The sequence below is a fragment of the Jeotgalibaca porci genome (assembly GCF_011299095.1).
In the GTDB taxonomy this organism is placed as follows: Bacteria; Bacillota; Bacilli; order Lactobacillales; family Aerococcaceae; genus Jeotgalibaca; species Jeotgalibaca porci.
This window is the reverse complement of the sequence record NZ_CP049889.1, coordinates 222,501-280,171: the sequence shown is the minus strand read 5'-3', so window position 1 is coordinate 280,171 and position 57,671 is coordinate 222,501. Positions and strand designations below refer to the sequence as shown.

Sequence of the window (57,671 nt, the reverse complement as noted above, 5' to 3'; positions counted from 1 at the left end):
GAGACTTTGCCGCAACCCGATATTGAAAAGGTTAACTTTCATCGTTGGAATTTGACAGACGATGTGATTAATGCCGAGTACGGTGAAGAATTAATCAACAGCCAACAGTATCAATACGGGAGCGGTGACGTTGCGAAGATTGTTCAATATGGGAAAGAAACCATCATGGAACAACTCCCGCAAGAACTCATTGAAGCTGGCGTTATCTTTACCGATATTTTTACCGCCTTACAGGATTATCCGGAACTCGTAGAGAAATACTACATGACGAAAGCTATTAAGCCTGATGAAAATAAATTGACGGGCTATCACGCGGCGTATATGAACAGTGGTGTTTTCTTATACATCCCTAAAAATGTTGTGATTGAAGAGCCATTAGAAGCCTTATTCGTTCAAAATAGTTTCGTGAAAGAAGCCATGAACAAGCATATTTTAATTGTGGCTGAACCAAATAGCTCGGTTACGTATGTAGAGAAATACATTACAGAGGGAACAGAAAAAAACAGCGCAAATATCGTTGTTGAAGTCGTGACGCGTCCAGGCGCACAAGTGAAGTTCTCGGCTGTCGATAACCTAGGAGTAAATACAACTGCCTTCATTAGTCGCCGCGGTCATCTTGAACGCGATTCTGTGATTGAATGGGCGATTGGTATTATGAACGACGGAAACATTATTGCCGACTTTGATTCTGATTTAATTGGCGATGGATCGAACAGTGTCATTAAAGCTGTTGCTATTTCCACAGAACGCCAAATCCAAGGTATTAATACGCGGGTAACGAACTACGGCAATCATTCGGTTGGACACATTTTACAGCACGGCGTTATTTTGGACCGCGCAACACTGACGTTTAACGGAATTGGTCATATCATCAAAGGAGCAAAAGGAGCCGATGCGCAACAAGAAAGTCGCGTATTAATGCTATCAGAATCCGCTCGTGGTGATGCAAATCCTATTTTGTTAATTGACGAGAATGAAGTAACGGCCGGACATGCAGCGAGTGTCGGGAGAGTAGACCCGGAGCAAATGTTCTATTTGTTAAGTCGTGGGATTGAAAAAGAAGAAGCAGAACGTCTTGTGATTCGCGGTTTCTTGGGAGCAGTGATTACTGCGATTCCTTTGAAAGAAATCCGAGACGAATTAGTTGAGATGATTGATAAAAAATTGACAAGGGCTGAGAACTGATGGAGATAGCTAAAGTGAGACAAGATTTTCCAATCTTGTTTCAAACAGTAAATGACGAACCGCTCATTTATTTGGATAATGCAGCTACGACACAAAAGCCAAAACAGGTTATTTCTGCCATTGAAAATTATTATGCACATGACAATGCCAATGTTCACCGCGGCGTTCATACGCTGAGTGAACGGGCAACGAAACAGTACGAAGAGGCTCGAGAAACAGTACGTGCATTTATCAACGCCGCCTCCACAAAAGAAGTACTTTTTACCCGTGGGACAACGACTTCATTGAACTGGGTCGCACAAGGATTTGGTGATCAGGTTGTTGAAGAGGGGGACGAAATTTACATCACAGCTTTGGAGCACCATTCAAACTTGGTTCCGTGGCAACAACTGGCGAAACGAAAACAAGCACGTCTCGTTTATCTACCACTAACCGAAGAAGGCAGCGTGGATGTGACTGCGGCACAGACGGTCATTTCTTCAAAAGGGAAAATACTGGCAGTGACGCAAGCATCAAATGTGATGGGAACAATTAATCCGATTAAGGAACTCGCAGCATTGATACATGCGGTGGGCGGATACATCGTCGTCGACGGCGCACAAAGTACGCCGCATATGACAGTTAATGTGCAACAATTGGATGCTGATTTCTTTGCCTTTAGCGGACACAAAATGAGTGGCCCAACAGGTATCGGTGTTTTATACGGAAAAGAAGCCTTACTAGAACAAATGACTCCCGTCGAATTTGGCGGTGAGATGATTGATTTTGTTTATGACGAAACAGCCACGTGGGCTCCGCTTCCTTATAAGTTTGAAGCGGGAACACCAAATATCGCTGGCGCAATTGGTTTGAAGGCTGCCATTGATTATCTGAATGAAATCGGAATGACAGAAATTCAAGAACATGAGCACCAGATTATGCGCTACCTTTTGCCGAAGATTCAAGAAATTGCAGGGATTACACTTTTTGGACCGACTGATCCCGAGAAGCGTACGGGTATCCTAACTTTTAACATTGATGGTGTCCATCCGCATGATGTGGCGACTGGATTTGACATGGAAGGGATTGCGATTCGGGCCGGCCACCATTGTGCGCAGCCATTGATGCGTCACTTAGACGTTCATGCAACCGCACGCGCCAGCTTTTATTTCTATAATACACAGGAAGAAGCAGAGCAGTTTCTGGTGTCATTAGTTAAAGTAAAGGAGTTTTTCACACATGGCCTTATCTAGACTCGAAAATCTATACCGGGCAGTCATCTTGGATCATTCATCCAGCCCACGTAATTTCGGTGAATTATCCGATGCGAACGGGCGCCTTGAATTGCATAATCCGACATGTGGGGATGTCATTCTTTTACATGTACGAATAACGGATGATGTCATAGAAGAAGCAAAATTCTCCGGACACGGCTGTTCCATTAGTACCGCCAGTGCCAGTATGATGACGGAGCTTATCAAAGGGAAAACAATGGCGGAAGCCAAGCAAATCATAGAAGAATTCTTATTGTTGGTTCAAGGTCAAAAATCTGAGCCATCACACTTGGGTGATGCGGAAGTACTGGGTGGCGTTGCTAAATTTCCAGCTCGGATTAAATGTGCAACGTTGTCTTGGAAGGCATTAGAACGCATCCTACTGAACCCAGACCACGAATTGAAGGAGGAATCCATATGAGCGACGTACCTGTACTAGACGATTACAAATTTGGTTTTCGGGATGAAGCCGAGATTGTGTATTCAACTGGAAAAGGGTTGAATGCAAACATCGTCCGGGAAATATCCGCTAAGAAAAATGAACCGGAGTGGATGTTGGATTACCGGTTAAAATCATTAGAAGTCTTTCAAAAGTCTAAATTGCCAGATTGGGGTCCCGATTTATCCGAACTGGATTTCGATGACATTACTTATTACCAAACCGCTACCGATAAAGTAGCACGGACCTGGGATGATGTTCCGGATAAAATCAAAGAAACTTTCGAAAGAATCGGGATTCCAGAAGCAGAGCGCGCGTATTTAGCCGGTGCTTCGGTGCAATACGAATCCGAAGCTGTTTACCACAGTATGAAGGAAGAATTTGAAAAAATGGGTATCGTCTTTACCGACACGGATACAGCCTTGAAAGAATACCCGGAAATATTCAAAGAGCACTTCGGCACAGTCGTTCCACCAACGGACAACTTCGAAGCAGCCTTGAACTCAGCAGTCTGGTCCGGTGGTACATTTATTTACGTACCAAAAGGTGTGCGCTGTGATGTGCCAATGCAGACATACTTCCGGATGAATAACGAAGGTTCCGGACAATTCGAACGGACGTTAATCGTTGTGGACGAAGGCGCCAGTATCCATTACGTAGAAGGGTGTACTGCACCAACATTCTCATCCAGCTCTCTCCATGCCGCAATCGTTGAGATTGTCGTTAAAAAAGACGCATACTGCCGTTACACGACCATTCAAAACTGGTCGAACAACGTGTATAACTTGGTGACGAAACGCGCACACGCACTTGAAAATGCGACGATGGAATGGATTGACGGGAACTTAGGATCCAAAACAACCATGAAATACCCAAGTGTGTACCTAAACGGACGCGGTGCACGTGGGACGATGCTGACAGTTGCCTTCGCAGGAGAAGGTCAAATTCAAGATACCGGTGCGAAAATGATGCATAACGCACCAAACACATCCAGTTCCATTGTTTCCAAATCCATCGCCAAAGACGGCGGGGCCGTAAACTACCGTGGAACCGTGCGCTTCGGTAAGAAATCAGAAGGATCGATTTCACATATCGAGTGCGACACGATTATTATGGACGACCTATCGACATCCGATACAATTCCCTATAATGAAATTCATAACGGAAACGTTGCATTAGAACACGAAGCCAAAGTCTCACGCGTATCTGAAGAACAATTGTACTACCTCATGAGTCGCGGACTCAGCGAACAAGAAGCCACTGAAATGATCATCATGGGATTCGTCGAACCATTCACCAAAGAACTGCCGATGGAATATGCGGTAGAGTTGAATCGTTTGATTGCCTATGAGATGGAAGGGTCTGTGGGGTAATAAATTTAAAGAGTACCAAAACATTGAATTAACAATGTTTTGGGCTCTTTTTTTGTTACGTGGTTTAAGAGTAAATGCCATTTGATAAAAATTAACATATTTTCGAAAGTTTATTTAACTTCTATCTTTGGTTCCGTATAGCAACAAAAAAATAATATATGTGATATGGTTTATATACAACGATTAGTTTCTTATATAGGGAGGAATTATTTTGAAACGCTTTACAGAAGAAGAGAAATTACAGATACTTGCAGATTTAATAGCAATTAAATCAGTCAACGAGAATGAAATAGAGGTAGCAAATTACTTAAAGGATTTGTTTGCTGAGTATGGCATTGAATCCAAAATCGTTCCAGTTACTAAAACACGTGTAAACCTAGTCGCAGAAATTGGTAGCGGCAGTCCGGTGATCGGTATTTCCGGTCATATGGATGTGGTTTCGGCGGGGGATGAGAGTGAGTGGAAGTCTGATCCATTTGTCATGACTGAACGCAACGGCAATCTATACGGTCGTGGCACGAATGACATGAAATCTGGGCTAGTCAACTTGGCACTAACGATGATTGAATTGAAAGCTAACAATGAGTTGAAGAACGGTACCGTTCGCTTCATGGCAACGACTGGTGAAGAGGTTGGAGGAGCAGGTTCCAAGAAACTTTACGAAGAAGGCTACATGGACGACGTGGATTACTTATGGGTGGCTGAACCATCCCCGGAAACGATCATTTATTCGCACAAAGGTTCTTTGAACTTCCGCATTACGTCTCTGGGTGAAGCGGCGCACAGCTCCATGCCAAACCACGGCTACAATGCGATTAATCCAATTATGAAATACTTGTTGGAATTGGACGAGAAACTGAATAACGATCCACGCAGTAACGAGGTTCTAGGCAAATTAGTGATGAGCACAACCATTTTAAATGCCGGAAACCAAGTGAACTCTGTCCCAGAAAAAGCAGTGGCGGAAATTAACGTACGCACAATCGCAGAATTTGATAACGACGAAGTCATCGCATTATTCAAAGAGACAGCTGAGAAATATAACCAAGAAGGCTCGAAAATTGAAGTGAAAGTTACGATGTCTCTGCCAAGTGTTTTCACGACTGGGAAATCGGACATGGTTGAGTTGACAAAAGAGCTAGGCAAAAAACATCTGAATCTGGATATTAAAGTAGAAGGTTCACCTGGGGTAACAGATGCGTCCAATCTGTTGCGTGGCAAGGATAAAAACTTCCCGTTCATGATGTACGGACCTGGTGAAACAAAGATGGCCCATAAAACGGATGAATATGTGCGCAAAGATTATTATCTTGCGTTCTTTGATATTTATCGTGAATTGATATTGGGATTAACCAAATAAATAATTGAGGGGCTTACTCATTCTCGTGAGTAGGCTTTTTTGATTTAAATGGCTCACTCAAGCTGTTTTATATGTTTGAGTGAGCTTTATTAAAGAAAAAAGCTCACTCAAAATAAATTTCCTCTCTGAGTGAGCCATATTATGCAAATGAGCTCACTCGCAAGTGTGAGTAGGCCAGCCACACCCAATCACCCCACTTGCACAAAAAAAGCACCCCCCAGGATAGGGGAGTGCGCATTCTCACTATTATTCGCCGATTACTTGGACGCGTACGTCGTCAGCGATGTATTCTTTTGGATTTGCGTCGCCTTCGATTGAACCGAATGGCATTTGTGCCACTAATTCGTAGTTTGCTGGTAAGTTGAACATTTCAAGAATGCCTTTATCGAAGCCGTATTTATGGCCGACGTTCATATGTTGTAAGTTTGCGCCTAGACCTAATTCAGTCAACGCCAACCATGATGCATATTGGACGTTTGCATTATTATGTTGTTTGTATGTTTCAGCACGTTCGCCTTGAGCTGGCATTGCTTCAACAGCATCCAGGTCTTCGAAGAACAAGATTGTTCCAACAGCACCTTTTGCTCCAAGCATAACGCCTGACATCATTTCCCACATTCCTTCAGGCATGACATCTTTTTGTACTTCCATGATGTGATCCCAAAGTTTCTCGTTATCTTCACCATAAACAAGAACTAAACGGCTTGTTTGGCTATTGCTTGCAGTAGGAATTTCACGTGCTACTTCGCGTAGGCGAGCAGTGATTTCTTCTTTTGTAAGTTCTGTGTTGTTTCCAATCGCATAACGCGTACGACGGCTTCTAACTAAATCAGTAAATTGTGACATGAATGAACTCTCCTTCGAATATGAAATATATGTGTTCGAAACACTATGAATATAATAACACTTACTAAAAGTAAATGCAAGTCATAAATCTCGAAACCGTAATAAAAAATATCAAACATTTTGTCGAATTATTATTGCTAGAAATTAAAAATAGTGCTATTCTTAATTTGTAATGCAAACGCTTGCTCAAAAACATTTTATTCTTGTTTAACAGCAAGTAAATTTTTAATTCAAAATGAAACCGTTTCCAAAGTTCGGTTTCCAAATTTGGTGAGAGGAGCCAAAGCTGATTTTAACAAGGTAGTATATCCAAGGGAGGTGCAAGCGTCGAGCATTTTAGGCTGTAAAGATTAATTATTTTATCATCGTACATTTAAATAAAACAGGACAAGGAGAATCATGATGAAAAAATCAGTTTTATCTTTATTATCAACCGTTAGTTTACTTACTTTATTGACAGCTTGTGGTGGGGGCGAAACAGAAGAACAAGAATCCGTAACAAGGACAGATGGCACGACTGAAACTTCAGAAACAGCCGATTCTACTGAGACTGCAAGTGGCGGATCCGTTTATTACTTGAACTTCAAGCCTGAAATTGCAGATGCAATTGAGGATTTGGCAGAAGCTTATACCGAAGAAACAGGTGTAGAAGTAAAAATGGTTACAGCTGCGGGCGGAACCTATGAACAAACTTTGAAATCAGAAATTACAAAATCAGCACCTCCGACTATTTTCTTTATTAACGGTCCTATCGGTTATCAAAACTGGCAAGACTATACCTTAGATTTGGCGGATACTGACGTTTATGACTGGCTAGTCGACAAAGATTTGGCTATCACCGGTGCAGATGACAGTGTCGCTGCTATTCCGATTACCGTTGAAGGCTACGGAATCATTTACAATGCAGCAATTATGGAAGATTATTTTGCTTTAGATAATAAAGCAACTGACTTCGATTCAGTAGATGACATCAATAACTTTGATGCATTGAAAGAAGTTGTAGAAGATATGACAGCTTTGAAAGACGATTTAGGTATTCAAGGCGTATTCTCCTCAACTTCCTTAGCTTCTACAGACCAATGGAGATGGCAAACGCATTTGGCGAATTTGCCAGTCTACTATGAATACCGTGATGCGGACGTGGATACAATGTCCGAACTGACATTCAAGTATGGTAAACAATACCAAAACATTTTTGATTTATACATCAACAACTCCACAAACGCACCGGGACTTCTGGGCGCAAAAACAACGACAGACTCTATGACTGAGTTTGCACTTGGCCAATCTGCAATGGTTCAAAATGGTAACTGGGGTTGGGGTCAAATCAGCGGTACAGAAGGGAACGTTGTAAATGAAGAAGATGTTCACTTCATGCCAATCTACACGGGTGTAGAGGGCGAAGAAAATCAAGGTTTGGCAATCGGAACTGAAAACTTCATGGCGGTAAACAGCCAAGCATCTGAAGAAGATATTCAAGCTTCTCTTGATTTTATCGAGTGGATGTATAGCTCTGAAACAGGTAAAGACTATGTTGTCAACCAATTCGGCTTTATTCCAACCTTCAATACGTTTGGTGAAGACGAGTTCCCAACTGATCCATTGGCACAAGACGTTTTAGGTTCTATGAACGATGAATCTAAATACAGTGTTCCTTGGACATTTACGACATTCCCAAGTGAAGCATTCAAGAATGACTTTGGTAACGGTCTACTGATGTATGCACAAGATCAAGCAACATGGGATGAGGTAGAAACAACAGTTGTGGATGCATGGGCACGTGAAGCAGCTTTAACGCAACAATAAAATCATTCCTCAATTAGTCTTCTTGGATTACTCTGGGAAGACTAATTGTCTTTTATCTTATATAGGAGGGATTAACGATGCATAAGTCGTTAAAAAAATATTTTCCCATATTTGTACTGCCAACACTGCTCGCTTTTATCATTGCGTTTTTAATTCCGTTTATCCTAGGTGTGTATTTATCGTTCACGGAGTTTAATACGGTTCGTGATGCGGTATGGATTGGCTTTGAGAATTATAAAAAAGCTTTCGCAGATCCAACGTTTGTAAGTGCACTTTGGTTTACGGTTAAATTCACGGTTGTTTCGGTAGTATCTATTAATATCTTGGCGTTTTTGTTGGCGTTACTTTTAACAGGAACAATTAAAGGAACAAAGCTATATCGAACGGTTTTCTTTATGCCAAACTTAATTGGCGGAATCGTTTTAGGATATGTTTGGTTGGCAATTATTAACTCTATTTTATATAACTTTGGTGTCACGATTACCTTCAATCCAAGCTACGGATTCTGGGGCTTGGTTATCATGATGAACTGGCAATTGATTGGGTATATGATGGTTATTTACATTTCTGGGATTCAAAACATTTCCGAAGATTTGTTTGAAGCTGCCAAAATAGATGGAGCCAGCAAACTACAAATTCTGAAAAATGTGACAATTCCATTGGTGACGCCCTCAGCTACCATCTGCTTATTCTTGACACTGACGAATTCATTTAAACTTTTCGATCAGAACTTGGCATTAACGAATGGAGCTCCGGCTGAGAACACAACGATGTTGGCTTTGAATATTTACAAAACCTTCTATGGTCGGATGGGGTGGGAAGGTGTCGGACAGGCGAAGGCAGTCATTTTCTTCATCCTGGTCGGTATCATTGCCATTACGCAGGTTTACTTAACGCGCAGTAAGGAGGTCGAACACTGATGAATGAAAAAATAAACAAAGCCCGACGCGATAAAATTTGGTTTGTGGTATTACTCGGATTGGCAGTAATTTTTTTAGCGCCAATTCTGTTGATTTTTATTAACTCTTTCAAAGGGAAATTGTATATCAGTGAAGATCTGTTCTCCTTACCAAATAGTACGACGTTTGTCGGTTTGGATAACTACATACGAGGAATCGAGACAGTTAATTTTTGGTATGCATTTGGCTATTCCGTCTTGATTACTGTTTTATCAGTTGGGACCATCGTTCTATTAACATCCATGACAGCGTGGTTTATTGTCCGCGTAAAGAACAAATTTACCTCGGCACTCTATTATTTATTTGTCTTCTCAATGATTGTGCCATTCCAAATGGTCATGTTTACATTGACGTGGTTTGCGAACCAAATGCATTTGGATAATCCGTTGGGCATTGTGTTTGTTTACCTCGGATTCGGCTCAGGTTTATCGGTATTTGTATTTACCGGCTTTATCAAATCAGTACCGAAAGAAATTGAAGAGGCAGCGATTATTGACGGGTGCGGTCCGATTCGGACGTTCTTCTTAGTGGTTTTACCTATCTTGAAGCCAACGGTCATTACGGTTTCGATTTTGAATGCGATGTGGATTTGGAATGACTACTTGTTACCTTATCTTTTACTGGGTACCGAGTATAAGACCATTCCAATTGCGATTCAATATTTACAAGGTTCTTATGGTAATACCGACTATGGTGCTTTAATGGCCTTACTCGTACTAGCCATTATTCCTGTTATTGTTTTTTACCTATCCAGTCAAAAACATATCATCAAGAGTATTACTGCTGGCGCCGTGAAAGGGTGATTTGATGGCTGTTACGCTCCGCGACGTTGCTGAGGCAACGGGCGTCTCGATGTCAACTGTTTCAAGGGTGATTTCTGACAGTCCCCGAATCAGTAAAGAAACAAAAATGAAAGTGCGCGAAGCTATGGATGAATTGGGGTATCATCCCAATTTCATTGCCCGCAGTTTGGTTAATCAAAGTACGAATGTTGTGGGGATTGTCTTTCCTAGTTCTGGCAATAGTGCTTTTCAGAATCCTTTTTTTACGGAGGTATTGCGTGCAATCAGTGAAGGTGCGCATGAACATAAATATGGTATTCAATTAACAACAGGGAAAAATGAGACGGAAATTTTAAACGATGTTATTAATATGGTACAAGGGAGGCGCGTAGATGGTATTTTAATGTTGTATTCGCGGATAGATGACCCAATCATGGCGTATTTACTAGCTCAAAAATTTCCGTTTGTTGTGATTGGTCAGCCTTCAATAGCTTCCAGTAAGATTACGTGGATCGATAACGATAACGTCGCTGCGGCGAAAGAAGCGACTCAGACATTTTTGAATCACGGTCATAAACAAGTTGCATTTATTGGTGCGAAGGACAGTTTCACGATGACAATTGCACGGATATCGGGGTATAAGGAAGCTTTACAAGAAGCCGGGATACCCATTCGTCAGGAATATATCATTCAAAATGAAATCCAATCAAAGGATGAGAACCACGTGATAAAAAAGCTGATGGCTAGCATACTTCCACCAACAGCTATCTTAGTAGAAGATGACTTTTTGGCTGTGAAAGTGTTACAAGCATTGCATGAACAAGGTTTAACAGTGCCGCAAAACGTCGCGTTGATGGGGTTTAATAATACCATTCTCTCTGAACTTTCGAGTCCATCTTTATCATCTGTTGATATTCATATTTTTGATTTAGGACTAGAGGCAGTTAAGCAGTTGGTCGCGCAAATTGTAAATAATGATGAACCGATTAAAAGGATTGTGATTCCGCATAAAATTGTGATTCATGGTTCTTGCTAAAGCTGTAAATTGAATAGTGAGTCTATCTCTGCAATCAGGTTGTTTACAGAGATGGATTCATTATTATTTTTTGAAAATAAATATACATGTTGTTTATTTTGTAGTATGCTTAAGTTGTTTAAAGAATGTAAGCAATTTCACGTAATTTGAGAGGCGGTGGGCGAATTGCAAGCAATTATTGAGTCTCTAACAACTGCGAATATTATAATGATCATCGGAATAGTAGGTGCAGTTGTATCCATCCCCATTAAAGATTTCTTGACGTTGGAGTACTACGATATTTGTGACGTTTTTATCAGTTTATTCATTGTGGGAATGTTTATGACCAAAATGAGTGAGGATGCACAAAATAATATGTTTCTCTTAACAGGAATTTTTTTAGGTGTCTCTGTTGCAATTATTTTCATAAAAGTTTTTGTCTTTGTTCCATTTCAGGAGAAAGCAGAGACAAATGCGCTTTTGTCCCGAAAAAATTATATTGGGGAGCCTGGGAAGGTAACTGTTGCTCTTACGAAAGAGCGCTTGGGTGAAGTCGTTTTATACACTGTATTCGGGAATGTAGCGGCGACAGCAAAAATTTATCACCAGCAAGGCGAAGAAGAGTTATTACGGATTGAAACAGGTCAAGCGATTCGTGTTCGAGATGTCAAGGATGCAATTGTCTTTGTTTCACCGGAAGAAATAAAAGAATTTTTACCCCCGTTGGAGAGTCGTTGGGGAAAATAAAGAAACTATAGAAAAGAAGTGGATAATGAATGGAAAATTATATCATTTGGATTGGTATAGCAGTAATCGTCATTGTATTTCTAGTTGCAATCATTGGTCGTTACGTCACGGTATCGCCTGATACAGCTTTGATCGTTAGTGGGAGTTTTCTAGGAAAAGGAACGAGTGTATTTACAGATAGAGAAAACAATAAAATGAAAATTGTCCGCGGTGGAGGGACATTCCTATGGCCTATTTTCCAACAAGGAAAACGTATTTCACTAATGTCCAGCAAGTTGGAAGTTGCGGCAAGTGAAGTTTATACCAGACAAGGTGTACCGATTTCCGCAACGGGAACAGTTATCATCAAGGTTGGTTCTTCAGTGGAAGAAATCGCGACTGCGGCTGAACAATATTTAGGAAAAGAAACGCATGAATTGGAAGAAGAAGCGCAAGAAGTATTAGAAGGTCACTTGCGTGCTATTTTAGGGAGTTTAACTGTTGAAGAAATCTACCGTGAACGTGATGAATTTGGTGCGCAAGTTCAGCAAGTTGCTTCGCAAGATTTGGAGAAAATGGGATTAAAGATTGTATCATTTACAATCAAAGATGTAACCGACTCAAACGGTTATTTAGAGAGCTTGGGTCGTCCACAAATTGCTGAAGTGAAGAAGAATGCTGAAATTGCTGAAGCGGAAGCAGAAAAAACAACCAAAATTCAAAGAGCAGACGCAATGATGCAGGCACGTGAAGCAGAAAATAGACGTGCGGGTGAAATTGCCCTATCTGAAAAAGAAAAGCAATTGAAGTTAGCAGAGTACAAGCGTGAACAAGACATTCAACAAGCCATCGCTGATAAAGCTTATCAGCTTCAAGATGCTGAATTGCAAAAAGAATTGGTTATCAAGCAAAAAGAAATTGAACTTGTTGAGCGTAGAAAACAAATTGAAATTGAAACGGAAGAAGTTTTCTTGGCGGCTAAGAAATTAGAAGCTGAAGTTGAGAAAGCAGCTGACGCTAAACGATATGCGGATGTGCAAAGTGCCGAAGCCGATAAACAAAAGCGGATTTTGGACGCAGAAGCAAGCGCGAAAGAAATTGAATTAAATGCCCTAGCTGAAGCGGACAGTATCGAAAAAGTCGGACGAGCAAATGCAGAAGCAGAATCATTGCGTATTTCGGAAGTGGGTAGAGCAAAGGCAGAAGCAGCGCAAAAACTTGCAGAAGCCTACAAAGCCTATGGTCAACAGGCAATTATGCTTGAGTTACTGAAAGTCTATCCAGAAATTGTAAGAGCTGCAGCTGAGCCAATTAGTAATATCGATAAAATTACGATTATTGATGGCGGTGAAGGAAACGGTGTTTCACAAGTAAGTGGCTACACAACAAAAACACTTGCGGGGATCCAGGAAAGTTTGAAAGAAACGATGGGGTTGGATCTAACCGACTTGATTAATAACTATGTTGGAAATAGTAATGTTGGTTCTAAACTGGCTGAATTAAATGAAACATTAAGTGCGACTGCTCAGATATCAGAAATAAAAGAAGAAGCAGCAGTTGAAGAAATTGTATAACGCGTGACACAAACTCCTCTCCTCGGCTTTATCGAGGGGGGGAGTTTAGCGTCTCGTAAACGTGCTCAAAAACACACCCCACGACAAAGAATCGCACGCGCTTTTTCGATTCTATGATAAAATGAAGATGAATTTTGAAAAGGTGGTGGCATTATGATCACAATCAGACAAATTGCCCAAGAAGCTGGCGTATCCAAAAGTACCGTCTCGCGCTATCTGAATGATGGCTACGTGAGTGAAGAAACAGCTGAAAAAATAAAATTAGTGATTGAGAAGTACAATTATGTTCCAAATGAATTTGCACGGACATTGAAATCAGACAAGAGTAACTTTATCGGGGTCATTATTCCTCGGATTGATTCCCCGTCTGCGATGAGTATGTTGGACGGTATTAATCGAACGGCTCGGGAGGAGGGCTATCAAATTCTGATATCCAATACGGACTTGGCGGTTGAACGAGAGATTGAAAGTATTTACAGTCTCATGCAAAATAAAGTGGCGGGCATTATTTTAATTGCAACAGAAATTACACCGCAGCACCTTGAAGCGCAAGAAGCAATCTCGGTTCCGATTCTTTTTATAGGGCAGAACCACGCGGATGTTTTTTCGGTCAATCACGACAATTATGCAGCGGGGAAGAAGCTTGCTTCGCATTTACTTTCTTTCAATCATCAAACGGTGACGTATATCGGTGTTACTGAAAATGATTATTCTATCGGTGTCGAACGCAAACGCGGTATCAGGGAAACGTTTCAGGAAGCGGGCGTGTCTGTTACCGAAGTGATGTCAACATTTCGGACGAAAGACAACTATTATTTGGCGTTGGATTTGCTTAAAAAACCACGTTCAACTTTATATATTTGTGCGACCGACAATATGGCCATGGGATTTTATCGCGCTGCGCATGAACTGGGGTTGATGGTTGGCAAAGATATTTCGTTGGCGGGATTCGGGGGGTACGCCTTCAGTGAATTTTTAACGCCGCCATTGACAACGATGGATTTCCACCACGAATTAGTGGGTGAAACGGCTGCTTTTAATTTATTTGCACAGATTCAAGGAAGAGATATTGCGAGGGAAAGTATAATCGCTGTGACATTTTTAAAAAGAGACAGTGTTGTTGATAACGCTTGACAGCGTATTCATAACATGGTAAATTCTAAGAAAGTCAATGAGGGACCGGTCCCTCATTTATTTTGAGGCATTGTGGGACCGGTACCGGAAATAAAGGAGGAAACAAAGTTGGAGAACAGAGAAATTGCAAAAGAGGTTATTCAGGCTATCGGAGGAGAGGAGAACATCGCCAGCGTATCGCATTGTGCGACGCGGCTTCGTGTGATGATCAATGACGAGAAGTTGATTGACAAAGATCGGGTTGAAAATATTGATAAGGTTAAAGGGGCTTTCTTCAACTCAGGCCAATATCAAATAATCTTTGGAACGGGTACAGTAAACAAGATTTATGATGAGGTTGCAAAATTAGGTGTTGCCGAAGTATCACGTTCTGAACAAAAACAAGTAGTGCAGGAAGGAAACTTCTTCAAACGCGCAATTCGGACATTTGGTGACGTGTTCGTTCCAATTATTCCAGTGTTAGTGGCAACTGGATTATTTATGGGACTTCGTGGTCTTTTGACGCAACCGCAAATTCTAGACATTTTCGGGATGACGCCTGATTCAATTAGTCAGAATTTTTTACTTTATACACAAGTATTAACTGATACTGCTTTTGCATTTTTACCTGCTTTGGTTGCTTGGTCAACATTTAAGGTCTTCGGTGGAAGTCCGGTTATTGGGATAGTTCTTGGATTGATGTTGGTAAATCCGTCCTTGCCAAATGCTTATGCTGTTGCGGCGGGGGATGCTTCGCCTATTATGTTGCTTGGTTTTATCCCGATTGTGGGGTATCAAGGAACGGTTCTTCCAGCTTTTATTGCCGGAATTCTTGGCGCGAAGCTCGAAAAGAAATTACATAAAGTTGTTTCTGAGACATTTGACTTACTGGTTACGCCATTTTTGACATTGCTAATTATGAGTATCCTGTCCTTAATGATTATTGGTCCAATTTTCCACTCATTTGAAACAGTCGTCTTAAACGCAACACAATGGCTACTATCACTACCGTTTGGTTTGGCCGGCTTAATTATCGGTGGACTGAACCAAGTCATCGTTGTGACAGGTGTTCACCATATCTTCAACTTCTTGGAAGTTCAATTGTTGACGAACTTGGGAGAGAACCCCTTTAACGCGATTATTACCAGTGGGATGGCAGCTCAAGGTGGCGCGACATTAGCTGTTGGATTGAAAACGAAGAACGTGAAACTAAAAGCTTTGGCTTTCCCATCCGCACTATCTGCTTTCTTAGGAATTACGGAACCAGCTATTTTCGGAGTCAACTTACGGTATGGAAAACCATTCGTAATGGGATTAATCGGTGGGGCAGTCGGTGGTTTTGTTGCCAATATCTTGCAATTAGCAGGCTCAGGCATGTCTATCACTGTTATCCCGGGAATTCTTTTGTACTTGGACAGTCAATTGCTACCGTATATCTTGGTAAACGTCATTGCAATTGCAACCGGCTTCGCTTTGACATATTTCTTTGGGTTCAAAGACGAAGACTTAAAAGAGATTTAGGAGTTTTATTATGTTAGATGGTGTAGTAGCACAATCAAAATACCCATTGGCTTATCACATCACGCCGTTACACGGATTGTTAAATGATCCAAACGGCTTGGTGCAGTTCAATGGGAAGTATCATGTTTTCTACCAGTGGAACCCCACTGGTACGAAACATATCAATAAAAACTGGGGACACATGGTTTCTGATAATATGGTGGACTGGGAAAGACGGGAAATTGCGTTGGCTCCTTCTGAATACTATGATAAAGATGGTATCTATTCCGGGTCTGCGGTCGTAAAAGATGATGTTTTGTATTTATTTTATACCGGAAATGTCATTGAAGAAGATGGCACTAAAAAAAGTTACCAATGTTATGCAACTTCAGCTGATGGTCTAACCTTTGAAAAGAATGGCCCCTTATTTGCACATCCCGAAGGTTTTACTAGACATGTCCGAGATCCTAAAGTTTGGTATTCTCAACCGGATGATAAATGGTTTCTCCTGTTGGGTGCTCAAACAGATGATTTGAAGGGGACCGCCATTTGGTATGCCTCGGATGATCTCAGAGAATGGAACTATCTAGGCGAAATCCTACCGGCTGACGGCAAAGCCTATATGTGGGAATGTCCGGATTTATTTCAGATCGATGACCAGTGGGTATGCTTACTTTCACCGCAAGGGTTGAAAGCAAAGGGCGACCAGTTCCAAAATATTTATCATAGCGTTTATTTTCCAGTTGAGAAAACAGGCTCTAAGTTCCAATTGGCGGATGAGCCGATGACCGAAATAGACTGGGGATTTGAGTTTTATGCTCCCCAGACATTTGAAGCGGATGACGGCAGACGCATTTTATTTGCCTGGATGGGTGTGATGGAGCCGGCTGTTGAGCAAGCTGTACCTACAATAGCAGAGGGTTGGATTCATAATTTGACCATCCCGCGCGAATTAAAGTTCGAAAAGGGAAAGTTGAAGCAAATTCCAGTTGTTGAATTAGCATTGTTACGTAAAAATAAAACGACTTATGCCCTGACGGAACCATGGTTAGTTGCATCGGACGAATATGCTTATGAATTAGTAATGAACATAGAAGCGGAAGCTTCGTTCACACTTGTGCTTAAAGAAGATACAAAATTGTATTATGACGTTTTGGAAAAAAGCTTCACGTTGGAACGCAGGAATTGGTTGACGAATCAACCTGAAACGCGGAAAACACTAGTGGATGAACAGCTGAAAGATGTCCGTATTTTTATCGACGGATCCAGTATTGAAATTTTCGCAAATGACGGGACGATTGTAGCCAGTGCACGTTTCTTTGAAGAAGGACCCTTTGTGATGCGCTATGATGGCGAACTAAACGGACAGGTCGATATTTACGAATTAGCACATAAAAAACCCTTGAGCGAGTAAGTGCTCAAGGGTTTTTCATTGTCTAGTGTAATGGTGATGGATACTGAATCTTTTCTTGACGCGCACCTAAAGCTTGACCAATCACGTAACCAATAATCAAGACGGGAATCCATTGGAAGTTTACTTCATAAAGTGGTAGCTTTTCGATGGTATCAACCTGCAACCAGTTATTTTGATGCACGACTGACAGAATGCTGATAATTGCGACTAAAACTAATGGCAACTGCAAACTGATGCGTGCGGAAGGAATAAAGTAAGAAACGGCAATGAGGAGAACCGTCGAGATGGCAATCGGATAAATCATACCCAATACCGGAACACTGGTTTGGATGACGGCATCCAGTCCTTGATTTGCCAAAATGAATGAGAGGGTAGAAAAGATAATTGCAAAAGTACGGTAGGAAATACTTGGTATCAGACTAGCGAAATACTCACTGACTGCGGCGATTAAACCGACAGCTGTTGTGAGACAAGCCAAGAATATCATGATACCGAGTAGAACGATACCCAAACTTCCAAATGCTTCATCTGAAATAATTTGGATAAGATAAGCACCCAGGTTCTGATTTGCGGGTAGAGATGCTGGTGTCGGCATTTTATTTCCAGCCCATCCAAGTCCCGTATAAATAAAACCGAGTAAAACAACTGCGAGAAACGATGCTTTAATTGTTCCGATAAACAGTTCATTCTTATCCGTTACACCTGTTCCACGAATTGCATTTAAAACAACAATCGAAAAAGCAATCGCCGCAATGGCATCCATTGTTAGGTAACCTTCAGAGAAACCGACAACAAAGGGTGTTTCCATCACCAGTGTTTGGGTTTCGTTTGAACGATAGAGCGCGATTGTCCGTACGATTAACAGTAACATCGTAATGAGTAAGGCGGGCGTTAAGTATTTACCAATATTATCTGCCAGATTGCTTGGGCTCAGTGCGACCAGTAAGACAATCAGGAAGAATAAGAGTGAAAAAATAAATAAACCCATGCTGGTGGATGTGCCCAAAAATGGGACGACTCCGATTTCGTATGCTGTTGTTGCTGTTCTTGGAATTGCAAAGAAGGGACCAATTGTTAAATAGATGATTAACAAGAAGACCACTGAATAGGTGGGATGAATTTTATGTAATAAATCCCGGTAACCATTTTCTGAAATCGAACCAACGATGACAGAAACTAAGGGCAGCCCTACGCCAGTTAAAATAAATCCCAGAATGGCCGGCCAAAAATTGCTACCGCTTTGAAAGCCAAGTGCAATTGGAAAGATTAAATTTCCCGCTCCAAAAAACATGGCAAACAGCATAAAACCAACAATAAATATCTCTTTAACTTTCATGTAACGCCTCCAAAATTATACCTCGTATGAATATCGCAATTTTAAGAGAGGATGTCAACAGCTTTCATCATTCTCTCAGTGGTTTTTAATCATTTTTGAAAGAATGGATTGACGGTTTCAAGGGCCTGATGTATGTTGAATGTAGTCATTCATATACAGAAGGGGATATTAAAGTGAAAAAAATCACATTTATTGTGGCGGCATTATTTCTCACTGTGTTGTTTCCGGCGGCAGTGTTTCTATTTTCAGCAGGCTGCATTTTTTATTTTATAAAGAAAAATCCAGATAAAAAAATGCGGAATTATGCAATCGGTCTGTTAGCGGCGAGTACACTATTCTTAGGTGCGAAGCCGGCCGAACCCGAAAAAGTGGCAGAGGAAACGAATAGCGCACGGGTTTCCGAGGTGGTTGAATCCACCCCTGTTGAGGATTTGGAAAGTAAGGCCCCGGCAGAAGCAAAAGAAGCAGCTGCAAAGGCGAAGGAAGCAGAGGAAGAAGAACGTAAAAAACAAGAGGTGGCCGAGTCAAAAGCAAAAGAGGAAGCTGCTAAACAAAAAGAAGAAGCAGAATCGAAAGCGCAGGCAGAGTCCGCAGCAGCTGAAGAGAAGTTGGCTACCGAACGCGATACCATTCATCAAGCGACACCACCGATAGCGAATGGATATACTTATGTTGAAATAAATAATAACATACCCCTGTTCACCAACGCCGATTTAAGTTCGACCGAGGCATGGGAAGACTATGGCGCCTTGGATCACCTTGGCCGTGTGACTGAAGCAAATGCTGTTCTGGGCGTGGAGTTAATGCCAGCTGAAGAGCGCGGAAGTATTTCGAGCATCCATCCAACCGGTTGGAATCAAGAGAACTATAGTGTGGTTCCAGGTGGTTGGCTATATAATCGCAGCCATTTGATTGGATTTCAGCTGACGGGCGAGAACGCAAATGCACGAAATTTAATTACTGGAACACGTTGGTTTAATGCGGAAGGTATGATTCCTTTTGAGAACTTTATTGCGAATTATATTGAAACGACCGAGAACCATGTGCGTTACCGAGTGACGCCGTATTTTGAAGGTGATAATTTGTTGGCTTCAGGTATTTATATGGAAGGAATGTCGATTGAAGATAACGGTGAAGCACTAATGTTCCATATTTATGTACCTAATATTCAACCGAGTGTGCATCTCGATTATGCTACAGGCTTGAGTTGGACCGACGAGCCAGAACCGGAACCAGAAGTGGTTGAGGAGGTTCCCGTTGTCGAAACAGTTGTGGAAGAAGCCCCTATTGAAACAGAAGTTAATGATGTTACCACGGTTGATACAAATGGAAACGGGCAAGTGACCATCCAAGAGGCTAAAGATGCTGGGTTTAGCATGCCTATCTACAGTGATCATTGGTTATATCCCTATATGATTGACCGTGATGGCGATGGGATGGTTGGAGAATAGCATTCAAATCAAAAAACTCAGACCGAAAAGTCTGAGTTTTTTGTTTGTCCCCATAATTGGGACATTTTGATACTATTTTTCAAGAGAAATGTTCCAATCTCGGCTTATTGGGACATTTCAAGCGAATAAAAAGTCCAAAACGTTCCAATAACTATTTATTGGAACGTTTTAACCGAATTTTAATGCCGTAATGTCCCAATCCAGGAAGTTCACTTCGACAAGGCCATAACTAGCAAAAATCTACACCACACCAAACATTGCTTCAGCAATAATCTGATCGAATTCGCGCACATCGATTCCCCGTCGAAGGTTTATTTTGAAATGACCGGCACGTGTCCACAAATCAACTTCGGCACTCAAATCCAGAGAGATTCCAGCATTTTCAGTCGCCCACATATTAATCGAAGTATAGGGAATGGAATACATTTCGACTTTCGAACCTGTTACTCCCTGAGAGTCGCGGATACTCAACCGTTTGTTTGTAAAAATAGCCCGGTCACGAATCGTCTTAAAAGCCGCAATCGGTGTTTCCGTTGAAGCCATGATTTTTGCGACATCGTTTGGAATATCACTGCGTGCGATAAACGTCCATTCTAAAATAGTCTCCATCTCATTCATCGTGCGTCCTCCTCAAGTCTGCTACTTGTGTCGTATCACTGCCAAGATTCCTAAAATATAACTGTCTGCACCAAATCCAGAAATTTGTCCGATACAAGCTGGTGCCGTGACGGAAATTTTACGAAATTCCTCACGTTGATGAACCGCGCTTAAGTGAACTTCTACAGCGGGTACCGAGACACTTTTCAGAGCATCATGGATGGCATAACTGTAGTGTGTGAAGGCCCCGGGATTAATGACAATCCCGTCCATTTTCTCAAAATGCGCTGCTTGGATGTGGTCGATAATCGCGCCTTCGTAATTGCTCTGGAAAAAGCTGACTTCATGTCCATTTTCCATCGCATAGGCCATTATTTCCTGATTAATATCGTCAAGCGTTTGATGTCCGTAGATTTCTGGTTCACGAATGCCCAGAAAATTTAAGTTCGGACCATGAATGATGTTAAATTTCATTTGCAGTTCCTTTCTGAACATACGCATTGAGCGCTTCAATTATTTCATTCAGTGCCATGATAAGGTTGTCGTTATTTTCAATCGTAATATGCGCGTATTTATGATACAAATCAATCCGTTCGACGTATAATTTTTGAAGTCTCTCCACGCCGTCTTTTAAGAGGGGACGAGTGGCAATTTGTACGTCATCACTAATTTTTTCAATATGACGATTAAGAAAAATGACAATTCCATTCTTCTGTAGCGCACGCATATTCTCTTCTCTTAAGATGATGCCGCCGCCAGTCGAAATGATGAGATTTTTCTTCAGCGCAAATTTTTTCGCTACTTCGGTTTCGATATCACGGAAATGTGATTCGCCGATTTCGAAAAGTTGGCTGATTTCCTTTTGCGTATATGTTTCGATTTCGGTATCCAAATCAATCATCGGCATCCGTAATTTGTTACTCAACATGCGCGCCAACGTACTTTTTCCGCTACCCGGCATGCCAATTAATACAATATTCTCTTTCATTTTGCACCATTCCAGTTCTCTCGGAAATAATTTAAAATAGATAAAACCTCATCTTGAGTAAATGTACGCTCTTCCCATATTTCAACGGAACGTATGGCTTGACCCACTAACATATCCAGGCCATTTACGGTATCTTTACCCAAACTATTCCCTATTCCCAGAAATTTCGTAACAGCCGGATTATACGTCATATCGAACAAATAATTAAACTGGGCAATGACGGTTTCGTCGACCGGAGATGCGTCGACATCCGGGTACATACCAATCGGAGTACAGTTTACCAGGAAATCACCCGAATGTTTCTTAAGTTCCGCGTAATCAATATATTTCCAAGGGCCATTTTTTTGGCCGGCGGAACGGGAAACAATCGTTACCGACTGTGCACCTTGATCACTCAGGTAGTGGGCTATCGCCAATGATGCGCCCCCTGAGCCTAAAATATATGCCTGTTTATCTTTCACTTGCCAATTTTTCAGTTCAAAAGTAAGGGCGATGCCAGCGTAGTCGGTATTATATCCTTCGAAAGCACCGTTAACGTTTTTAATCGTGTTGACGGAATGCAACCGTTCCGCTAGCGGCGAAAGCTTGTTTATGAGAGGAATAAAATCCTGCTTGTAAGGAATCGTAATATTTGCGCCCCTTATTCCCAGGATTTGTAAGCTTTCTAACGCTGCAGGGAGCTGCTCTTCTTTAATTTCGAAATTCTTATACGCAGCAGCTATCCCGGTTACCTCGTAAATTTTTTTGTGAATCTGTTGGGAAATACTGTGCCCGAGAGTTTTCCCGAATAAACCATAAAACTTCAAAATTTCTCACCGTTCTTTCGTATCTCTTTTAGTGTAACTATACGGAAGAAGAACTATTAATTCAATACATAATCTAATCAAATTAGATTATTATTAGAAAGACCTTGCAATTTTAATAATCATTGTTTATGATTAGTTCAAGAAAAGGAAACGGGGTACGCATATGTTGAACAAGCAATGGACAACCACATCTACATACTTTAGCTACTTTAGATAGGTTCATATCCGCACTTTGGGTATGAACAGTGAAAAACTTTCATATCTAAAGTGGCTTGATTTAACATGCAACACCTGCCGCTTAGAGAAACTATGCGGTGGTCTGAAATATTCTGTTACAGCGTAACGGAAGCGACTAGAAACTCTGCTTAGTTCTTTCTAAGCAGAGTTTCTTTTTTATTCTATTAAAGAGGGGATGAGTATTTGAAAGTTGGTTATTTAGGAGTGCCGGGATCAAATAGTGAAGTTGCACTGCAAAATGAGTGTCACGGTATGCCGGACATCGAAGCGATGGGCTACACAACGTTCCCCGAATTAATTTCAGATTTGGTTGAAAAGAAATTAGAAATGGCCCTCATTCCGGTTGAAAATTCAACCACCGGCTTTATTGCCCGGACGGCGGACTTATTTCGGAATAAGCCGATTGTCGCTGTTGCGGATCGCTATGAACCGATTGATTACACACTTTTTGGGGTTCCGGGAACGGACCTGAGCACCATCACAGAAGTATATTCGCATCCAGAAGCCCTGTCACAATGCGAGGTTTTCCTGGCACAGTTTCCAGAAATGAAAGAAATGCCTTTCGCTGACACAGCGAAATCGGCTGCCTATGTGAAAAAGCAGAACAGTCCCCAAATGGCGGCGATTGCGAATCCCCGCGCTGGGAAATTATATGGACTAGAACCGCTGGCAATGGGTATTCAAACAGAGAAATCAAACACAACGCGTTTCTATATTATGAAACATGCAGACGCAGCCATTCTTAAGGGGAATCAACTGTCTCTTTACTTAGAGGTGCGCCATGAACCCGGCGCGTTGTCTAAATTATTACAAATATTTGGTATCTTAAATTGCAACTTATTATCACTCAATGCACGTCCAATACCAGGTCAGCCCTTTGCCTATGGCTTTTTCCTGGAATTGGATATGACAGACATGTCCGTAGCTTTCGACGTACTTTGGCAAACAGTCTTGCAGGCAGTGACGTATATACAAATATTGGGAAGATTTGAACGAACAAACCACATCGAATATAATTAGGGAGAGATAAATATGATTATTGTAATGAAAAGAAATGCATCAGCGAATGAAGTTAAGGAAGTTATGGCACACATTAAAGAAGTTGGCTTGAATCCCGTGATCATTGAAGGGACGGAGCGCGATGTCATCGGCGTAACCGGCGACACAGCAACTGTAGATATTCGCACGATTCGTGCCAATAAAAATATCGTGGAAGTACTACGCGTTTCGGAGCCGTACAAATTGGCAAACCGTGCCTTCCATCCTGAAAATACACAAATTAAAGTCGATAATGAAATCATCGGCGGCAAACAACTAGCTATTATTGCAGGCCCCTGTTCGGTTGAAAGTGAAGAGCAGATTGTAAATATTGCCAAGCGGATGAAAGCGGCGGGCGCGAACTTTATTCGTGGAGGTGCGTTCAAACCACGTACATCTCCTTACTCTTTCCAAGGGTTGGAATTGGAAGGGCTGCGTTTGTTGGAATTAGCGAAAAAAGAAACAGGTATGCCAATTGTTTCGGAACTAATGTCTACGAAATACCTGGATGAATTTGTTGAGCGCGTGGATGTGATTCAAATTGGTGCCCGTAACATGCAAAACTTTGACTTATTAAAAGAAATTGGTAAGACACAAACACCGATTCTTTTGAAACGGGGTCTGTCTGCGACGTACAAAGAATGGTTGATGTCAGCGGAATACATCATGTCAGAAGGGAACGGCAATGTCATTCTCTGTGAACGTGGTATTCGAACATTTGAAACAGAAACGCGTAATACCCTGGATATTCAAGCGATACCGGTTCTACAAAGAAGAACACACTTGCCAATTATTATTGACCCAAGCCACGCCGGCGGAGAATCTTACTTAGTGCCAGCAGGGGCTAAAGCAGGCGTTGCCGCTGGAGCGGACGGATTGATGATTGAAACACATGAAGATCCAGCGAATGCATGGAGTGACGGCGAACAATGTCTGACACCGGACGAATTCGATAAGTTAATGGAGCAAATCCGCGTCTTGGCGCAAGTTGAAGACCGCACGGTTGCCGCTAAATTAAATTAAGGAGTGGGAGTATGGCAGTCTTAACGGTTGATGTCACGTCAGAGGATATTCACTATCCTTTGAAAATAGAAAAAGGTTTGCTGAATCATTTAGCAGAAGAAATTAAAAGTGTTTATAAAAATAAGAAGATTGCGATTGTAACAGATGCACATGTTCAGGCGTTGTATGGTGAACGGGTGGTCGAGCAGTTAGAAGCGGCTGGATATGAACTGACGGTTATCGTTCTAGAACCTGGTGAGCAAAGCAAATCGTTGGAGAATCTACAGCATATTTTCTCGGAATTAATTGCCTTTGGACTTTCTCGCAGTGATTTAATGCTTGCTTTGGGCGGAGGCGTGATCGGTGATTTAGCGGGATTCGCAGCAGCGAGTTATTTACGCGGTATTGCCTTTGTTCAAATTCCGACGACATTACTGGCGCAAGTGGACAGCAGTGTCGGTGGAAAGGTAGCAATTGATTTGCCGGAAGGGAAAAATTTGGTCGGAGCTTTCTATCATCCAAAGTTGGTTCTAATTGATCCGAATGTATTGGAAACTTTATCCGATTCTACCTTTAACGATGGCATGGCAGAAGTGATTAAATATGGCTGCATCCACGACCACGATTTCTTTGAGCAATTGAAACAATACCAATCTCGCGCAGAAGTGATGGCCGAGATTGAGTCGGTTATTGCAGACTGTTGTACCATCAAACGCGACTTGGTTCAGTCCGACGAACGTGACACCTCCGAACGCATGCTCTTGAATTTCGGTCATACGATTGGTCATGCGATTGAAGCCTATTACCGCTATGAGAAATATACCCACGGCCAAGCCATTTCAATCGGGATGGTTGCCATGAATCGTTTGACCGAAGCATTGGGAATCAGTGCAGAGGGTTCGACAGAAATAATCGAAACGATACTGAAACAATACGCGCTGCCAACTGAATTAGCAGAAGCCGCGGACTATCAAAAAATATTACCACTAATCAAAAATGATAAGAAGAATATCGAAAATGCGCTGTTTATCGTTGTGTTGGATGCGATTGGAAAATCCCGTACGATGGCTGCTCCGGTAGATTTCTTCGCACCATTGTTGAAAGGAAATGAAGTATAATGACGGATTTGCTATTAAAGCCTGCCAAATTAAGCGGCGATGTAACGATTCCGCCTTCAAAGAGTATGGCGCATCGTGCGATTATAGCGGCGTGTTTGGCGGAAGGCAAGAGCATCATCACGAATATCGATTTGTCAGATGATATCATTGCGACAATTGAAGGGATGAGAGCCTTTGGTGCCGAAATCACACTATTGGGTGATGGCCAGCGGAAAAAATTAATCATCGAAGGGGTAAGTAAAAAGCAGTCCGCACAGAATCGGCTCATTGATGCAAACGAATCAGGCTCCACTTTGCGTTTCTTCATTCCGATTGCGACGCTTTTTGACGGCGAAACGCGCTTTATCGGTCGCGGTAAATTAGGAATGCGACCTTTAGATACGTATGAAAAAATATTTAATGAACAGGGTTTGCATTTTCAGCCATCGGGTACACCGGAATTGGATTTAACAGTCGGTGGAAGATTAAAAGCAGGCCGTTATGAAATGGCTGGAAATGTCAGCTCCCAGTTTATCACAGGGTTGCTGTTCACCTTGCCGTTACTGAGGGGTGATTCGGTCATTGCGATTACGACCGAGGTGGAATCAATCGGCTATTTGGAGTTAACGTTGGAAGTGTTACGTGCTTTCGGAATTTCCGTAACCTACAATGAAACAGAACGCGAATTCCTCATTCCCGGCGGCCAACGTTACCGGGCACAGACTTACACTGTTGAAGGCGACTATTCCCAAGCTGCTTTTTTCCTAAGCGCTGGAGCGTTGGGAAATGCAGTTCGCGTGACCGGTTTAAAACCTGACTCAAATCAAGGGGACAAAGGTATCATAGAAATTCTGGAGCAGTTGGGCGCCGTGATGCACAGCGAAGGCGATGCGGTCACAGCTTCTGCACCAAATGGGTTAAAGGGTGGCGCGACGATTGATGGGGCCCAAGTGCCGGATATTATTCCGGTGAGTGCGTTAGTCGCGTGTCTCAGTCCCGGCGAAACACAAATTATCAACTTGAAGCGTTTGCGCATTAAGGAAAGTGATCGGCTGGAAGCAACGAAAGAGGAGCTGGCGAAGTTGGGTGCGGACATTCGCGTTGTTGGCGAAGAATTGCATATTACCGGTATTGCTTCTTTACACGGCGATGCGACAGGCTGGAGTCACAAGGATCACCGGATGGCCATGATGTTGGCGATTGCCAGCACGGTCTGTGAAAACGAAATTATCATTAAAGATGCGGAGTATGTTTCAAAATCATATCCGACATTTTGGCAAGAATTTGAAGCATTAGGGGGACAAATCAGTGAGTGGAATCTGGGGTAAAAATTTAGAATTATCCATTTTTGGGGAGTCACACGGTCGAGCAATCGGTGTGACAATCAATGGCTTACCATCAGGACTGGAAATCGATATGGATGCTGTGATGATTGAAATGGCTCGTCGCGCGCCCGGTCAAAATGAATTGACGACACCGCGGAAGGAAAAAGATGAGCCGGATATTGTCAGCGGTTTGTTGGACGGCAAAACAACCGGGGCACCTTTGACGGCTTTGATTTGGAATACAAATACGCGTTCAAAAGATTACAGCCAAATGAAACGGTTGATGCGCCCGGGACAAGCGGATTATCCAGGGAAAGTCCGTTACGACGGCCATAATGATTACCGTGGCAGTGGCCACTTTTCCGGACGGATCACAGCGCCGTTAGTTTTTGCCGGTGCGATTGCCCAACAGTGGTTGGAGCAAAAAGGGATTGTCGTTGGCTCCCACGTTCAGAGTATTGGGACGGTAGAGGACACGCGCTTTGACGATCAAAAAAATGTGACTGTAGCACAAATTGCGGCGATGAAGCGCGAACAGTTGCCTGTTTTCGATACAGCGAAAAAGGATGAAATGCATCAAGTCATTGTGGATGCTAAAGAAGACAAAGATTCTGTCGGCGGAATTGTTGAAACGTTTGTGCTGGGAATTGATGCTGGGTACGGGAATCCTTTCTTTGATTCCGTCGAGTCGACGCTGGCACATTTAGTTTTCGCAGTGCCGGCTACGAAAGGAATTGAATTCGGCGCAGGGTTCGACATCACACGTATGCGTGGTTCTGAAGCAAATGACGAATATTATTACGATGAAAATAATCAAATCAAAACACGCACGAATAATAACGGCGGTATTTTGGGTGGTATCACTTATGGGATGCCAATCGTTTTCCGGACAGCGATTAAGCCGCCCGCTTCGATTGAGAAGAAACAACGGACTATCGATATCGAGTCCGGCGAAGATGCCGACTTGGAAGTTTTCGGTCGTCATGATCCGTGTATCGTTCCGCGTGTCGTGCCTGTGTTAGAAGCCGTAACTGCGCTTGGGTTGATGGACTTAATTTTAGGACGTGATAAAGCATGACGGATTTGGAACAATACCGCCAGGAAATTGATGCAATTGACCAAGAGTTGACGCGCTTGGTTGAACAGCGTTTCGAGGTTGCCAAGAAAGTTGCGGCTTACAAGCGCGCGCACGCTTTACCCGTGTTGGATAGCTCGCGCGAGGATGCCGTCATCCAGCGCAATCAGGAACGATTAGTTCGATCCGAGTACGAAACAGAAATCGCCACCTTTTATACAGGGCTGATGGCCATTTCGAGAAGTATTCAAGAGAAAATGTAATCAAATGGCCTACTCGCATTTTTGAGTAGGCGATTTTACCTAAAAAAGCTCACTCAGGCGGAAATATTAAGCTGAGTGAGCTCTTTTTCTGAAATTGGCTCACTCAAACACTATTTAGAGTCTGAGTGAGCTATATTTGGCTAAACAGCCTACTCAAAGTTCTGAGTGAGCCTTTCCTTCATTATTTTCTTACATTGGGAATGCGACAATACCCCATCACACCATTCCGATAATAGTCGTCCGTTTAATCGTTTCTCAGGAAACAATAGCTGGAATTCCTGAAGCGCACGAATGACAGCTTCATTATTCAGACCGATAAAGCCACACCTGTTACATTGATACCTTCTCTGCGAAATTCCTTGGACTAAACAACCACAAACACTGCAGCGGATTCCTTTTTGTAGCGTGTCGAAACGATATGCGGGAATCTGCTTATGAAAGACTTTATCAGGCAGTGCTGCCGCGCGCAATGCTGAACTTAGCCTGTTAAACTCAAAAGAATAGGGGCGTGCATACTGTTCAAGTCGTGCGATATGGGCGTTTATTTGCGATGCGAAAATAACATTTTTGTCAGCTTCTGCTTGATACAAAGTAAATTCGGGGTTTACAAAGACAACACAGGCCTCGACAAAAATACCGTCAAAGCCAAGCTCACTCAATAAACGTTTGAAATTATTTTTCGTACGCGTCGCCTGAATCAGCGGATTCGGGATTTCGATGTCGCCATTCCGGTAACATTCACTACCGTGAATCCAGTCACCGCTGTAATTTTTCACTTCGTAAATTATCACGCAGTCCTTGATAAACAACAAAGCATCTAACTGAATCTGTCCCGAATATTTAGGGTCGAAAATCAAATCCTTTAACAGTATATGTTCACATTTCAAATCACCCAAACGCTCGCTAAACGCAAACTCTCCATTAAAACCTTTCAGTAAATTTCCCAAATAACGTTTTTCTTCCGCATCCAAATTCATCCGTTCATTTAAAGCTTCCATCATTAATAACGTAACTGGCTTCATATAAATTCCTCCTCTACATATAGATAAGCAAAAAATGTCAAAAACCATTTTTTTATTTAAACAAAGTGTCTTATAAAATAAAAAAATGGTATGCTTATTCATAATCTAGACACACATACATAAGGAGGAAGAAAATGAAGAGAATAGCCATGATCTCGACCGGAGGCACAATCGCCATGCAGGCAGATGCGAGCGGTTTAGCAAATTCGGCTCTTGGCGCACGCAAATTACTCGAACTAGCAAATATTGATCGCACTGATATCACGTTTGTTGAAATGGAGTATATAAATATTCCGAGCCCGCATATTCAAATTGAGGACTTAGTAACCTTAAAAGAGCTCGTTGAGAAAGCAGTAAATGAGGAGAAAGTGGACGGCGTTGTAATTACGCATGGAACGGACACGCTCCAAGAAACAGCGTACTTTCTAGACTTAACACTCCATTTAAATGTGCCGGTTGTCGTAACAGGTGCGCAACGTAATTCATCTTTGACCATGTCCGATGCGGCTTTAAATATTGCCGATTCAGTTCTGGTTGCATCAGACCAACGCGCGGCTGAAATGGGTGTCTTAGTTGTTTTTGGATCGGAAATTATTCCGGCTCGTGATGTTATTAAAGAACATAAAACAGCTCTCACAACTTTCAAAGCAATTGATTTTGGACATATCGGCCATGTAAATAACGGGCACTGTGTCTGGACGCGTAAACCTTTAATACATGACCACTACCAAATTGGTTCAGAAATTGAGAAACTAAAAGTAGCGATTGTTCCGACTTATATCGGTCAAGACTCAACGATGTTACGCTATCTGCTAAATGACGGCATCGACGGCATCATTATTGAAGGCTTTGGAGCCGGGCATGTGCCACAAAATATGGTGCCGGGCATCCAAGAAGCAATCGAAAAAAACGTTCCCGTCATTTTGACGTCGCGTTCACGAAAAGGCAGCATGCTGACGGATACGTACGGTTTTATAGGATCGGAGACCTATTTACGTAAAATGGGCGTTATCCAAGGTGAAGATTTAACTCCGGACAAATTGCGGATTAAATTATTGCTGCTGTTATCTACCCACGCAACACACGCGGAAATAAAACAAGCGTACGAACAACACTTCTATCTATAAGAGGGAGTGACGAAATGCACTACGAATCCGAGGAAACAGTGACAGAAAACTTAACGTTGGCACGGCATGATCTATCTAATTTCATCGCTAAAAACGCAGACAAGTTGTCTGATTCTGATTTACAGTTTCTTCAAAATCATGTACTCAATCGGTTAAATATTGTCCACCAAAACTGGATTATCCTGCAAGATAAACGGTAATACAAAATATTTGTATGAACTCTTAGTGATATAATCAAATAACAATAGTATCGGAATTAAAAATTACTTTTATAAAAAATCTAAATTGGAGGTAATACTGTGAGAATAAGTAAAATTAACAAACAGATTTTTGTAAAATCCAACTATCCAGTTTATTTTATCTTTGTACTCTTAACAGTCACAAACTTACTGTACGTGTTATCTGAAGTAAATAAACCCAATATTATAAAATCTATGGGGTATGACATTACTGAATATTCAGTGTTCCAAGTGAGCCAGTCCGAGGTAGAAAAATTATCGAGAATCTCTAATTATTCACACCTATTTGAGAGTGCTTTTATAATAATCTCTCTACTATGCATTATTTTATTACTTACAAAAAAGGTTCGTCCTTTTTTTAGGAGTCTAATGTTTATTGCTTTTAGCTTCTTTTTATTTCTTTATATTCTAAATATAACCTTAGCTATATTATTTGACGCTCCTCAAGGGAACTTAATTCAATTACTTTTAATACCCTCTCAATTTCTATTTTTAGTAGGTATATATGGATTCATAAAATTCAGGAATTAGAACAAATAAACAATAGTTTTATTTTAATATATTGAGGCTGGGACAAAATATCTCAGCTAACCAAAAAGATGATTGAGTTCAAAAAACTCAATCATCTTTTTATTTTTTGTATTAAAAAGTCGCGTAATTCTGTTAACTAGCCTTCCTTAGATTATATTTTCTCAAGTTATTGGCCATCAAGGCCAATTCAATATCAACTTTTACCTTTTCTTTTCCACGTAAATGGAATCGAGTGAAACCCAAATTAGCCTTTATCTGGCCAAAAACAGGCTCAACATCGATTTTGCGTTGTGCAAAAACCCGAGATCCTTCGGGCGATAAAAGCTTACTCGTTTCTTGTTCTTTTAATTCCTCATAGTGCCAATTATAGTTAAATGATTTTTGGGGGGCTTCTTCCGGATTAGTCGGTTTATATACATGGATTACCCGAACGAAACCACTCGTGTTCTTCTTGCGGCTGATATGGCTGAAATAATATTTCGTGCCATCCGGATGGACAAAATAATTTTCTTCCGTCACATATTCCCAATTTTTTCTATTTTTATCTGATGATTTATAGTTATGCTTTTGTTCTTTATCAAACGCATTATATTTGATAAGGTGTTCCACACCAATTTGGTCCAAGTAATCCAGGGTTTCCTCACTGCCATATCCAGCATCAGCTACAATGGTCTTCGGTAAAATAGTCAAGGAATCTACAAAAGGGATGAGTGTCCGCGTATCCGTAGGATTTGGAAATATCCCGACGGCCAAAGCGAATTGGTTTTCAGTACCAACCTGAATGTTGTATCCCGCCTTAAGTTGTCCATTTTGCATATAGTCATCTTTCATTCGCATAAAAGTAGCGTCGGTATCCGTTTTTGAGAAGTTGTTCCGATCCTCCAAAACTTCTTCATACGCCGCATATTTTTTCTTACGTGGAATAAAGTCATTAATCAATTTGCGCAAGTGTTTCTTTAGTGTCCGTCGTCTTTGCTTTTTAGGGTTTTTCCCTTTAATTGGATTCGCCTCGATGTCACTAGACAGGTCCTGAATTTCTTTCTCAATGATAGTGGCAATTTCTTCCAACTCAGCGGTGGACAGTTCATCAGAATCATCAATCTGCATGGCTTGGTCAACCAATGGTTGAATTTCTTCCTTAAAGTACTGCATCGCCTTTTCTTTAAGGGAAGCTTTGTATCTCTCAATGGCCTTTTTCCAGACAAAAGAAAACTTATTGGCATTTGCTTCAATTTTCGTGCCATCAACGAAGAGGGTTTCCATCGTGACCATATTTTCTGTCTTCAGTTTCGCTGCAAATTCCGCAAACAATTCCGGTAACAGATTTTGGCAAAACAGTGATGACTGAAACCGGTTGATTGTACGGTAGGAAATCGTTTCTTGGCTTACCAACTACATCATAGCGATGTTCTCCAACATCATCTTTTCCATTTTTCGTCCCGAGAAGATACCTTCCGAGTAGGCGAATAACAAAGCCTTGATAAGCAAACGCGGGTGATAACCAGGCCTTCCTTCGGAAGCCTCGAATAAAGGATGGGCAGACCAATCTAACGATTCAATAAATTCATCGATAACAAAAACAAGATGGTCTTGGGGAAGCAAAGCGGATAACTCCAATGGTAAAGTAGTTTGGTTTGTGTTATATTTTTTATACATAAGAAAGCCCCTCCTGAATGTATTTGTCGTTATTTACATTATACTAGGTGGCTTTCTTTTTTTATACCAATAACAAAGCAGCCCGGAAGTTTTTCTTCCGGGCTGCTTTTTAGCTAGGTTTTGTCCCAGCCTCTTATTCGAACAAATTTAGCTGTTGCGGAGCCAGTCCCCTAAATTCCAATCCTAACATTTTCTGCAATGCTTTGGCATTTGGTGCGGCATGGCCACCTGAGTTATTATTAAAAATAACCGTGACATCTTTTGCATCCTTTGCCAAATCCAGAACCGCTTCTTTAAGGAAAGCCAACTCTTCTTCTGGGTAATCATACAACGTACGAAACGTGCGCCAATCAATGGCGTCGTCTCCGAGCCAACCCGCATAGTTACGCCCATGTAGTCTCATGAACGCTAAATCGGTATTTGTCACGACCGGCACAAAAGGCACAGAGTTGTCAGGCGTCTGCGGCTGATCAACGACCACATTGATAAAGTGCATGTCGCTCAAAAATTGTAACGTTCCTTCTTTAAATTCTTCGGCAAACCAACTTTTATGCCGAAATTCTATCGCAATCGGCAAATCACCCATCAGCTCACGTACCTTGCGCAAATAATCCACATTTTCACGCACACAAGAAAATAGCGGTGGAAATTGGAAAAGGAAAGCCTTCACTTTATTACTTTCCACCATCGGACGAAAGGCTTTCAAATACAACGTAAACAATTCATCCAAACTGCGTGTTTCATCAGGTCTGCGTGCGTGGGTCGTCATGGGACCGTATGCTTTAGGAACAAATTGGAATTCCTCCGGTGTCAGCGCCCCCCAACGTTGAACGTTTTTTTCAGAAGGGATGGCATAAAAGCTAGTATCCAGTTCGACAACGGGGAAGTGACTCGCATAGTCCGGCAGTTTCCGTTTCTGGTCAGGCGCAATCGTTTCATGGTCGGACCAACCTGTTAAACCAATTGTAATCACAGCGCCACATCCTCCTTACTCGTTTTGATAATCATAGTCTGTTATTCTATCTCCTGTCAAAAGTTAAACCTGAAATCTTTCATATTCAGAAGAGTTGTGGTAGTATACTTAATTGCAATAAGTAAGTACTTATAATCTAACTACTATATATATTTTATTTGATTGATACAGGAAAGGGGTTTGAAATGAAAGAGAATTTTTGGCAAGAATTACCGCGTCCGTTTTTTATTTTAGCACCAATGGAAGACGTAACGGATGTTGTGTTTCGTCATGTGATTAAAGAAGCGGCAAGTCCCGATGTATTTTTTACAGAATTTACTAACAGTGAAAGTTATTGTCATCCAAACGGAAAAGAAAGTGTCCGTGGCCGTTTGACATTTACGCCTGATGAGCAGCCAATTGTCGCGCATATTTGGGGAGATAAGCCTGAATTTTTCCGTGAAATGAGTATCGGAATGGCTGAGATGGGTTTCAAAGGAATCGATTTGAACATGGGGTGTCCGGCACCTAACGTATTCAAACATGGTCGCGGAGCGGGTCTAATCCGTCGTCAGGACGTTGCTGCTGAATTGATTCAAGCAGCAAAAGCAGGGGGATTGCCTGTAAGTGTGAAAACGCGCTTAGGTCATGCAGACGTTGACGAATGGAAAACGTGGTTGAAGCACTTGTTCGAGCAAGATATTGCGAACCTTTCCATTCATCTGCGTACCAAAGTAGAAATGAGTAAAGTGGATGCACACTGGGAATTGATTCCGGAAATTAAAAAATTACGTGATGAAATTGCACCACATACCTTATTGACTATTAACGGCGACATTCCTGACTACCAAACAGGGAAAGAACTCGCTGAAAAATACGGTGTGGATGGCGTCATGATTGGACGGGGTGTGTTCCACAATCCTTTCGCATTTGAGAAAGTTAAAAAAGAACACAGCCCACAAGAACTATTGGGACTCTTCCGTAAACATTTGGACTTATTCGACAAATATTCTGAAGTTGATCCGCGTATTTTCAAACCATTACAACGTTTCTTTAAAATTTATGTCCGTGAATTTAAAGGGGCAAGCGATTTACGCGTTCAATTATTTGAAACAAAAACGACGGCGGAAGTACGCGCAGTCTTGGATGCATTTGAAGCAGAACATTTTGTGCATTAAAACCATAAAAACGCTAAGTGAACGAATGAGCATGTTGACAGATTCGTAGGTTTGGTTTAAGCTATAAGTAACAAAATTGAATTTAATTAGCTCTCACTTGGAGGGCCATTAAATCTGAACAGGCGGTGAACTCTTAGAGGTTCATGCAGCCGGACCACCATTTGTGTGGTAGCAGAGTCGTGCTTTGGGCGCACCTGTGGGACAGTAACTACTGTTCTATTGGTGCGCCTATTTTGTATAGAAAAATATATTAATACGTAAAAAGGGGTAGAGAAATGTTAAATTACTTATTTAAAACACGGGCAGGGCAATTCTTGATGACAGGTATTTTCTTTACGGTAATGGGTTTTGTGACCACCGATTTTGTGAGCCAAATTGCTTTTTATATCGCTATTTTCTTCTTAGGTTACTTTGCTGCTCAAGATGCAATCGTTGAGACGGTCAAATCAAAATCTCCGAATGTCGATTTACTCATGATACTGGCGGCGTTAGGAGCAGTGGTCATCAATTATGAGTCTGAGGGTGCGATGTTATTACTTATCTTTGCTGGCGCAGAATTTTTGGAAGCTTTTGCCTCCGACAAATCGACAAATGCAATTAAAGAACTGATGGCACAAGTTCCGACAGTGGCTCAAGTTCTGAAACCAAACGGGGATGTTGTCGAGGTGGGGACGAGTGAACTGGTAATTGGAGATATTGTCATTGTTTCAAAAGGTGCTCAAGTTCCAATTGATGGTATCAGCGATCGGAAGACCCAAATTAATGAGGCCTCTTTGACCGGTGAATCTTTACCGGCTGAAAAAGAACCCGGCGACGCCGTTTTTGCCGGGACATTGAACGAAGGCAATGTTTTTCATCTTACGGTCAACAAAACCAGCGATCAGACCATATTCTCCAATATCATCCGCATGGTTGAGGAAGCTCAAAATCGTCCGTCACATATTGCCAAATTCATTGATCGTTTTGAAAAAAAATACGTAACCGGTGTTTTAATCGCTGTTCCGGTTTTTATCGCTATTCTATATTATATGAGTGATTTTACTTTTGAAGAGGCATTTTACCGGGGCATGGTGTTGCTGACCGTTGCTAGCCCCTGCGCTTTAGTAGCTTCTGCTACACCAGCGACCTTGAGTGCCATCAGTAATGGCGCAAAAAATGGTGTACTGGTTAAAGGTGGGGCAGCAATGGAAGCCTTGGCTACGATGGATGTCCTCTATAGTGATAAAACGGGAACAATGACGTTTGGTGATTTCCGAGTAGTCGACTATGAAGCATCAGTTGATGTAATAAAAGAAGTTGTCTTCATGGAACAACAATCTTCACATCCGATTGCCCAAGCAATCGTTTCGAAGTTCAGTGACTTATCATTGGATGCCGTTGACAGTCGTGAACCTATCGAAGAAATTGCAGGATTTGGGTTGAAAAAAGGGCCTTATCGTGTCGGAAAACCTTCCGCTTTTACCCAATTCAATGACCCGAATCAGTATCATGAAAAATCAGCGGGCGATTATACGACGATTTTAGTGGCAAAAGAAAATGAAATTGTGGGTTATTTTTCTATGAGCGACCAAGTGCGCCATGAAGCAGTTGACGCCGTAAAAGGCTTCCAAGAAGAAGGCGTAGAAGTCATCTTATTGACAGGTGATAATGAAGCAGTCGCTAAGAAGGTTGCCATAGAAGTAAATATTACGCATTATAAAGCAGCGTGTACGCCGGAAGATAAAATCAATGCGGTTATGGCGAGTCAAGAAAAAGAGCAAGTTGTCGGCATGATTGGTGACGGCATTAACGATGCCCCTGCGTTAGCTAATGCAAATATTGGTATTGCAATGGGAAGTGGTACTTCTGTCGCGATGGAATCAGCTGAAGTAGTTATCGTGAAGAACGATTTGATGAAACTGTTGTACAGTTATAAATTGAGTCAACGTCTAAATCGTATTATCAAACAAAATATCATTTTTGCGGTTGGGGTCATCATTATGTTGGTAGTACTCAATGTCCTCGGACTGTTAGACTTACCAACCGGAGTCGTGTTCCACGAAGGGTCAACCATACTGGTCATCCTAAATGGCCTGCGCTTGATAAGAGAGCCGAAGTAATTAACCAAAGAGTGGGAAAAAGGCGTGTAAATCCGAATCATTTGTAAAAAAAGAAGCCAACTCGCATGTGAGTTGGCTTCTTTTCTGATTAATACAAACTTAGTTTTGTTTGCTGAAAGGTTTCGCGGTAATATTCTTCGATCAAAACGGCTGTTTCTTCAATAGAACGATTCTCAACATTGATGGTCATAATTCCTAACTGATCAAATAAATCGCCTGCATAAGCTAATTCTCTTTCAATCCGTTGTTGATCGGAGTATTGGCTTGTATTTTTTAACCCAAGTGAAGCTAGACGTGCTTGCCGAATTCTTGCGAGTGTTTCGGCAGAAGTAGTCAAGCCAATGATTTTTCGGGCGGGAACCTTAAATAATTCTTCTGGAATTTGTGCTTCGGGAATGATCGGTAAGTTCGCTACTTTATAGCCTTGGTTAGCCAAGTAGAGACTTAACGGTGTCTTAGATGTTCGGGAGACACCTAATATAACGAAGTCAGCTTTTTGGAATCCTTTCGCATCTTTCCCATCATCATAACGCACGGCGAACTCCATTGCGGAGACCCGATTGAAATAATCTGTATCTAATTTATGTAAAGCGCCTGGCTCTTGTTTCGACTGTTCGCCATATTCTTCCTCAATAATCGCCGTTAAGCGCGTCATTAAATCCACATGCTTAATATTTTCTCGTTTGGCGAATGCATCCACAAACGCAATCATTTCTTTATTAACCAAAGTGGAAACAATAATGGCATTCTCTGTTTTTGCGTCTTGCATAATATCCGCTATTTGACCGGAATTAGTAATAAAAGGAAATCTTTTAATTTCTGAAGAGGAAAGGGCTGGGAACTGAGCAAGAACGGCAGCAGTTATTTTGAGTCCTGTTCCACCTACAGAATCTGAAATAATATAAATAGGATTAATTGTCTTTTTAGCGATTTTCATCATATGAGTCATCCTCTAACTATTATTTGAATCATTTCCAGATTGGATAAAATGACTCATTAGCCTTGTCTTCGTTAATTTTCCAACAACTTTTAGGGGGTTATCTTTCGATACTACAGGGAGAGAATCAACACGACGTTTCATTAATAAGTTCCCTGCTTCTAATATACTAACATCCGGAGTTACTGTCACAATATTCGGCATCCGTGTCATAATCATGGCAACCGGCGTATTCTCAGCATTCGCATTCCCAATCACAAAGCGCAAGAAATCTTTACGAGAAATAACACCGATTAATTCATCCGCTTCATTTTTAACGTATAACGAACCTACATCGTACATAAAGAGATTGGTTACTGCATCATAAACGGATAACGTTTGCTCGACTAAAATCGGTGTAATCATAATTTCTTTTACAGGCAAATCAAAAAGCTGATCATAGACGAGTGGTTTGACATCGTGTCCGGTATAGAAATAGCCCACTTTCGTTCGGGCATCCAGAATGCCAATCATCGTAAGAACAGCTAAATCACTCCGTAAAGTTGCACGACTTAAGCCTAAATACCCGGCAATTCGATCGCCACTGACAGGTTCATGTTCTTTCACTATTTCAATTATTTTATTTTGACGTTCAGTAAAATTCATTCAACCGACCTCTTTAATCAAGATGTTTCTATTATATTAAACATCCTAATTTTAATCAATCACTAATTAAAGCGCTTGACCTCTCAATAGTGTACACTATATAATGCGATTAAGATTTATTATGACACACTATAAAGGATGAATAGAATGACTACAAACAGCACAGCGACAAAATTTGTTTATTCATTTACTGAAGGTAAAAAAGAAATGGTGGGATTATTAGGTGGGAAGGGATCCAATCTGGCAGAAATGACACGACTTGGTTTACCCGTTCCACGTGGCTTTACAATTTCAACCGAAGCCTGTTTGGCTTACTTGGAAGAAGGGACCCTCCAAAGTGAACTAATTTCTGAAATCGAGCAACAACTTCTTGAACTTGAAGTAGTGAGCCAAAAGAAATTTGATGACACGGTTAATCCTTTGCTTGTTTCTGTCCGAAGCGGAGCAAAATTTTCCATGCCGGGAATGATGGACACCGTTTTGAACTTGGGTATGAATGATGTAACTGTTGAAACAATTGCCGTGAAAACGGCCAATGCGGCTTTTGCGTACGATTGCTACCGTCGTTTCATTCAAATGTTTAGTGATGTTGTTCAAGGACTCAACAAAAATATTTTTGAGGACGAATTAACTCTATATAAAAATAAAAACAATTATCAATCTGATGTTCATATGCAAGCAGAAGATTGGAAACGCTTAACAACGCGTTACAAAGAAATTTACGAAGCACAAATGGGAGAAGCCTTCCCGCAAGATCCACGTGCACAACTTTCGGCGACCATTGAAGCGGTATTCAAATCGTGGGAAAATCCCCGTGCAGTTACGTACCGCCGTATGAATAATATTCCGCATGATTTAGGAACAGCTGTTACCGTTCAGGAAATGGTATTTGGTAATACCGGGATGGAAAGTGGAACCGGTGTAGCCTTTACTCGTAATCCGGCGACAGGGAAAGCAGGTTTATTCGGTGAATTCCTTATCAATGCGCAAGGGGAAGATGTAGTTGCGGGAATACGCACACCGCAAGATATCTCACAGTTGGCGGAACTCATGCCGGAAACGTATGCGCAATTTTTAAGTTTAGCGGAAATGTTGGAAAAGCATTATCGTGATATGCAGGATATTGAGTTTACGATAGAAGATGGGCAATTGTTCATGCTTCAAACGCGTAATGGGAAGCGGACTGCTCGAGCAGCAATTGAAATTGCTATCGCTATGGTTGATGAAGGTGTGATTACGAAAGAAGAAGCCTTGAACAGACTGACGCCCCAAATGATGGACCAGTTACTGCATCCAACCTTTGTTGAAACAGAGCTGAAAGAAAATAAAGCAATTATCCAAGGTCTGCCCGCTAGTCCAGGATCAGCCAGCGGGAAAGTTTATTTCACTGCCGAAGATGCGAAACGTGCGAATGAAGCGGGCGAAAAAACAATTCTATTGCGTAAAGAGACGTCCCCGGAAGATATTGAGGGGATGGCTGTCAGTGAAGCAGTCGTTACCTCACACGGCGGAATGACGTCGCATGCTGCAGTAGTGGCCAGAGGGATGGGTTCTTGCTGTGTAGTCGGCTGCGAGCAGTTGATTATTGATGAAAAACAGAAAATCGCACGTGTGAAAGATAGCATCATTGAAGAAGGAACGGTTATTTCGGTTGATGGAACCACTGGCAAAATCTACTTGGGGCACATTGAAAAAGATAATCCGACTGATGAATCAAGTGCATTAGGAAAAATTATTAGTTGGTGTAAAGAGGTAGCGACCATCCGAGTAAAGGCCAATGCAGAAACCGCGACTGAAATCACTGCTGCCTTCCAATTCGGCGCGGAAGGTATGGGATTGGTTCGTACGGAGCATATGTTCTTTGGTGAAAACAGAATTGTTGAGATGCGTAAAATGATTTTGTCACCGGATTCAAAAGAAAAACGTACTGCACTTGAAAGTTTGAAAGCTTTCCAAAAAGAAGATTTCAAGACTATTTTTCGTCTGGCTAAGGAGCAACATGCCACAATCAGACTGTTGGATCCACCGCTGCATGAATTTATCCCAACTGGAAATGAAGTTTCAAAAATGGCTGCAATCTTGCATATTTCGATTGCGGAAATTCAACAGAGAATTGCCTCTCTGGAAGAAAATAATCCAATGTTGGGTCACCGCGGATGCCGCCTAGCAATCACGAATCCTGAAATATATGAAATGCAAGTTGCGGCAATTATGGAAGCTGCCATTGAGGTCACGGAAGAATTAGGCGGTTCGGTCGTTATTGAACCTGAAATCATGATTCCTTTAGTATCTCTGGAGGCAGAAATCGTCTTCTTGAAAGAAAGATTACTCAACGTTATCAAAGCCGTCTTTACAGAAAAAGGAAAAGAGATTCCGTATCAAATAGGTACGATGTTAGAAACACCGCGCGCCTGTCTGACTGCGGGTCGTATCGGTAAGCATGTTGACTTTATTAGTTTTGGTACGAATGATTTAACTCAGTTGACTTATGGATTCTCACGTGATGATATCGGTAAATTTGTAGGAGATTATGAACGTGAAAAAATCATCGAGAGCGATCCCTTCCAGCATCTGGATGAAGAAGGTGTCGGAGAACTCGTAACATACGCCATTGACCGTGCCAAGGCCGCGACTGATAAACCTCTTTCAATCGGCATTTGTGGAGAAGTGGGTGGGGACCCGGCTTCGATTGCATTCTTGATTGATAAAGGGGTACACTATGTTTCTTGTTCACCATACCGTGTTCCCGCAGCATGGCTGACAATTGCGCAATTAAGTTTAAAAAATCAAATCTAAAATTCATATGAGATTACGGCTATATCTCTTGTCTGGGAAACAAACTTCGCTTACTCTTTAAGTATATGAGTATAGGGGGAGTAAATATGGATGAAATCACATTGCGTGTCACTGATGAAGAGTACGAAAAACTTTCTTATTTGGCAGAATATTATGGAATAAGTTTGTCCGAATTAATTAAAAAATACTCCATCGCTCATTTAGAAGATGTGTATACAGAAGTCAAAAAAGAAAAACAACAATAGATTGAAGCATACAGTGTGGAGTTAGAACTGCCATTTTGAGCATATTTACGCCAAAATTAGTCATTAATAGCAGAGGTGTCGAGGTTATTTCTCGGCACCTTTTTTATACATATAAAAAACGCTGACTCAAACTGCAATATCGTTTTGAGTCAGCGTTTTTCGGTAAAAGTGACGACTCAAACTGCAATATCGTTTTGAGTCAGCGTTTTTCGGCAAAAGTGACGACTCAAACCGCAATATCGTTTTGAGTCAGCGTTTTCTGGCAAAAGTGACGACTCAAACCGCAATATCGTTTTGAGTCAGCGTTTTTCTGCAAACTGAAGGAGAAAACGCCTTTTCCCTACTCACTTCTTTTTGATATGATATAATTAGAAAAAGGTTAGAAAATACAACTAGAGGAGCGATTGTATGACACAAACGGTTTATACGAATTATTGGGTAAGTCGAATCGGTGACGTACGTAAGCAGCATGGTAGTTACAAAACCGAGGAAGAGGCGATTGAAGGTATCCGCGCATGGTGGGAACTCCACAAGGAAAACTACCCCGATGCTGTCTTCAAACGAACCAATTCTGGTGCTTTGGAGGTTATCTATCATGACGAGAAATCTTTTTATCGCATAGAAAAACAAGTCATTGAGGGAAAACTTCCTTCGCGCAGTTACAAGTTAAGACGTCCAGGCGAGATCGAAGCCGCACGCTCTAAACTCTTGCTGGACAGAGAACTCTGCTTATTCGACGAATTAGCCGAGCCTTTTCGTGACCGTTTGATTGTTGCAATGGCCGATAGTAAGAAGGTGCGAGACTTCATTTATGATAGAGAAGGCCGCCCTGTTAAAGAATTAAGATAAATTAGGAGATTGATGATGGAGTCAGTATTGATGAAAGAAAAGGGCCTTTCTTTATACATTGCGGGGGCTGATTATAACTTTCGCCAACAAACGCAAGGTTCAAAGATAGCAGATGATGTTGCGCGTGCCTTAAGTGTAATGTCTATTCAGCCTACTGAAATTTATTCAGGACAGCAAGTTCATGGGAATCGCATTTGCTATGCTGATGGTAAAAATGGTGATGCCTTTATTTTTGGGAGAAATTTTCCCGATACAGATGGATTGATAACCGATAAGTCTGGAATTGCTTTGCTGGTTAAGTATGCAGATTGCACACCGATTGTTTTATTTGATCCAAAACGAAACGTCGTAGCTGCACTTCATTCAGGTTGGCGAAGTACGGTTCAACGGATTTCTCAAAAAGCGATTAAGAAAATGGTAACTGACTTCGGTTGCAACGTCACTGACATCGTTGCCTTTTTAGGACCATCAATCGATCAAGAGAATTACCAAGTTGGCCCTGAAGTGTATGAAGCCTTCGCGGACTTTAAACAGAGAGATACTTTCTTTGAAGCCAAAGACAACAAGTTCCAATTGAGCATGACTGAGGCAAACTACTCTCTTTTATTCGAAGCAGGGATAAATGCGGAGCACATTGAAGTAAACCGCATTTCGACATTCTTGGATGAGCGTCTCCACTCTGCGAGAGCCGAGGGGAAAGAGTATGGCTTAAATGGTTTATTCGTTATGATGAAATAAGTAAGCAAATGATAGACCCAGATAGTAAAAAGAATGTTAAAATTCAATTAGAGCTTAAATTTGAAAGGGGAAAATAATATATGTCAAAAGTTTATACATCTCTCGACCAAATCGTGGGGAAAACACCACTTCTTGAATTGCAAAAAGTAAAAGAAATTCTATCTTTGAAAGGGAATGTTGTAGCGAAATTAGAATATTTCAATCCAGCAGGATCTGTTAAAGATCGTATTGCCAAAGCAATGATTAATGATGCGGAAGAAAGAGGCGTTCTGAAACCTGGAGGAATTATTATCGAACCAACTTCTGGAAACACAGGAATAGGACTTGCATCAGTTGCTGCAGCACGTGGCTACAAAACAATACTAGTTATGCCTGAAACAATGTCGATTGAACGTCGTAAGTTAATGAAAGGCTACGGCGCTGAAATTGTACTAACACCTGGCGATCAAGGTATTTCAGGTTCTATTGAAAAGGCCAAAGAAATGGTTAAAGAACACGAAAATGCTTTTATGCCGGATCAATTTTCGAATCCAGCCAACCCTAAAGTTCATTATGAAACAACAGGACCAGAAATTTGGGAAGATACAGATGGCGAAATTGACATCTTTGTTTCAGGAGTAGGTACAGGCGGAACAATCTCTGGAGCAGGTAAATATCTGAAAGAAAAAAATCCAGACATTAAAGTAGTAGCTGTTGAACCTGCAGGCTCACCTGTTCTTTCAAAAGGTGAAAAAGGACCTCATAAAATTCAAGGTATTGGGACAGGCTTCATACCTAAAACATTAAATACAGATATTTATGATGAAGTTCTGACCGTAACTAATGAAGAAGCTTATGAAACGGCACGTAATTTAGGCGGGCAAGAAGGTGTATTCGTCGGAATCTCATCTGGAGCCGCATTGCATGCTGCTTACGAGTTGGCAAAACGTTCTGAAAACGAAGGCAAACGCATTGTTGTCTTATTACCAGACAGTGGTGACCGTTATTTATCAATTGAAAAATTTGCGGAGTGAGTAAACTATGACAAGTAAGTCTTTTATGACTTCATCTAATTTTTGCGGTGTAAAAGATCAAATATCTATGTTGGTGTGTCGGTTAAGGAGCATTATGTATCCGCGAATATTCGGTCCGTACATGGATGAAATACCTTCCAAAGAAGTTCGAATCGAAGAATCAAAAGTGGTTTTTGAAAAGGTACTCATTCGTTTGGGAACCACTCCTGATCAGACAACCAGTGTGATTGACGGTTTTCTTGCTACGTTAGCTTCTATCCATGAAATGTTAGAAACAGATATTACAGCAGCTTATGACGGTGATCCGGCCGCAAATTCGCGCGAAGAAATTATGCTTTCTTATCCTGGATTTGAAGCGATTAGTATTCACCGAATGGCGCATGAATTATATAACATGGGTGTTCCTATCTTACCGCGGATGATGTCTGAAATTGCCCACACTATGACGGGGATTGATATCCATCCCGGAGCAACGATTGGTCCTTATTTTTTTATTGATCATGGTACGGGTGTTGTAATCGGGGAGACAGCTACTTTGGGCCATCATGTAAAACTGTATCAAGGCGTGACGATTGGTGCGAAAAGTTTTCAGGTGAACGAAGATGGTAGTTTGGTAAAAGGGAACAAGCGTCATCCTGACATTGGGAACCATGTGGTGATTTATGCAGGAGCAACCATTTTAGGGGGGACAACCTTAATCGGTGACCACTGTGTTATCGGTGGTAACGTTTGGTTAACCCGCTCAGTATTGCCGAATCGTACTGTTATCGCACCACAGGGAGTAGAAGAAATAGATAAGAAAATATAGAATCTAAATAAAAAGGGCTGGGGAGTTATTATTCCCAGCCCTTTTCGTATTTTAATGCTCATTCTTACAGCGTCAGGATAATTTTCCCGGTATTTTTATTTGCTTCCATATAATCATGGGCTTTTTTAACATCTTCGAAATCAAAGGTTGTATCGACAATCGGCTTCATCGTGCCATTTTCGAATAAATCTTTTGTTTTTGTGATTAATTCCTGAGATAACGCAGCTTTATACGCATCGGAGCGAGGTGTTAAACCCGTCCCGGTTAATTGAATTCTTTTACGCATGAGTGAGAAAATATCAAAATGCGGGATTTTGGTTCCTCCAAGCGTTCCGATTAGAACCCAACGCCCATCCATGGCGATACTGTTGTAATTTTTCTCCCAGTAGCTTGCGCCAACAAAATCTAAAATTAAATTAACGCCACGGCCCTCTGTTTCAGCAAGAATAACTTCATCGAAAGCTTCTTCTTTATAATTAATGACGACATCTGCACCTAGGTTGCGACAGAAGTCGAGTTTTTCCTTTGAACCGGCTGTTACGATAACATGTGCGTTCTTAAGTTGTTTCGCCAATTGAATGGCTGCCGTTCCGACACCACTCGCACCAGCATGAATTAAAACAGTCTCATTTTCTTCCAAGCGTCCAATCCAAAAAAGTGTTTGATAAGCGGTCGCAAATACTTCAGAAATCGCAGCACCTTCGACGAATGATAATTTGTCTGGAATACGCATCACCCGGTCAGAAGGGATAGTGACATACTCGCTGTAGCCACCACCGTTTACAAGACTCATAACGCGATCGCCGACAGAATAAGGACTGTCGTTATGTGCTTCGACAACTGTTCCCGCTACCTCAACCCCCAAACGAACGTTTTCAGGTTCATCTGTTTCACGCTCACGCGTTAGAATATCTGTCCGATTGACTCCGGTAGCCGCTACTTTAATGAGCAAATTACCTTTACCTAATTCCGGTTTATCTCGTTCCATAATATATAACTGGTCTGAACCGCCAGATTGTTTAATACCAATAGTTTTCATGAAATACTCCTTTCAAATAAAAAATAACTTGCAAATCTAGCATAACGTAGGCCGCTCATTAACTCAATTTATCTGCCGGTTACACCATTCAGGCAAATACTCCTAATTCGGATAGGTTTTTTTGACATATTCCAATAACAATGGTATTATTATCTCGGAGTCGAAAGAAATTGGAGGAATGAAAATGGCAGAACGTGCACAAGATTCATTGAAAGCACTAACGGTATTAATGAGGTCCTCACAACATGTTCAAGAAAGCATCAAACGTAGTATCTCAAAGTTCGGACTGAATACATCCGAATTTGGTGTCTTGGAGTTGTTGTACCATAAAGGCGAACAACCTATTCAAAGCATTGGTAAGAAAATCTTACTTGCGAGCAGCAGTTTAACATACGTGATTGACAAACTTGAAAACAAAGGGTTGGTTCATCGTAACCCGTGTGAAACAGACCGACGTGTTATTTATACAGGTATTACAGAAGAAGGTAGAAAGTTAATGGATGAAATCTTCCCAATCAATGAAGAAGATATTATTCAAATTTTCTCGGTTCTAGAACCGGAAGAACTTTCTATTTATGCTGATTTAGTCAAAAAAGTTGGCTTACATGCCGAAGAATGGAATAAATCACAATCTTAATGAATGATTGCAATGAGGCTGGGACAAGAATATGTCCTGGCCTCTTTCTTTTATCCAAAGAAGGGCAATCGTTTGTCTAGAATGGCCCGTACTATGATAAACTATTTATATAGACATAATCCAATAAAGTAGGGATACCCATGGAAACTAAAATTCACTTCTATCATGTAAACGATCTTCATTCACATTTTGAAAATTGGCCCAAGATTCGGCGTTATTTGAATCAGAAAAAGAAAGAGCACCAGGCGTTAGGTGAATCTGTCTTTTTGTTTGATATTGGAGATTTTCTGGATCGGGTGCATCCATTGACAGAAGCGACGGACGGCTATGCGAATATTATGCTTATGAATCAAGTTCAATACGATGCCGTAACGATTGGAAATAATGAAGGAATAGGAAATTCTAAAAACATTCTCAATAACCTCTATCGTGATGCCAATTTTCCAATTGTTCTGGCCAATATGGTGGATAATGAAGATGATCGAATCCCGGGATGGGCGAAACCGTATATCATTAAGACGACGGATGAAGGCGTCAGAGTTGGTATAATTGGCCTGACAGCGCCTCTTTATCTAAGCTACATTCCTAACGGATGGCTGCCTAAAGAATCATTTGAAGTATTGCCACAACTCTTAACTGAACTAAGAACACAAACAGATGTCATTGTATTATTATCTCATATGGGAATTATCGAAGATGAGCATATGGCAGAGATGTACGAAGATATCGACGTGATTATTGGTGCGCATACGCACCATGTCTTACCACAAGGCCGCAAAATCGAAGGTACCTTATTAACAGGTGGTGGAAAATGGGGCACGTATATTGGGCACACAACCATCACTTTAAATCAAAATATACCTATTAATCTAGAAACAGAATTAATTACCTGTGAGACATTACCCGTTGAACCGATTGATGCCAGTGAAGTGCAGAGCTATCTCACTAAAGGGAAGCAACTCTTAAAAGCAAAAGAAATTGCTGATATGCCAGTCACATTAACGACAGATTGGCAAAAAGAGACAGACCTTGTCCATCTGGGGCTGGATGCCATTTGTGCGTATTCCAAGTGTGACATTGGACTCCTCAATTCCGGCCTATTTTTAGACGATTTGAAAGCGGGAGTAGTTACTAAAGAAATGATGCACCGGATTTTACCCCATCCGATGCGGTTAATCGTCTGTAAGATGCCTGGGAACATATTCAAACAACTTATCTGGGGCATGGAAGACATGCGAGACGATTTACGGACCAAGGCAGTGACTGGAATGGGCTTTCGTGGTAAAATCTTTGGAGAGCTAGTTTACAAAGGCATCCGGGTAGATACTACTCAAAAAATTATTTATTATAAGGGAATGGCCTTAAGCGATGATCAAGAAGTGCGTTTTGTGACGGTCGATCATTACCGCTATATTAGCTCCTTTCCATTAATCGAGAATAAAGGCGATGTTGAACTTTTATTTCCGTATTTTTTAAGGGATGTCGTTTCCCTTTACTTAGAGGACCGTTTTCCAATTTTGTGAATGAATGAGGTGTAAGCGTGAAACAAAAGAGTAGATCCTACAAAGAGAAAGTTATTAAAAAGCTAGAAGATAGTGCTGAAACAGGCGAAGTAGTAAAAGAAGAAAAGAAAAAGAATCTAAGCCAAGTTGAATTGGTGGAAGATAATAAAATTAAAATAGAAAATATCATGTTTAATATTGTAGTTAATTATCGTGATGCTATTGACGAAGAAGCGATTGCAGATCGTTATAATACGATTTTGAATAAGTACGATTACATTGTGGGAGACTGGGGCTATGATCAATTACGTCTCAAAGGTTTTTTCCAGGATAAGAATAATCGCGCACCATTGGATAAGAAAATTAGTTTTCTAGAAGATTATTTGTATGAATACTGCAACTTCGGTTGTGCTTATTTCGTATTAGAAAAAGAGTTCTCCGAAACGAAGAAGGCACGCAATAAACGGAAGAAAAAGAGAAAACCTACTGCTCACATAAATGAGGTAATCGAGCCGGTAGCTGCTCCTGCAGAGACGAAGGGTGACAAAAAGAAAAATTTTGTTATCAAACAAACGGATAAAAACAAAAGAAGAGATATCCAGAAAAAACCCAATACAGAGGTTTCACCGGATAAACCAAAAACAAGTTTTCAAATTCATAAGATTGAAGAGTGAAAATGCGGAGGTAGATGACAATTAAAACGTATAAAGGTTTCTTTATTGACCTGGATGGAACAGTTTACGCGGGGACAAACCCTATTCCAACAGCGAAAAAATTTATATCAGAACTCGATGCACGTGGCATCCCTTACTTGTATGTCACTAATAATGCAACGAAATCCCAAGAAGATGTAGTCGCACACTTAAAAGCTGTAAGTGGTATTGATGCGGCTCCAGAACACGTGTATACAAGCGGTATGGCTGCCGTCGATTTTGCCAAAAAGAATTACCCAGGTGCTCGGACGTTTGTAGTTGGGGAACCGGCTTTACAACGGCAAGTAGAAGCAGCGGGACTCCTCTTAGTTGAAAAGGACATCGAAGTGGTCATTCAAGGAATGGATCGTTTTGTGACTTATGACAAATTGGCGACTGCGAGTACAGCGATTCGAAACGGTGCAGCCTTTATTGCCACGAACCCCGATGTTAATTTACCAACCGAAAATGGTATGATGCCGGGTGCAGGCTCTCTAACGGCTTTCTTGAAGATAAGTACTCAAAGAGAGCCACTCATAATCGGCAAGCCATTTGGTTATATTATGGATGGCGCTTTAGAGCGAATTGGGTTGACTAAAGAAGAGGTTGTAATGGTGGGGGACAATTATAACACCGATATCCTGGCTGGAATGAACTATGGCGTGGATACGCTTTTAGCTCTCACCGGCGTAACGACGGTGGAAGACTTGGAAGAAATTACCAATAAGCCGACGCATATTCTTAATGATTTAAGCGAATGGCGGTTTGAGTAATGAGAACGATAAAAAATAGTTTGGGATTATTAGCAATCTTTCTATGCATTCTTTCTTTTGCGATTGCCTTTACTATCAACTTTACCCCGATGTTCGCCTTTGATGTCGATTATTTTAACATCCCGGCGCGTACGGGCTTGTCCAAAGAAACGATACTTGAAAATTATCGCATTTTGATTGATTATCTGAATTACCCCTGGATTGAATCCCTTCAAATGCCAGACTTTCCGTCGTCAGAAAGCGGTCTGTTCCATTTTTATGAAGTAAAAGTATTATTTTTATTGGATTACGCTATTTTATTTATCAGCGCGCCTCTGTCTTTTTTCTTTTTACGTCATAAGAAGAGAACGAACACGCTGTACGAATTGATTCAGCCAACCAGAATAATGATCATTTTACCAATTATTGCTTTGTTCTTTATTTTTATTAATTTTGATCAACTTTTTACTACATTTCACGAAGTGTTTTTTAACAATGATGCGTGGTTGTTCGATTACCGAACAGATCCAATCATTCTGGCCTTGCCGCAAGAATTTTTCATGCATTGCTTTATCTTGGTGTTCGGTCTTTTAGAAGTTGGTTTATGGTTGATACATCGCTATACAAAAAGAGCTCTGGGGCTGTAAAACCCCAAAGCTCTTTTTTTATTTCATAATTTCAGATTTATTTGGATCGTCATGGGCAATGCGGCTCGCAGCGGCTGCTGCGATAGCACCTACGATATCATCGAGGAAAGTATGGCACTGGTCGTCATTTTTGTCATTCAAATGTTTCAAAATGCCGGGCTTTACTTTATCGATATAACCGTAATTTGTGAAACCAATTGAACCATAGACGTTTACAATTGATAACGCTAGAATCTCGTCGATACCGAATAGGCCTTCGTCATTAATGACGATATCTAGTAAGGGTTGGGATAATACTCCTTTTTCCGCTAACATATCAAGTTCAATTCCTGTAATGACGGCATTTTGAACTTCTCTTTTCAAGAGAACAGATTGCACGTTCTCGCAACACAGTTCCATTGATAAGTCGTCAACGTATTCTTTCTGTAAAAACATCACCAATTTTGCAATATCTTCTATTTCAACACCACGTTCCTTGAGAAGTGAGGTTGCCTTCGCGTGTAGTTCGCTAGCACTTTTTACCATTTCTTCATCCTCCTAAACTTGATTAGAATAAACTTGTACTGTGCATTGGTTGAATTCGAGTATCTGGATTAATATAGACCATCGCATTGTTTACAGCGGTCGGAGCCTCTCCAAACCCTGTTGCGATTAATTTAACTTTCCCATCGTATGAGGAAATATCTCCTACGGCATAAACCCCGGGAATACTCGTTTCCATTTTTGAATTGATCGTGATGGCGTTCCCTTTAACAGCGAATCCCCATTTCTTCATTGCACCGATTGAAGAAGAAAAGCCATAGTTGATTAAGAAATCATCAATTTCGATTTCCATCGTGTTGTCTTTTCTAACTTCCTGTAGAATAACGCTGGATAGTTTAACGCCATCACCGTTAATCGTTTTTGGAACGTAAGGCGTCACTATTTCAACTGAAGACTTCGCTAACAGATGTGTACTGTGTTCCTGTGCTCTAAATTGCGGGCGTCGGTGAATCAAAATTACTTTCTTGGCGATTGGTTCTAACGTCAGAGCCCAATCAACCGCAGAATCTCCACCTCCGCATATTGCGACAGTCCGATCACGAAAACTTTCGATATTATTTACGAAATAATGTAAATTTGAGTTCTCGTACAAATCAGCATTATCTATCTCGAGTTTCCGAGGGCGGAAAGCACCGTTACCGGCAGAAATAATCACTGCCTTTGAATAATGGGTTTGCTTAGAGGTTTGAATTTCGAAGATACCATCTTCATTTTTCTCTAACTCGAAAGCTTCTTCTCCGCAACAAATTGTCGTATCAAAACGACTCAATTGTTCATTCAAGTTATCAACCAGTTGACCACCGGTGATTGCAGGGAGTGCCGGAATGTCGTAAATCACTTTTTCCGCATAGAGCATTCCTGGTTGACCACCAATTTGCGGAAGAGCTTCAATAATTTTTACCTTTGCTTGTCGCAAACCGGCATAAAACGCTGTAAACATACCGGCAGGACCGCCCCCAATAATTGTAATGTCATAAATATCTTTTTCTTCTAACACTCTTACCCCTCCAACTAAACTTACAGAAAACCTAAACGGATATAAATCATATTCACTACAAAAGTAATGAATATTCCCGTTAATAAACCAACAAATACTTCTAAAGGCTTGTGGCCCAAGTACTTACGAATAATTAATTTTCGATCCACTTTAATGCCATCTTTCGAATGTAAACGGGCAAGCAGTTTTATTTCTTCCAAGATATCTTCAATCACGATACCTTGTTCACCGCTTTGACGCCTTACCCCCATTGAGTCAAACATGACGATAACGCCAAACGTTGTGGCAATTGCTACGTAACCGGATGTATACCCGTACTCTAGAATAAGTGCGGTAATCAAAGCTGTTACTCCCGCTGAATGTGAGCTGGGCATACCACCTGTGGTCGTCACAATTGATAAAGATGTTTTACGATCTTTTAATAACAAGGCGATAGGAAATTTAATCGCTTGCGTAAAGAAAATCGCTGTTAATGAACAAACTAATGGAAAATTATTAAATATTATCATGGCTCTGTATCCTTATTCTTATTTTTAATATGCTTCAATGATAACATGAAACGTTTCTTTGCTACTAACAAAAAAACAAAGATTATAGAATCAAATGGTCTTAAATGGTAAAATAGAAAAAAAGGAGGAGAAGTAATGAATGAATTTCCGCAATTAGTAGAAAAAGCAACAAACGAAAAAAACATTATTATGCAAACAAACAAGGGTGATATCCATATCAGTCTATTCCCGGAGGTAGCACCTAAAGCAGTAGAGAACTTCTTAGCGCTAGCTGAAAAAGGTTATTATAACGGTGTTATTTTCCATCGCGTTATTGAAGACTTTATGATTCAAGGGGGAGACCCAACTGGAACAGGTATGGGTGGACAAAGTATTTGGGCTGACTCTTTTGAAGATGAATTCAGTTTGAATGCATTCAACCTACATGGTGCATTATCGATGGCGAATGCTGGTCCCAATACAAACGGAAGCCAATTCTTTATTGTAACTAAACGTGATGTAGAGCCTAGTGTATTGTCACAATTGGAAAAAGGCGGTTGGCCAGCAGAAGTAGTAGCAGAATACGGCAAAAATGGTGGAACGCCATGGTTGGATCATCGGCATACAGTATTTGGACAAGTACGTTCAGGTATGGACGTTGTTTACGCGATTGAAGCAGTTGAAACAGGCGCAAATGACAAACCTGTTGATGACGTGGTTATTACTGGAATTGAAATCCTATAGTCCTTTGCGAATGACTGTGGAAATCAACAAATAGTGTGCTTTCCATGCTATAATGGCTTGTGAATAGAAGGGAAGTAACAACTTATGGAATACAAAATTGGAGATATCATTACCAGTAGAGTAACTGGAATTCAATCATATGGTGTATTTGTTGCTTTAGATAAACATACACAAGGCCTTATTCATATATCTGAATGTCAGCATGGCTATGTGACCAATCTCGATGAAATTATCGCTATCGGTGATGAAGTTGAGGCAATGGTTATTGACATTGATGAATACACAAAAAAAATAAGTTTATCGTTGCGTGCTTTGGAGACTTTAGATATACCGTCTAATGTCAAACCAAAGAGACACAGAAGACGACGCTATACTCCACAAATAGGATTTGAAACACTGCGTAATATTATGCCAACATGGATAGAAGAAGCACAACAAGATGAGCAAAACCGCATTGCAGAATTTGAATGATTATATTTACACATATCTTTTTTAGGAAGAGGGATGGTTGGTCATGGCTGAAAGAGGGGTAGTTGCAGGGACTATCATGGTAACAAATGCCCAGGGAGAAACTTATTTTCTTGTCGATAATAGAGGAGAATCTATCTCATTTTTAAGTGCAAAGTCAGAAATCGGCGGCAAGTTACCGATGGGTGTCATCATGGAACATCTGCTGAAATTTGTTAATGTACAATCGGACTCTTTTCGCCTTATGGATCTTGCGCACTTAAAGGCAGATGCGAATAATGTTTCGTTATTTGTTTTTGATTTAGTAGAGCGACCGGAAGATCCAAATGTATTATTAGCTGGGACTGAGGACGTGGCTTGGAGACGTTCTAAAGAACTGACTACTTTATTAGATACGTATGATTATGGAACTGTCCCCGTAAATTAATAAAATTCTTTGGTTCAAAATGGACGAACAATAGATGGAGGGTTTGGAATGGCACATATTCAATTTGATTATACTAAAGCATTAACGTTTTTTAATGAACATGAACTAACGTATTTACAAGACCAAGTCACCACAGTAGATAAAGCGCTTCGCGAAGGTACAGGCGCGGGTAGTGATTTTACTGGTTGGGTTGAATGGCCTGAAACATACGATAAAGATGAGTATAAACGTATTAAAGCTGCAGCTAAGAAAATTCAAGAAGACTCAGAAGTACTGGTTGTAATCGGTATTGGCGGTTCTTACCTTGGAGCACGCGCTGCAATTGATTTCTTGAATCATACATTCTATAACTTGCAAGATGACGCGGCTCGTAAAACACCACAAATCTTCTTTGCTGGAAACAGTATCAGTTCTACGTACTTAGCTGACTTAATTGAAGTAATCGGCGATCGCGACTTTTCTGTCAACATGATTTCTAAATCAGGTACAACGACTGAACCAGCTATCGCTTTCCGTGTATTCAAAGAATTGTTGATTAAAAAATACGGTAAAGAAGAAGCACGTAAACGTATTTATTCAACAACTGATAAAGCACGTGGCGCTGCTAAGCACGAAGCGGATACAGAAGGATACGAAACTTTCGTAATTCCGGATGAAATTGGTGGACGCTTCACGGTGTTGACAGCAGTAGGTCTATTGCCAATCGCTGTTAGTGGAGCAGATATCGATTCAATGATGCAAGGTGCGCGTGATGCTCAAAAAGAATATACAACTTCCGATCTAACAAAAAATGAGGCTTATCAATATGCCGTAATCCGTAATATCCTATACCGTAAAGGTAAAGTTACTGAATTGCTTATTAATTATGAGCCAGGTATGCAATATTTCTCTGAATGGTGGAAACAATTATTCGGGGAATCAGAAGGTAAAGATAATAAAGGTATTTACCCATCAAGTGCGAACTTCTCTACTGACTTGCACTCATTGGGTCAATATATCCAAGACGGACAACGCAATATCTTCGAAACAGTCATTAAAGTAGACAAACCACGTAAAAATATTCAGATTCCGGAATTAGCGGAAGATTTGGATGGCTTGAAGTATTTGGAAGGTAAAGACATTGACTTCGTTAATACAAAAGCGTATCAAGGAACGTTGTTGGCACATACAGACGGCGAAGTTCCGAACTTGTTGCTAACTATTCCAGCGATGGATGCTTACTCATTAGGCTATATGATTTATTTCTTTGAAATTGCAGTAGCTATTTCTGGTTACTTGAATGGCGTAAATCCGTTTGACCAACCAGGTGTAGAAGCATACAAGAAAAATATGTTTGCTTTACTGGGTAAACCAGGATTTGAAGAACTTGCTAAAGAGTTGAACGAACGTTTATAAGCTAAGGAAAGAGGCGTGTACTGAAAAAAGGTACGCGCTTCTTTTTTTGTTTACTCTTTATTGGTTGCTCTATTTGAATAAGTTCGCTATACTAGTTGAGGATAAAAAATTGAATAGCCTTGTTAGGTGAGGCGTCTGCATGTGAGATACGCTACTGCCCAGAAATGTCCAAAGACACCAATGGGTTACCAGGAATCTTCGAATTAAGGGGATTCTTAATGTAGCTGGGGGAAACCCCTATGCCATGCAGTGCTAAAACTCGACGAAGAGGTCAAAACGATAGTATATATAGCTACGTCTATTTATTTGTTAAGCCCTACTTCATTGGAGTAGGGTTTTTTCGTTTTTAAAGGCTATTGTGCGAGGAGGTGGTTGGGATGAATCCACATCAGAGGGATAATAATAAAGCAGGTACTGAAGAGCAGGATGATGACCTGACACACTTTAAAAGGAGCGATAGCAATGACAAATAAAAAGAAACATATTTATGTAGAGAAAAAGTCAAAAAACAGTGAATTGGTTAGACTAGGACGTCTATCAAATGACGGGGTACTAGCAGAACTGAGTACAAATCTAGAAGGTTTGACTCACGTTCAAGCTGAAAAACGCTTGGAGAAATACGGGTTAAATGAAGTGGCTACACAAAAGCCAACGCCTTGGTATCGTTTACTCTTACAAGGTTTTAATGATCCGTTTATTTATGTGTTAGGACTCTTAATGGTAGTTTCAGCATTTACGAAAGACTACGATGCAAGTATTATTATGGGATTAATGATTCTGTTTAGTGCAGGGCTGCACTTTTTCCAAGAATACCGTTCTCAAAAAGCGAGCCTCGCGTTAAAAGAATTAATTGAGACGACGTGCTCTGTTACACGAGAAGGAATAACAAAAGAGATTCCGATCGATGAAGTTGTACCAGGGGATATTGTTAATCTTTCAACGGGGGACATGATTCCAGCCGATGCACGTTTACTCTGGACGAAGGATTTATTCGTTAACCAATCTTCGTTAACAGGCGAATCGTTACCTGTAGAAAAATATGTAGCGAATGAAAGTGAAGGAGAAGAGCCGAAAAATGTAACGGCACTGGATTTCGAAAATTTAGCCTTTATGGGGACTGATGTTCTTAGTGGTCAAGGAAAAGCATTGGTGTTAAAGACAGGGCAGTCTACCTTTTTTGGAGATATCGCTTCCCAGTCAACGACTTCTCGTGGCGAGACGAGTTTTGATCGTGGCGTAAAAAACGTGAGTAAAGTTCTTTTACGTTTTATGGGCGTAATGGTGCCGATTGTTTTCCTTGTTAACGGTATTTCTAAAGGAGATTGGGCTGGGGCATTTTTCTTCTCGATTGCTATTGCGGTAGGGTTAACTCCGGAAATGTTGCCAATGATTGTGACAAGTAACCTTGCAAAAGGTGCAATAACAATGTCACGTAAAAAAGTAATCGTTAAAGAATTGAATGCGATTCAAAACTTAGGTGCAATGGATGTTCTTTGTACAGATAAAACCGGAACGATTACGGAAGATAAAGTGGTGTTAGTGCAGCACCTAGACCCACTGGGTAACGAAAGCGAAGACGTCTTAGCCTTAACGTATATGAATGCCTATTACCAAACGGGCTGGAAAAACGTTATGGATCACGCTGTAATTGAATTTGTAGAGGAAAATCGCAGTGAAACACCTTTTGAACCTGCAGAAAAAATTGATGAAATTCCTTTTGATTTCTCTAGACGTCGTTTGACGGTAGCGGTAAAGACACCTTCACGTCAATTAATGATTACGAAAGGTGCGGCTGAAGAAATGTTAACAGTCTGCAGTCATGTTGAAATAGCTGGAGAAGTCATGCCATTAACGGATGAGCTTCGTCAAAATATGATTACTCTTAGTACGAAATTGAATAAGCAAGGGATGCGGGTTTTGATCGTTGCTTATAAAGAGGATGTTC

55 protein-coding genes, 1 pseudogene and 2 riboswitches (2 of these 58 cut by a window edge) are annotated in these 57,671 nt (G+C 41.1%); of the genes and pseudogenes, 41 read left to right on the top strand and 15 right to left on the bottom strand.

From position 1 onward, the window contains the following. From sufD to G7058_RS01555, 5 genes are all read left to right on the top strand, one after another. Positions 1-1,185, top strand: partial view of a Fe-S cluster assembly protein SufD gene (sufD, locus tag G7058_RS01575; RefSeq protein ID WP_166061891.1) — the 3' portion only. Its footprint begins 90 nt before the window's first position; 1,185 of the gene's 1,275 nt are visible here — the last part of the coding sequence; its start codon lies beyond the left edge, outside the window; the stop codon is at positions 1,183-1,185. Then, complete coding sequence (locus G7058_RS01570) at positions 1,182-2,417, top strand: cysteine desulfurase (protein ID WP_319593437.1); 1,236 nt, start codon at positions 1,182-1,184, stop codon at positions 2,415-2,417. Before sufD ends, G7058_RS01570 begins: the two co-directional genes overlap by 4 nt. Beyond that, on the top strand, positions 2,404-2,859 hold the full coding sequence (gene sufU / locus G7058_RS01565; RefSeq protein ID WP_166061889.1) for a Fe-S cluster assembly sulfur transfer protein SufU: 456 nt from the start codon (positions 2,404-2,406) through the stop codon (positions 2,857-2,859). Before G7058_RS01570 ends, sufU begins: the two co-directional genes overlap by 14 nt. After that, positions 2,856-4,250, top strand: coding sequence for a Fe-S cluster assembly protein SufB (sufB, locus tag G7058_RS01560; RefSeq protein ID WP_166061888.1), 1,395 nt, complete (start codon positions 2,856-2,858; stop codon positions 4,248-4,250). The genes sufU and sufB overlap by 4 nt, the downstream gene beginning before the upstream one ends. 211 nt (positions 4,251-4,461) lie before the next feature. Further along, entirely contained in the window at positions 4,462-5,610 is a 1,149-nt protein-coding gene (locus G7058_RS01555; protein WP_166061887.1) for an ArgE/DapE family deacylase, read from the top strand. A gap of 246 nt (positions 5,611-5,856) precedes the next feature. On the opposite strand, the gene G7058_RS01550 is transcribed toward G7058_RS01555, so the two are convergent. Then, positions 5,857-6,456: a nitroreductase family protein gene (locus G7058_RS01550; protein ID WP_166061886.1), complete on the bottom strand. Its 600-nt coding sequence runs from the start codon at positions 6,454-6,456 to the stop codon at positions 5,857-5,859. A 402-nt stretch (positions 6,457-6,858) separates the two neighbouring features. Here G7058_RS01550 and G7058_RS01545 point away from each other — a divergent pair, with 402 nt between their 5' ends. The 9 genes from G7058_RS01545 to G7058_RS01505 all read left to right on the top strand — a co-directional run bounded on the left by G7058_RS01545 (position 6,859) and on the right by G7058_RS01505 (position 17,345). Then, entirely contained in the window at positions 6,859-8,262 is a 1,404-nt protein-coding gene (locus tag G7058_RS01545) for an ABC transporter substrate-binding protein (RefSeq protein WP_166061885.1), read from the top strand. A gap of 77 nt (positions 8,263-8,339) precedes the next feature. Next, on the top strand, positions 8,340-9,182 hold the full coding sequence (locus G7058_RS01540; RefSeq protein WP_166061884.1) for a carbohydrate ABC transporter permease: 843 nt from the start codon (positions 8,340-8,342) through the stop codon (positions 9,180-9,182). After that, positions 9,182-10,024 (top strand): carbohydrate ABC transporter permease, encoded by an 843-nt coding sequence (locus G7058_RS01535; RefSeq protein ID WP_193567964.1) that lies wholly within the window; start codon positions 9,182-9,184, stop codon positions 10,022-10,024. Before G7058_RS01540 ends, G7058_RS01535 begins: the two co-directional genes overlap by 1 nt. A 4-nt stretch (positions 10,025-10,028) precedes the next feature. Beyond that, positions 10,029-11,039, top strand: a complete 1,011-nt coding sequence (locus tag G7058_RS01530; RefSeq protein WP_166061883.1) for a LacI family DNA-binding transcriptional regulator — start codon at positions 10,029-10,031, stop codon at positions 11,037-11,039. 165 nt (positions 11,040-11,204) lie between these two features. Then, complete coding sequence (locus G7058_RS01525) at positions 11,205-11,765, top strand: hypothetical protein (RefSeq protein WP_166061882.1); 561 nt, start codon at positions 11,205-11,207, stop codon at positions 11,763-11,765. 29 nt (positions 11,766-11,794) lie between these two features. Continuing rightward, a complete protein-coding gene (locus G7058_RS01520) occupies positions 11,795-13,318 on the top strand; it encodes a flotillin family protein (protein ID WP_166061881.1) in 1,524 nt (507 codons plus the stop codon). A gap of 153 nt (positions 13,319-13,471) precedes the next feature. Then, positions 13,472-14,452, top strand: a complete 981-nt coding sequence (locus tag G7058_RS01515; protein WP_166061880.1) for a LacI family DNA-binding transcriptional regulator — start codon at positions 13,472-13,474, stop codon at positions 14,450-14,452. Between the two features lie 108 nt (positions 14,453-14,560). Further along, on the top strand, positions 14,561-15,952 hold the full coding sequence (locus tag G7058_RS01510) for a sucrose-specific PTS transporter subunit IIBC (RefSeq protein ID WP_166061879.1): 1,392 nt from the start codon (positions 14,561-14,563) through the stop codon (positions 15,950-15,952). Between the two features lie 10 nt (positions 15,953-15,962). Further along, entirely contained in the window at positions 15,963-17,345 is a 1,383-nt protein-coding gene (locus G7058_RS01505) for a glycoside hydrolase family 32 protein (protein ID WP_166061877.1), read from the top strand. A 22-nt stretch (positions 17,346-17,367) separates the two neighbouring features. Here the strand turns inward: G7058_RS01505 and brnQ are convergent, their stop codons facing one another. Beyond that, positions 17,368-18,681, bottom strand: coding sequence for a branched-chain amino acid transport system II carrier protein (gene brnQ, locus G7058_RS01500; protein ID WP_166061876.1), 1,314 nt, complete (start codon positions 18,679-18,681; stop codon positions 17,368-17,370). A 173-nt stretch (positions 18,682-18,854) separates the two neighbouring features. On the opposite strand from brnQ, the gene G7058_RS01495 reads away from it, so the two are divergent. Continuing rightward, positions 18,855-20,132 carry a DNA/RNA non-specific endonuclease gene (locus G7058_RS01495; protein WP_227004469.1) on the top strand — a complete coding sequence of 426 codons (1,278 nt, stop codon included), beginning with the start codon at positions 18,855-18,857 and terminating at the stop codon, positions 20,130-20,132. A gap of 240 nt (positions 20,133-20,372) precedes the next feature. On the opposite strand, the gene G7058_RS01490 is transcribed toward G7058_RS01495, so the two are convergent. From G7058_RS01490 to G7058_RS01475, 4 genes are read right to left on the bottom strand one after another with little or no spacing between them, the layout of a single operon-like run. After that, positions 20,373-20,750, bottom strand: a complete 378-nt coding sequence (locus G7058_RS01490) for a PH domain-containing protein (RefSeq protein WP_166061875.1) — start codon at positions 20,748-20,750, stop codon at positions 20,373-20,375. A gap of 21 nt (positions 20,751-20,771) precedes the next feature. Beyond that, positions 20,772-21,203: a type II 3-dehydroquinate dehydratase gene (gene aroQ, locus G7058_RS01485; protein ID WP_166061874.1), complete on the bottom strand. Its 432-nt coding sequence runs from the start codon at positions 21,201-21,203 to the stop codon at positions 20,772-20,774. Further along, positions 21,193-21,717 (bottom strand): shikimate kinase, encoded by a 525-nt coding sequence (locus G7058_RS01480; RefSeq protein ID WP_166061873.1) that lies wholly within the window; start codon positions 21,715-21,717, stop codon positions 21,193-21,195. Before G7058_RS01480 ends, aroQ begins: the two co-directional genes overlap by 11 nt. Further along, entirely contained in the window at positions 21,714-22,523 is an 810-nt protein-coding gene (locus G7058_RS01475) for a shikimate dehydrogenase family protein (protein ID WP_166061872.1), read from the bottom strand. Before G7058_RS01475 ends, G7058_RS01480 begins: the two co-directional genes overlap by 4 nt. A gap of 420 nt (positions 22,524-22,943) precedes the next feature. Here G7058_RS01475 and G7058_RS01470 point away from each other — a divergent pair, with 420 nt between their 5' ends. The 6 genes from G7058_RS01470 to G7058_RS01445 are packed head-to-tail and all read left to right on the top strand — an operon-like array spanning position 22,944 to position 28,560. Beyond that, a complete protein-coding gene (locus G7058_RS01470) occupies positions 22,944-23,780 on the top strand; it encodes a prephenate dehydratase (RefSeq protein ID WP_166061871.1) in 837 nt (278 codons plus the stop codon). Between the two features lie 12 nt (positions 23,781-23,792). Further along, on the top strand, positions 23,793-24,821 hold the full coding sequence (gene aroF, locus G7058_RS01465; RefSeq protein WP_166061870.1) for a 3-deoxy-7-phosphoheptulonate synthase: 1,029 nt from the start codon (positions 23,793-23,795) through the stop codon (positions 24,819-24,821). An 11-nt stretch (positions 24,822-24,832) separates the two neighbouring features. Beyond that, positions 24,833-25,918, top strand: coding sequence for a 3-dehydroquinate synthase (gene aroB / locus G7058_RS01460; protein WP_166061869.1), 1,086 nt, complete (start codon positions 24,833-24,835; stop codon positions 25,916-25,918). After that, a complete protein-coding gene (gene aroA / locus G7058_RS01455; RefSeq protein ID WP_166061867.1) occupies positions 25,918-27,225 on the top strand; it encodes a 3-phosphoshikimate 1-carboxyvinyltransferase in 1,308 nt (435 codons plus the stop codon). Before aroB ends, aroA begins: the two co-directional genes overlap by 1 nt. Beyond that, a complete protein-coding gene (gene aroC, locus G7058_RS01450; protein ID WP_166061866.1) occupies positions 27,206-28,300 on the top strand; it encodes a chorismate synthase in 1,095 nt (364 codons plus the stop codon). Before aroA ends, aroC begins: the two co-directional genes overlap by 20 nt. Further along, positions 28,297-28,560, top strand: a complete 264-nt coding sequence (locus G7058_RS01445; RefSeq protein WP_166061865.1) for a chorismate mutase — start codon at positions 28,297-28,299, stop codon at positions 28,558-28,560. Before aroC ends, G7058_RS01445 begins: the two co-directional genes overlap by 4 nt. Positions 28,561-28,709: 149 nt before the next feature. On the opposite strand, the gene G7058_RS01440 is transcribed toward G7058_RS01445, so the two are convergent. Next, entirely contained in the window at positions 28,710-29,582 is an 873-nt protein-coding gene (locus G7058_RS01440; protein WP_166061864.1) for a nuclease-related domain-containing protein, read from the bottom strand. Positions 29,583-29,716: 134 nt separating this feature from the next. Between G7058_RS01440 and G7058_RS01435 the strand changes: the two genes are divergently transcribed. Next, positions 29,717-30,709, top strand: coding sequence for an asparaginase (locus G7058_RS01435; RefSeq protein ID WP_166061863.1), 993 nt, complete (start codon positions 29,717-29,719; stop codon positions 30,707-30,709). A 14-nt stretch (positions 30,710-30,723) separates the two neighbouring features. After that, complete coding sequence (locus tag G7058_RS01430) at positions 30,724-30,909, top strand: hypothetical protein (protein WP_166061862.1); 186 nt, start codon at positions 30,724-30,726, stop codon at positions 30,907-30,909. A 702-nt stretch (positions 30,910-31,611) separates the two neighbouring features. Here the strand turns inward: G7058_RS01430 and G7058_RS01425 are convergent. Then, positions 31,612-33,135, bottom strand: a pseudogene (locus G7058_RS01425) (IS1182 family transposase). 133 nt (positions 33,136-33,268) lie between these two features. After that, positions 33,269-34,108 (bottom strand): DUF72 domain-containing protein, encoded by an 840-nt coding sequence (locus G7058_RS01420; protein WP_166061861.1) that lies wholly within the window; start codon positions 34,106-34,108, stop codon positions 33,269-33,271. 185 nt (positions 34,109-34,293) lie between these two features. On the opposite strand from G7058_RS01420, the gene G7058_RS01415 reads away from it, so the two are divergent. Both G7058_RS01415 and G7058_RS01410 read left to right on the top strand, forming a co-directional pair. Further along, positions 34,294-35,265, top strand: coding sequence for a tRNA dihydrouridine synthase (locus G7058_RS01415; protein ID WP_166061860.1), 972 nt, complete (start codon positions 34,294-34,296; stop codon positions 35,263-35,265). Between the two features lie 104 nt (positions 35,266-35,369). Further along, a riboswitch (NiCo riboswitch) is annotated at positions 35,370-35,472 on the top strand. Positions 35,473-35,540: 68 nt separating this feature from the next. Beyond that, positions 35,541-37,364, top strand: coding sequence for a heavy metal translocating P-type ATPase (locus G7058_RS01410; RefSeq protein ID WP_166061859.1), 1,824 nt, complete (start codon positions 35,541-35,543; stop codon positions 37,362-37,364). Between the two features lie 88 nt (positions 37,365-37,452). Here G7058_RS01410 and G7058_RS01405 read toward each other — a convergent pair whose 3' ends face one another. Together G7058_RS01405 and G7058_RS01400 are read right to left on the bottom strand one after the other, a co-directional pair. Further along, on the bottom strand, positions 37,453-38,304 hold the full coding sequence (locus G7058_RS01405) for a pyruvate, water dikinase regulatory protein (protein ID WP_227004468.1): 852 nt from the start codon (positions 38,302-38,304) through the stop codon (positions 37,453-37,455). Between the two features lie 12 nt (positions 38,305-38,316). Continuing rightward, complete coding sequence (locus tag G7058_RS01400; protein WP_166061857.1) at positions 38,317-38,946, bottom strand: helix-turn-helix transcriptional regulator; 630 nt, start codon at positions 38,944-38,946, stop codon at positions 38,317-38,319. Positions 38,947-39,093: 147 nt separating this feature from the next. On the opposite strand from G7058_RS01400, the gene ppdK reads away from it, so the two are divergent. From ppdK to epsC, 6 genes are all read left to right on the top strand, one after another. Beyond that, positions 39,094-41,742: a pyruvate, phosphate dikinase gene (gene ppdK, locus G7058_RS01395; protein WP_166061856.1), complete on the top strand. Its 2,649-nt coding sequence runs from the start codon at positions 39,094-39,096 to the stop codon at positions 41,740-41,742. Between the two features lie 86 nt (positions 41,743-41,828). Next, entirely contained in the window at positions 41,829-41,987 is a 159-nt protein-coding gene (locus tag G7058_RS01390) for a DUF6290 family protein (RefSeq protein ID WP_166061855.1), read from the top strand. Positions 41,988-42,395: 408 nt separating this feature from the next. Then, positions 42,396-42,836, top strand: coding sequence for a hypothetical protein (locus tag G7058_RS01385; RefSeq protein ID WP_166061854.1), 441 nt, complete (start codon positions 42,396-42,398; stop codon positions 42,834-42,836). A 30-nt stretch (positions 42,837-42,866) separates the two neighbouring features. Beyond that, entirely contained in the window at positions 42,867-43,574 is a 708-nt protein-coding gene (pgeF, locus tag G7058_RS01380; protein ID WP_227004467.1) for a peptidoglycan editing factor PgeF, read from the top strand. An 80-nt stretch (positions 43,575-43,654) separates the two neighbouring features. After that, entirely contained in the window at positions 43,655-44,587 is a 933-nt protein-coding gene (cysK, locus tag G7058_RS01375; RefSeq protein ID WP_166061852.1) for a cysteine synthase A, read from the top strand. Between the two features lie 94 nt (positions 44,588-44,681). Then, positions 44,682-45,395, top strand: coding sequence for a serine O-acetyltransferase EpsC (gene epsC, locus G7058_RS01370; protein WP_227004466.1), 714 nt, complete (start codon positions 44,682-44,684; stop codon positions 45,393-45,395). 64 nt (positions 45,396-45,459) lie between these two features. Here epsC and G7058_RS01365 read toward each other — a convergent pair whose 3' ends face one another. Next, positions 45,460-46,434: an NAD(P)H-quinone oxidoreductase gene (locus G7058_RS01365; RefSeq protein WP_166061850.1), complete on the bottom strand. Its 975-nt coding sequence runs from the start codon at positions 46,432-46,434 to the stop codon at positions 45,460-45,462. A 184-nt stretch (positions 46,435-46,618) separates the two neighbouring features. Between G7058_RS01365 and G7058_RS01360 the strand changes: the two genes are divergently transcribed. The 5 genes from G7058_RS01360 to G7058_RS01340 all read left to right on the top strand — a co-directional run bounded on the left by G7058_RS01360 (position 46,619) and on the right by G7058_RS01340 (position 50,664). After that, positions 46,619-47,071 (top strand): MarR family winged helix-turn-helix transcriptional regulator, encoded by a 453-nt coding sequence (locus tag G7058_RS01360; RefSeq protein WP_166061849.1) that lies wholly within the window; start codon positions 46,619-46,621, stop codon positions 47,069-47,071. A 140-nt stretch (positions 47,072-47,211) separates the two neighbouring features. Next, positions 47,212-48,594, top strand: coding sequence for a bifunctional metallophosphatase/5'-nucleotidase (locus tag G7058_RS01355; RefSeq protein ID WP_166061848.1), 1,383 nt, complete (start codon positions 47,212-47,214; stop codon positions 48,592-48,594). 17 nt (positions 48,595-48,611) lie between these two features. Further along, positions 48,612-49,247 carry a YutD family protein gene (locus tag G7058_RS01350; RefSeq protein WP_227004465.1) on the top strand — a complete coding sequence of 212 codons (636 nt, stop codon included), beginning with the start codon at positions 48,612-48,614 and terminating at the stop codon, positions 49,245-49,247. 14 nt (positions 49,248-49,261) lie between these two features. Continuing rightward, the gene (locus tag G7058_RS01345; protein ID WP_166061847.1) at positions 49,262-50,038 is read left to right on the top strand and encodes a TIGR01457 family HAD-type hydrolase; all 777 of its coding nucleotides are present in this window, start codon (positions 49,262-49,264) and stop codon (positions 50,036-50,038) included. Beyond that, positions 50,038-50,664 carry a TIGR01906 family membrane protein gene (locus G7058_RS01340; RefSeq protein ID WP_166061846.1) on the top strand — a complete coding sequence of 209 codons (627 nt, stop codon included), beginning with the start codon at positions 50,038-50,040 and terminating at the stop codon, positions 50,662-50,664. Before G7058_RS01345 ends, G7058_RS01340 begins: the two co-directional genes overlap by 1 nt. Before the next feature lie 18 nt (positions 50,665-50,682). On the opposite strand, the gene G7058_RS01335 is transcribed toward G7058_RS01340, so the two are convergent. The 3 genes from G7058_RS01335 to G7058_RS01325 form a co-directional block, all read right to left on the bottom strand. Further along, complete coding sequence (locus G7058_RS01335) at positions 50,683-51,189, bottom strand: phosphatidylglycerophosphatase A family protein (RefSeq protein WP_166061845.1); 507 nt, start codon at positions 51,187-51,189, stop codon at positions 50,683-50,685. A gap of 22 nt (positions 51,190-51,211) precedes the next feature. Continuing rightward, entirely contained in the window at positions 51,212-52,147 is a 936-nt protein-coding gene (locus G7058_RS01330; RefSeq protein ID WP_319593436.1) for an NAD(P)/FAD-dependent oxidoreductase, read from the bottom strand. A 77-nt stretch (positions 52,148-52,224) separates the two neighbouring features. Then, positions 52,225-52,713, bottom strand: a complete 489-nt coding sequence (locus G7058_RS01325; RefSeq protein ID WP_166061843.1) for a divergent PAP2 family protein — start codon at positions 52,711-52,713, stop codon at positions 52,225-52,227. A gap of 135 nt (positions 52,714-52,848) precedes the next feature. On the opposite strand from G7058_RS01325, the gene G7058_RS01320 reads away from it, so the two are divergent. The 5 genes from G7058_RS01320 to mgtA form a co-directional block, all read left to right on the top strand. Then, positions 52,849-53,436 carry a peptidylprolyl isomerase gene (locus G7058_RS01320; RefSeq protein ID WP_166061842.1) on the top strand — a complete coding sequence of 196 codons (588 nt, stop codon included), beginning with the start codon at positions 52,849-52,851 and terminating at the stop codon, positions 53,434-53,436. A gap of 84 nt (positions 53,437-53,520) precedes the next feature. Continuing rightward, positions 53,521-53,907, top strand: coding sequence for a CvfD/Ygs/GSP13 family RNA-binding post-transcriptional regulator (locus tag G7058_RS01315; protein WP_166061841.1), 387 nt, complete (start codon positions 53,521-53,523; stop codon positions 53,905-53,907). A 43-nt stretch (positions 53,908-53,950) separates the two neighbouring features. Continuing rightward, the gene (locus G7058_RS01310; protein WP_166061840.1) at positions 53,951-54,331 is read left to right on the top strand and encodes a hypothetical protein; all 381 of its coding nucleotides are present in this window, start codon (positions 53,951-53,953) and stop codon (positions 54,329-54,331) included. Positions 54,332-54,379: 48 nt separating this feature from the next. Next, positions 54,380-55,726 carry a glucose-6-phosphate isomerase gene (locus G7058_RS01305; protein ID WP_166061839.1) on the top strand — a complete coding sequence of 449 codons (1,347 nt, stop codon included), beginning with the start codon at positions 54,380-54,382 and terminating at the stop codon, positions 55,724-55,726. Positions 55,727-55,837: 111 nt separating this feature from the next. Continuing rightward, a riboswitch (M-box (ykoK) riboswitch) is annotated at positions 55,838-56,003 on the top strand. Between the two features lie 185 nt (positions 56,004-56,188). Then, positions 56,189-57,671, top strand: the 5' portion of a protein-coding gene (gene mgtA, locus G7058_RS01300; RefSeq protein WP_166061838.1) for a magnesium-translocating P-type ATPase. 1,136 nt of this gene lie beyond the right edge of the window; 1,483 of the gene's 2,619 nt are visible here — the first part of the coding sequence; its start codon is at positions 56,189-56,191; the stop codon falls past the right edge of the window.

Bases quoted from the DNA above. Each gene is read 5' to 3' on its own strand.
- sufU (WP_166061889.1), top strand. From the start codon at position 2,404: ATGGCCTTATCTAGACTCGAAAATCTATACCGGGCAGTCATCTTGGAT.
- sufB (WP_166061888.1), top strand. From the start codon at position 2,856: ATGAGCGACGTACCTGTACTAGACGATTACAAATTTGGTTTTCGGGAT.
- G7058_RS01550 (WP_166061886.1), bottom strand. From the start codon at position 6,456: ATGTCACAATTTACTGATTTAGTTAGAAGCCGTCGTACGCGTTATGCG.
- G7058_RS01545 (WP_166061885.1), top strand. From the start codon at position 6,859: ATGAAAAAATCAGTTTTATCTTTATTATCAACCGTTAGTTTACTTACT.
- G7058_RS01540 (WP_166061884.1), top strand. From the start codon at position 8,340: ATGCATAAGTCGTTAAAAAAATATTTTCCCATATTTGTACTGCCAACA.
- G7058_RS01535 (WP_193567964.1), top strand. From the start codon at position 9,182: ATGAATGAAAAAATAAACAAAGCCCGACGCGATAAAATTTGGTTTGTG.
- G7058_RS01530 (WP_166061883.1), top strand. From the start codon at position 10,029: ATGGCTGTTACGCTCCGCGACGTTGCTGAGGCAACGGGCGTCTCGATG.
- G7058_RS01520 (WP_166061881.1), top strand. From the start codon at position 11,795: ATGGAAAATTATATCATTTGGATTGGTATAGCAGTAATCGTCATTGTA.
- G7058_RS01515 (WP_166061880.1), top strand. From the start codon at position 13,472: ATGATCACAATCAGACAAATTGCCCAAGAAGCTGGCGTATCCAAAAGT.
- G7058_RS01505 (WP_166061877.1), top strand. From the start codon at position 15,963: ATGTTAGATGGTGTAGTAGCACAATCAAAATACCCATTGGCTTATCAC.
- brnQ (WP_166061876.1), bottom strand. From the start codon at position 18,681: ATGAAAGTTAAAGAGATATTTATTGTTGGTTTTATGCTGTTTGCCATG.
- G7058_RS01490 (WP_166061875.1), bottom strand. From the start codon at position 20,750: ATGAATGAGATGGAGACTATTTTAGAATGGACGTTTATCGCACGCAGT.
- aroQ (WP_166061874.1), bottom strand. From the start codon at position 21,203: ATGAAATTTAACATCATTCATGGTCCGAACTTAAATTTTCTGGGCATT.
- G7058_RS01480 (WP_166061873.1), bottom strand. From the start codon at position 21,717: ATGAAAGAGAATATTGTATTAATTGGCATGCCGGGTAGCGGAAAAAGT.
- aroF (WP_166061870.1), top strand. From the start codon at position 23,793: ATGATTATTGTAATGAAAAGAAATGCATCAGCGAATGAAGTTAAGGAA.
- aroB (WP_166061869.1), top strand. From the start codon at position 24,833: ATGGCAGTCTTAACGGTTGATGTCACGTCAGAGGATATTCACTATCCT.
- aroA (WP_166061867.1), top strand. From the start codon at position 25,918: ATGACGGATTTGCTATTAAAGCCTGCCAAATTAAGCGGCGATGTAACG.
- G7058_RS01445 (WP_166061865.1), top strand. From the start codon at position 28,297: ATGACGGATTTGGAACAATACCGCCAGGAAATTGATGCAATTGACCAA.
- G7058_RS01440 (WP_166061864.1), bottom strand. From the start codon at position 29,582: ATGAAGCCAGTTACGTTATTAATGATGGAAGCTTTAAATGAACGGATG.
- G7058_RS01435 (WP_166061863.1), top strand. From the start codon at position 29,717: ATGAAGAGAATAGCCATGATCTCGACCGGAGGCACAATCGCCATGCAG.
- G7058_RS01430 (WP_166061862.1), top strand. From the start codon at position 30,724: ATGCACTACGAATCCGAGGAAACAGTGACAGAAAACTTAACGTTGGCA.
- G7058_RS01415 (WP_166061860.1), top strand. From the start codon at position 34,294: ATGAAAGAGAATTTTTGGCAAGAATTACCGCGTCCGTTTTTTATTTTA.
- G7058_RS01410 (WP_166061859.1), top strand. From the start codon at position 35,541: ATGTTAAATTACTTATTTAAAACACGGGCAGGGCAATTCTTGATGACA.
- G7058_RS01405 (WP_227004468.1), bottom strand. From the start codon at position 38,304: ATGATGAAAATCGCTAAAAAGACAATTAATCCTATTTATATTATTTCA.
- G7058_RS01400 (WP_166061857.1), bottom strand. From the start codon at position 38,946: ATGAATTTTACTGAACGTCAAAATAAAATAATTGAAATAGTGAAAGAA.
- ppdK (WP_166061856.1), top strand. From the start codon at position 39,094: ATGACTACAAACAGCACAGCGACAAAATTTGTTTATTCATTTACTGAA.
- G7058_RS01390 (WP_166061855.1), top strand. From the start codon at position 41,829: ATGGATGAAATCACATTGCGTGTCACTGATGAAGAGTACGAAAAACTT.
- G7058_RS01385 (WP_166061854.1), top strand. From the start codon at position 42,396: ATGACACAAACGGTTTATACGAATTATTGGGTAAGTCGAATCGGTGAC.
- pgeF (WP_227004467.1), top strand. From the start codon at position 42,867: ATGAAAGAAAAGGGCCTTTCTTTATACATTGCGGGGGCTGATTATAAC.
- cysK (WP_166061852.1), top strand. From the start codon at position 43,655: ATGTCAAAAGTTTATACATCTCTCGACCAAATCGTGGGGAAAACACCA.
- epsC (WP_227004466.1), top strand. From the start codon at position 44,682: ATGTATCCGCGAATATTCGGTCCGTACATGGATGAAATACCTTCCAAA.
- G7058_RS01365 (WP_166061850.1), bottom strand. From the start codon at position 46,434: ATGAAAACTATTGGTATTAAACAATCTGGCGGTTCAGACCAGTTATAT.
- G7058_RS01360 (WP_166061849.1), top strand. From the start codon at position 46,619: ATGGCAGAACGTGCACAAGATTCATTGAAAGCACTAACGGTATTAATG.
- G7058_RS01355 (WP_166061848.1), top strand. From the start codon at position 47,212: ATGGAAACTAAAATTCACTTCTATCATGTAAACGATCTTCATTCACAT.
- G7058_RS01345 (WP_166061847.1), top strand. From the start codon at position 49,262: ATGACAATTAAAACGTATAAAGGTTTCTTTATTGACCTGGATGGAACA.
- G7058_RS01340 (WP_166061846.1), top strand. From the start codon at position 50,038: ATGAGAACGATAAAAAATAGTTTGGGATTATTAGCAATCTTTCTATGC.
- G7058_RS01335 (WP_166061845.1), bottom strand. From the start codon at position 51,189: ATGGTAAAAAGTGCTAGCGAACTACACGCGAAGGCAACCTCACTTCTC.
- G7058_RS01330 (WP_319593436.1), bottom strand. From the start codon at position 52,147: ATGTTTACAGCGTTTTATGCCGGTTTGCGACAAGCAAAGGTAAAAATT.
- G7058_RS01325 (WP_166061843.1), bottom strand. From the start codon at position 52,713: ATGATAATATTTAATAATTTTCCATTAGTTTGTTCATTAACAGCGATT.
- G7058_RS01320 (WP_166061842.1), top strand. From the start codon at position 52,849: ATGAATGAATTTCCGCAATTAGTAGAAAAAGCAACAAACGAAAAAAAC.
- G7058_RS01315 (WP_166061841.1), top strand. From the start codon at position 53,521: ATGGAATACAAAATTGGAGATATCATTACCAGTAGAGTAACTGGAATT.
- G7058_RS01310 (WP_166061840.1), top strand. From the start codon at position 53,951: ATGGCTGAAAGAGGGGTAGTTGCAGGGACTATCATGGTAACAAATGCC.
- G7058_RS01305 (WP_166061839.1), top strand. From the start codon at position 54,380: ATGGCACATATTCAATTTGATTATACTAAAGCATTAACGTTTTTTAAT.